At 60.6% G+C, this 55635-nt stretch carries 55 protein-coding genes (1 of these 55 only partly in view); 34 read left to right on the top strand and 21 right to left on the bottom strand.

What is annotated here, in order from left to right; genetic code table 11:
- A protein-coding gene (locus HX868_RS20125) for an NADP-dependent oxidoreductase (RefSeq protein ID WP_177004166.1) crosses the window boundary here: on the bottom strand, positions 1-623 show its 5' portion. 409 nt of this gene lie to the left of the window's left edge; 623 of the gene's 1032 nt are visible here — the first part of the coding sequence; its start codon is at positions 621-623; the stop codon falls past the left edge of the window.
- An 87-nt stretch (positions 624-710) separates the two neighbouring features.
- Here HX868_RS20125 and HX868_RS20120 point away from each other — a divergent pair, with 87 nt between their 5' ends.
- Complete coding sequence (locus HX868_RS20120; RefSeq protein ID WP_177004165.1) at positions 711-1634, top strand: LysR family transcriptional regulator; 924 nt, start codon at positions 711-713, stop codon at positions 1632-1634.
- Position 1635: 1 nt separating this feature from the next.
- On the opposite strand, the gene HX868_RS20115 is transcribed toward HX868_RS20120, so the two are convergent.
- The gene (locus HX868_RS20115; protein WP_177004164.1) at positions 1636-2103 is read right to left on the bottom strand and encodes a copper chaperone PCu(A)C; all 468 of its coding nucleotides are present in this window, start codon (positions 2101-2103) and stop codon (positions 1636-1638) included.
- On the bottom strand, positions 2103-2711 hold the full coding sequence (locus HX868_RS20110) for an SCO family protein (protein ID WP_016976099.1): 609 nt from the start codon (positions 2709-2711) through the stop codon (positions 2103-2105). Before HX868_RS20110 ends, HX868_RS20115 begins: the two co-directional genes overlap by 1 nt.
- Before the next feature lie 164 nt (positions 2712-2875).
- On the opposite strand from HX868_RS20110, the gene HX868_RS20105 reads away from it, so the two are divergent.
- The 3 genes from HX868_RS20105 to HX868_RS20095 all read left to right on the top strand — a co-directional run bounded on the left by HX868_RS20105 (position 2876) and on the right by HX868_RS20095 (position 4543).
- Entirely contained in the window at positions 2876-3259 is a 384-nt protein-coding gene (locus HX868_RS20105) for a DUF2946 domain-containing protein (RefSeq protein WP_177004163.1), read from the top strand.
- Positions 3260-3321: 62 nt separating this feature from the next.
- The gene (locus HX868_RS20100) at positions 3322-3867 is read left to right on the top strand and encodes a putative natural product biosynthesis protein (protein WP_177004162.1); all 546 of its coding nucleotides are present in this window, start codon (positions 3322-3324) and stop codon (positions 3865-3867) included.
- Between the two features lie 238 nt (positions 3868-4105).
- A complete protein-coding gene (locus HX868_RS20095; protein ID WP_177004161.1) occupies positions 4106-4543 on the top strand; it encodes a carboxymuconolactone decarboxylase family protein in 438 nt (145 codons plus the stop codon).
- A 3-nt stretch (positions 4544-4546) separates the two neighbouring features.
- Here the strand turns inward: HX868_RS20095 and HX868_RS20090 are convergent, their stop codons facing one another.
- Positions 4547-5317, bottom strand: a complete 771-nt coding sequence (locus HX868_RS20090; RefSeq protein WP_177004160.1) for an AraC family transcriptional regulator — start codon at positions 5315-5317, stop codon at positions 4547-4549.
- A gap of 100 nt (positions 5318-5417) precedes the next feature.
- Here HX868_RS20090 and HX868_RS20085 point away from each other — a divergent pair, with 100 nt between their 5' ends.
- The gene (locus HX868_RS20085; protein ID WP_177004159.1) at positions 5418-6548 is read left to right on the top strand and encodes an MFS transporter; all 1131 of its coding nucleotides are present in this window, start codon (positions 5418-5420) and stop codon (positions 6546-6548) included.
- Here HX868_RS20085 and HX868_RS20080 read toward each other — a convergent pair.
- Positions 6538-8700, bottom strand: a complete 2163-nt coding sequence (locus HX868_RS20080; protein ID WP_177004158.1) for a TonB-dependent siderophore receptor — start codon at positions 8698-8700, stop codon at positions 6538-6540. The genes HX868_RS20085 and HX868_RS20080 overlap by 11 nt on opposite strands.
- A gap of 85 nt (positions 8701-8785) precedes the next feature.
- Complete coding sequence (locus tag HX868_RS20075; protein WP_177004157.1) at positions 8786-9682, bottom strand: helix-turn-helix domain-containing protein; 897 nt, start codon at positions 9680-9682, stop codon at positions 8786-8788.
- Between the two features lie 140 nt (positions 9683-9822).
- Here HX868_RS20075 and HX868_RS20070 point away from each other — a divergent pair, with 140 nt between their 5' ends.
- From HX868_RS20070 to HX868_RS20060, 3 genes are read left to right on the top strand one after another with little or no spacing between them, the layout of a single operon-like run.
- Positions 9823-11181, top strand: a complete 1359-nt coding sequence (locus tag HX868_RS20070) for a glutamine synthetase family protein (protein WP_028615842.1) — start codon at positions 9823-9825, stop codon at positions 11179-11181.
- Positions 11182-11205: 24 nt separating this feature from the next.
- The gene (locus HX868_RS20065) at positions 11206-12294 is read left to right on the top strand and encodes a polyamine ABC transporter substrate-binding protein (protein WP_033898190.1); all 1089 of its coding nucleotides are present in this window, start codon (positions 11206-11208) and stop codon (positions 12292-12294) included.
- Positions 12291-13583 (top strand): NAD(P)/FAD-dependent oxidoreductase, encoded by a 1293-nt coding sequence (locus HX868_RS20060; protein WP_177004156.1) that lies wholly within the window; start codon positions 12291-12293, stop codon positions 13581-13583. The genes HX868_RS20065 and HX868_RS20060 overlap by 4 nt, the downstream gene beginning before the upstream one ends.
- Positions 13584-13692: 109 nt before the next feature.
- Here HX868_RS20060 and HX868_RS20055 read toward each other — a convergent pair whose 3' ends face one another.
- Positions 13693-14577, bottom strand: a complete 885-nt coding sequence (locus HX868_RS20055; RefSeq protein WP_177004155.1) for a LysR substrate-binding domain-containing protein — start codon at positions 14575-14577, stop codon at positions 13693-13695.
- Positions 14578-14690: 113 nt separating this feature from the next.
- Between HX868_RS20055 and HX868_RS20050 the strand changes: the two genes are divergently transcribed.
- The 3 genes from HX868_RS20050 to HX868_RS20040 are packed head-to-tail and all read left to right on the top strand — an operon-like array spanning position 14691 to position 16956.
- Complete coding sequence (locus tag HX868_RS20050) at positions 14691-15695, top strand: aldo/keto reductase (RefSeq protein ID WP_177004154.1); 1005 nt, start codon at positions 14691-14693, stop codon at positions 15693-15695.
- A gap of 17 nt (positions 15696-15712) precedes the next feature.
- Positions 15713-16510, top strand: coding sequence for an SDR family NAD(P)-dependent oxidoreductase (locus HX868_RS20045; RefSeq protein WP_016975578.1), 798 nt, complete (start codon positions 15713-15715; stop codon positions 16508-16510).
- Positions 16511-16539: 29 nt separating this feature from the next.
- Positions 16540-16956 (top strand): SRPBCC family protein, encoded by a 417-nt coding sequence (locus HX868_RS20040; protein ID WP_177004153.1) that lies wholly within the window; start codon positions 16540-16542, stop codon positions 16954-16956.
- 120 nt (positions 16957-17076) lie between these two features.
- On the opposite strand, the gene HX868_RS20035 is transcribed toward HX868_RS20040, so the two are convergent.
- Positions 17077-18468: a sensor histidine kinase gene (locus HX868_RS20035; protein ID WP_177004152.1), complete on the bottom strand. Its 1392-nt coding sequence runs from the start codon at positions 18466-18468 to the stop codon at positions 17077-17079.
- Positions 18446-19129, bottom strand: a complete 684-nt coding sequence (locus HX868_RS20030; RefSeq protein ID WP_010211030.1) for a response regulator transcription factor — start codon at positions 19127-19129, stop codon at positions 18446-18448. Before HX868_RS20030 ends, HX868_RS20035 begins: the two co-directional genes overlap by 23 nt.
- A 315-nt stretch (positions 19130-19444) precedes the next feature.
- On the opposite strand from HX868_RS20030, the gene HX868_RS20025 reads away from it, so the two are divergent.
- Positions 19445-20350: a hypothetical protein gene (locus HX868_RS20025; protein ID WP_038848479.1), complete on the top strand. Its 906-nt coding sequence runs from the start codon at positions 19445-19447 to the stop codon at positions 20348-20350.
- A gap of 98 nt (positions 20351-20448) precedes the next feature.
- Here HX868_RS20025 and HX868_RS20020 read toward each other — a convergent pair whose 3' ends face one another.
- Positions 20449-21660 carry a multidrug effflux MFS transporter gene (locus HX868_RS20020; protein WP_177004151.1) on the bottom strand — a complete coding sequence of 404 codons (1212 nt, stop codon included), beginning with the start codon at positions 21658-21660 and terminating at the stop codon, positions 20449-20451.
- 92 nt (positions 21661-21752) lie between these two features.
- On the opposite strand from HX868_RS20020, the gene pdxR reads away from it, so the two are divergent.
- The 5 genes from pdxR to HX868_RS19995 all read left to right on the top strand — a co-directional run bounded on the left by pdxR (position 21753) and on the right by HX868_RS19995 (position 29191).
- Positions 21753-23174 carry a MocR-like pyridoxine biosynthesis transcription factor PdxR gene (pdxR, locus tag HX868_RS20015; RefSeq protein WP_177004150.1) on the top strand — a complete coding sequence of 474 codons (1422 nt, stop codon included), beginning with the start codon at positions 21753-21755 and terminating at the stop codon, positions 23172-23174.
- A 26-nt stretch (positions 23175-23200) separates the two neighbouring features.
- The gene (locus HX868_RS20010; RefSeq protein ID WP_095015854.1) at positions 23201-23539 is read left to right on the top strand and encodes a hypothetical protein; all 339 of its coding nucleotides are present in this window, start codon (positions 23201-23203) and stop codon (positions 23537-23539) included.
- A 96-nt stretch (positions 23540-23635) separates the two neighbouring features.
- The gene (locus HX868_RS20005) at positions 23636-24865 is read left to right on the top strand and encodes a TolC family protein (protein WP_177004149.1); all 1230 of its coding nucleotides are present in this window, start codon (positions 23636-23638) and stop codon (positions 24863-24865) included.
- Entirely contained in the window at positions 24858-26036 is a 1179-nt protein-coding gene (locus tag HX868_RS20000) for an efflux RND transporter periplasmic adaptor subunit (protein ID WP_177004148.1), read from the top strand. The genes HX868_RS20005 and HX868_RS20000 overlap by 8 nt, the downstream gene beginning before the upstream one ends.
- Complete coding sequence (locus HX868_RS19995; protein ID WP_177004147.1) at positions 26033-29191, top strand: efflux RND transporter permease subunit; 3159 nt, start codon at positions 26033-26035, stop codon at positions 29189-29191. The genes HX868_RS20000 and HX868_RS19995 overlap by 4 nt, the downstream gene beginning before the upstream one ends.
- Here HX868_RS19995 and HX868_RS19990 read toward each other — a convergent pair.
- Entirely contained in the window at positions 29121-30029 is a 909-nt protein-coding gene (locus tag HX868_RS19990; protein ID WP_028615857.1) for a MurR/RpiR family transcriptional regulator, read from the bottom strand. The two genes, HX868_RS19995 and HX868_RS19990, sit on opposite strands and share 71 nt — an antisense overlap.
- Positions 30030-30313: 284 nt before the next feature.
- On the opposite strand from HX868_RS19990, the gene HX868_RS19985 reads away from it, so the two are divergent.
- From HX868_RS19985 to HX868_RS19920, 14 genes are all read left to right on the top strand, one after another.
- Positions 30314-32251, top strand: coding sequence for a bifunctional 5-dehydro-2-deoxygluconokinase/5-dehydro-2-deoxyphosphogluconate aldolase (locus tag HX868_RS19985; protein ID WP_177004146.1), 1938 nt, complete (start codon positions 30314-30316; stop codon positions 32249-32251).
- A gap of 149 nt (positions 32252-32400) precedes the next feature.
- Complete coding sequence (gene iolE, locus HX868_RS19980; protein WP_016975567.1) at positions 32401-33288, top strand: myo-inosose-2 dehydratase; 888 nt, start codon at positions 32401-32403, stop codon at positions 33286-33288.
- A gap of 3 nt (positions 33289-33291) precedes the next feature.
- Positions 33292-34080: a 5-deoxy-glucuronate isomerase gene (iolB, locus tag HX868_RS19975; RefSeq protein ID WP_177004145.1), complete on the top strand. Its 789-nt coding sequence runs from the start codon at positions 33292-33294 to the stop codon at positions 34078-34080.
- Positions 34081-34109: 29 nt separating this feature from the next.
- Positions 34110-34925, top strand: coding sequence for a TIM barrel protein (locus tag HX868_RS19970; RefSeq protein ID WP_177004144.1), 816 nt, complete (start codon positions 34110-34112; stop codon positions 34923-34925).
- A gap of 10 nt (positions 34926-34935) precedes the next feature.
- A complete protein-coding gene (iolD, locus tag HX868_RS19965; protein WP_177004143.1) occupies positions 34936-36867 on the top strand; it encodes a 3D-(3,5/4)-trihydroxycyclohexane-1,2-dione acylhydrolase (decyclizing) in 1932 nt (643 codons plus the stop codon).
- A gap of 19 nt (positions 36868-36886) precedes the next feature.
- Complete coding sequence (gene iolG / locus HX868_RS19960) at positions 36887-37897, top strand: bifunctional inositol 2-dehydrogenase/D-chiro-inositol 1-dehydrogenase (protein ID WP_028615863.1); 1011 nt, start codon at positions 36887-36889, stop codon at positions 37895-37897.
- A gap of 154 nt (positions 37898-38051) precedes the next feature.
- Positions 38052-39080 (top strand): Gfo/Idh/MocA family protein, encoded by a 1029-nt coding sequence (locus HX868_RS19955; protein WP_177004142.1) that lies wholly within the window; start codon positions 38052-38054, stop codon positions 39078-39080.
- A 127-nt stretch (positions 39081-39207) separates the two neighbouring features.
- The gene (locus tag HX868_RS19950; protein WP_177004141.1) at positions 39208-39384 is read left to right on the top strand and encodes a hypothetical protein; all 177 of its coding nucleotides are present in this window, start codon (positions 39208-39210) and stop codon (positions 39382-39384) included.
- A gap of 48 nt (positions 39385-39432) precedes the next feature.
- Positions 39433-40362: a sugar ABC transporter substrate-binding protein gene (locus HX868_RS19945; protein WP_177004140.1), complete on the top strand. Its 930-nt coding sequence runs from the start codon at positions 39433-39435 to the stop codon at positions 40360-40362.
- Between the two features lie 64 nt (positions 40363-40426).
- Entirely contained in the window at positions 40427-41980 is a 1554-nt protein-coding gene (locus HX868_RS19940) for a sugar ABC transporter ATP-binding protein (RefSeq protein WP_025999676.1), read from the top strand.
- A gap of 26 nt (positions 41981-42006) precedes the next feature.
- Positions 42007-43029 (top strand): ABC transporter permease, encoded by a 1023-nt coding sequence (locus HX868_RS19935; RefSeq protein ID WP_016975559.1) that lies wholly within the window; start codon positions 42007-42009, stop codon positions 43027-43029.
- 407 nt (positions 43030-43436) lie between these two features.
- A complete protein-coding gene (locus HX868_RS19930; RefSeq protein ID WP_010564800.1) occupies positions 43437-43841 on the top strand; it encodes a TraR/DksA family transcriptional regulator in 405 nt (134 codons plus the stop codon).
- 93 nt (positions 43842-43934) lie between these two features.
- A complete protein-coding gene (locus tag HX868_RS19925) occupies positions 43935-45617 on the top strand; it encodes a methyl-accepting chemotaxis protein (protein ID WP_425504235.1) in 1683 nt (560 codons plus the stop codon).
- A 115-nt stretch (positions 45618-45732) separates the two neighbouring features.
- Positions 45733-45936 (top strand): hypothetical protein, encoded by a 204-nt coding sequence (locus tag HX868_RS19920; protein ID WP_034104418.1) that lies wholly within the window; start codon positions 45733-45735, stop codon positions 45934-45936.
- 7 nt (positions 45937-45943) lie between these two features.
- On the opposite strand, the gene HX868_RS19915 is transcribed toward HX868_RS19920, so the two are convergent.
- The 3 genes from HX868_RS19915 to HX868_RS19905 all read right to left on the bottom strand — a co-directional run bounded on the left by HX868_RS19915 (position 45944) and on the right by HX868_RS19905 (position 46865).
- On the bottom strand, positions 45944-46180 hold the full coding sequence (locus HX868_RS19915) for a DUF2789 domain-containing protein (RefSeq protein WP_038848516.1): 237 nt from the start codon (positions 46178-46180) through the stop codon (positions 45944-45946).
- 68 nt (positions 46181-46248) lie between these two features.
- Positions 46249-46479 (bottom strand): hypothetical protein, encoded by a 231-nt coding sequence (locus HX868_RS19910; protein WP_010211011.1) that lies wholly within the window; start codon positions 46477-46479, stop codon positions 46249-46251.
- 110 nt (positions 46480-46589) lie between these two features.
- Positions 46590-46865, bottom strand: coding sequence for a hypothetical protein (locus HX868_RS19905; RefSeq protein ID WP_095015867.1), 276 nt, complete (start codon positions 46863-46865; stop codon positions 46590-46592).
- A 417-nt stretch (positions 46866-47282) separates the two neighbouring features.
- On the opposite strand from HX868_RS19905, the gene HX868_RS19900 reads away from it, so the two are divergent.
- Both HX868_RS19900 and HX868_RS19895 read left to right on the top strand, forming a co-directional pair.
- On the top strand, positions 47283-47732 hold the full coding sequence (locus HX868_RS19900) for a hypothetical protein (RefSeq protein WP_050554011.1): 450 nt from the start codon (positions 47283-47285) through the stop codon (positions 47730-47732).
- A gap of 133 nt (positions 47733-47865) precedes the next feature.
- Positions 47866-48882: an ABC transporter substrate-binding protein gene (locus HX868_RS19895; protein WP_177004138.1), complete on the top strand. Its 1017-nt coding sequence runs from the start codon at positions 47866-47868 to the stop codon at positions 48880-48882.
- Positions 48883-48973: 91 nt separating this feature from the next.
- On the opposite strand, the gene HX868_RS19890 is transcribed toward HX868_RS19895, so the two are convergent.
- Together HX868_RS19890 and HX868_RS19885 are read right to left on the bottom strand one after the other, a co-directional pair.
- The gene (locus tag HX868_RS19890; RefSeq protein WP_177004137.1) at positions 48974-51100 is read right to left on the bottom strand and encodes a TonB-dependent receptor; all 2127 of its coding nucleotides are present in this window, start codon (positions 51098-51100) and stop codon (positions 48974-48976) included.
- A gap of 95 nt (positions 51101-51195) precedes the next feature.
- Positions 51196-51585, bottom strand: coding sequence for a DUF2946 domain-containing protein (locus tag HX868_RS19885; RefSeq protein ID WP_016975551.1), 390 nt, complete (start codon positions 51583-51585; stop codon positions 51196-51198).
- 93 nt (positions 51586-51678) lie between these two features.
- Here HX868_RS19885 and HX868_RS19880 point away from each other — a divergent pair, with 93 nt between their 5' ends.
- Positions 51679-52116 (top strand): DUF3995 domain-containing protein, encoded by a 438-nt coding sequence (locus HX868_RS19880; protein ID WP_177004136.1) that lies wholly within the window; start codon positions 51679-51681, stop codon positions 52114-52116.
- Between the two features lie 29 nt (positions 52117-52145).
- Here the strand turns inward: HX868_RS19880 and HX868_RS19875 are convergent, their stop codons facing one another.
- The 5 genes from HX868_RS19875 to HX868_RS19855 all read right to left on the bottom strand — a co-directional run.
- The gene (locus HX868_RS19875; protein ID WP_177004135.1) at positions 52146-52478 is read right to left on the bottom strand and encodes a hypothetical protein; all 333 of its coding nucleotides are present in this window, start codon (positions 52476-52478) and stop codon (positions 52146-52148) included.
- 110 nt (positions 52479-52588) lie between these two features.
- On the bottom strand, positions 52589-52972 hold the full coding sequence (locus tag HX868_RS19870; RefSeq protein WP_177004134.1) for a hypothetical protein: 384 nt from the start codon (positions 52970-52972) through the stop codon (positions 52589-52591).
- 61 nt (positions 52973-53033) lie between these two features.
- Complete coding sequence (locus HX868_RS19865; protein WP_177004133.1) at positions 53034-53696, bottom strand: hypothetical protein; 663 nt, start codon at positions 53694-53696, stop codon at positions 53034-53036.
- A 364-nt stretch (positions 53697-54060) separates the two neighbouring features.
- A complete protein-coding gene (locus HX868_RS19860) occupies positions 54061-54420 on the bottom strand; it encodes a hypothetical protein (RefSeq protein WP_177004132.1) in 360 nt (119 codons plus the stop codon).
- 7 nt (positions 54421-54427) lie between these two features.
- Positions 54428-55635 (bottom strand): RHS repeat domain-containing protein (locus HX868_RS19855; protein ID WP_177004131.1); only part of this gene is annotated, 1208 nt, incomplete at its 5' end.

Here is a 55635-nt window from a genome sequence, read left to right as displayed (position 1 = left end):
TGCTCGGCAAAGTCGGGGGCGCGGTGGTCAATGACCGCATCAAAGCCCAAGTCGTCTTTCACGAATGCGCACTTGTCCGCTCCACCGGCAATACCCACGGCACGAGCACCGTGCAGGCGGGCAATCTGGCCGACCACTGAGCCGACTGCACCGCTGGCGGCTGCGACGACTACGGTTTCGCCGGGTTTGGGCTTGCCGATATTGAGCAGGCCGGCGTAGGCCGTGAAACCCGGCATGCCCAGCACGCCGAGGGCGGTGGTCAGCGGTGCGATGCCTGGATCCAGGCGGCGCAGGTCTTGCCCGTCAGACAACGCGAAGCGCTGCCAGCCGGCGTAGGCCAATACGAGATCGCCTGCGTGCCAATCGGCGTGACGTGAGTGCTTGATACGCGCCACGGTGCCGCCCACCATCACTTCACCGATGCCCACCGGCTCGGCATACGATTTGGCGGCACTCATGCGCCAGCGCATGTAAGGGTCGAGAGACAGGTAAAGGTTTTCCAGCAGCACCTGCCCATCGTTCGGCTCGGGGATCGGTGCGTATTCAAGGCGGAAATCGGTGGTTTTCGGGCGACCTTCGGGACGAGCGGCCAATACGATGCGCGGGTTTTGGGGGGTATCCATGATGTTTCTACTCACTGATTGAACAGGATGAGCAGCGTAGTCATACGGTGGGTATCAAGGTAGGCTGATAGCAGTTGATTCAGAGTTATGCCAAACATGATATCCGACGCATTTGAACCCTATTTGCTGCGCACCTTTGTCGCGGTGTGTCATCACGGCAGCCTCAGTGGCGCCGCGCAACAGGCGGGCAGGGCGCAATCGGCGCTGAGCGCGCAGATTCGCCGCTTGGAAGAGGTGCTCGGGCAACGCCTGTTGCGGCGCACCGGGCGTGGCGTGGTGCCGACCACTGAGGGGGAACTGTTGCTCAGCTATGCCACACGCATCCTGGCGTTGGGCGAAACAGTGGCGACACGCTTGAAGGAGCGTACGGTAATGGGCACGGTGCGCGTCGGCCTGTCGGAAGATGTCGCCGTCTCGGCGTTGCCCGCCGCCCTGGGCCGTTTACGCCGTGCCAGCCCCCATGTACACATGGACATCACCGTGGACCACGGCGATGCGCTCGCTGAGCGCTGGCACGATGGTTTGCTCGACGTGGCCATTGGCGTGAGCTCGGTATTTGCCGCCGACCCCGTGCATACCTGGAATATGCCGTTGTATTGGGTGTGCGGGATCGATGATCAAATCGACCCGGCGTTGGCGTTGGATGTGATCGTGTATGCCGAACCTTGCGCGTGGCGGCGCCTGATGTTCGACGCGTTGTTGACCGCCGGCCGCGATTTCCGTGTGACCGTCACCAGCCCGAATATCGGCGTAATCATGGCGGCCGTGGAAAGCGGCCTGGGTGTCGCGTTGCTGCCGGCTGAAAATATTCGCCCCGACACCATGCGCGTAATCGCATTGGGCCCCAGCGGCAGTCCAGTGTTGAGCGTCAATTACGGATTATTCGCGGTACCGCGTCAGACCGAGAGCATTCGCGCGACGGTCGAGTTGCTCAGCGAGAGTTTTCACCTGATGACGCAGCCAAGGTCAGGCGGCCTGATCCGTTGCGATACACCCAGCCGCTTGCTGTGAATCAATGCATCTTGCTGTGGTCCATCCCATCCACGCCACGGGCCGGCGCCTTCACTTCAATCGACTGCTTCTCGCCCTTGGCGTTTTGCACAGTCAGGGTCAGCGGCACTTGGTCACCTTCCTTGATCTGGCCGGTCAGGCCCATCAGCATCACGTGGTAGCCGTTGGGGTCGAGGCTCACGGCCTTGCCGGCGGGCAGGGCCACGGAGTCCACCGGGCCCATGCGCATGACGTCGTCCTTCATGCTCATTTCATGGATCTGCACGTCCTTGGCCACCGGCGAGGCCACGCTCAGCAACTTGCTGTCGCTGTCGGCGGTGACGGTCATGAACGCGCCGCTGGACGGCTGGCCCGGCACGGTGGCGCGTACCCAGGCGTCGGTCACTTGCACCTGGGCGCTGGCGTGGGCGGCAAGGCCCAGCAGGGTCAGGCCGATGAGGGTGCGTTTGAGGTGTTGAACGGCAGTCATTAGCAGACCTCCATGACGGTGAGCAGGTCTTCTGCGCACTCTTTAGCGGTAAGGGATGCCTGCAGGCCCAGGCGCAGGTTGCCACGGGTGTCGAACACGAAACTGGTGGCGGTGTGGGACAGGGTGTAGGTGTCGCCAGCCGGGATCTTTTCATAAAAGATCCCGAATTCCTTGGCGGCCACGGCAATTTCTTCCGGGGTGCCGTACAGCGCTTCGAAGCTCGGATCGAAGGCCTTGACGTACTTGTCGAGAATCTCCGGCGTGTCGCGTTCCGGGTCCAGGGTGATAAACACCACCTGCATGATTTCGCCGTCGCGGCCCATCAACTTCTTGGCCTGCGCGGCGCGCGCCAGGGTGGTCGGGCACACGGCCGGGCATTGGGTGAAGCCGAAGAACACCACCGGCATCAGTCCACGGAACGAGCTCAAGGTGACGGTTTCGCCGTCGGTGTTCTTGAGCTTGAAGGTACGGCCCATGATCTTGTCGCTCAGGTCCTTGCCGTACTTGAAGTTCAGCTTGGGGCTGTAGTCACAGCCGCCCAGCAGGCTGCCCAGGCCCAGCAGGCCCATTCCGGTCAGCACTTTGCGGCGGGTGAATAAGGTACTCATCAACTGTGCATCCTGTGAAACGCCTGCATTGCTCTGGATCAATACGTCAGGCTTTGAGGGCGCCCAGTCTACCAACCCTGGGAAGTGCACGTAATCTGCGACGTTCTGCCACAGGGGCCTGCGACATTTCATCATTTGGCGGCTCTGGTGGTAGAGTCGCCGCCATGAAATTGAGTTACCCCGACCGTTCCCTGATTGCCTGGGCCCTGTACTTCTGCGTGCTGATGAACCTGTTCGTCTGCGGTTTGGGGCATGGGCAGATGATGGGCCAGGAACTGAATGGCATCGGCGGGGCGTTTTGTTCGGTGGACGGCAAGCAGGCGCCACTTTCCGACAAAGGGTTGGGCAGCCCGTCTTCCAGCAACATCTCGAACTACTTTGCTTGCCCGGTCTGCAACGCCTTGACGGTTGCCCTGGTGTTTCTGGTCGGCCTGGCCTGGTTGCTGGGCCTGGGGCAAACCCCGCGCCCGGCTCACGAACGGCGCAACAAGGCGCCACCGCGCTATTCCTGGCCCTCGGCCAACCCCCGCGCCTCTCCCGCATTCTGACGTATGCCTTGGGCCTCCCGTGATCGGGCGGCATTCCCTCGTCATGACTGAGAGTGCGTTTCATGAACCACCTGTTGCCCGCAGGCGCCAGCCGCCTGGTCAGCAAGGCGTCCCGCCGCCTGCACGCGGAACCGATGCCGCCGGAATACCCGAGTAACTCCCGCAGCTTTGTGCACCTGGATGCGCGATTGTTGCCGTATTGGCACACCTTGTTCGATATCTGCCCGGCGCTGCTCAAGCTGGATCCGCCTGAAGGGTTGAACCTGTTTCGCAGCTTCATGACCTGGGCCTATCGCAACCGGCCGCCGCTGGATTGGACCTATCACCTGAATGTCTGCCGTTGGCTGCTGGGCTCGCCGTATCGGTCGCAGATCGACGACGAGCCGATCGAGGCGTTCATGGCGGCGGCTGCGGCGCGGTGGGTCAATACGGATGAAAGTCAGGCCCAGGGTGTGGCCCTGGCCTGGCAGTCGTCACGGGTTGTCGACTGGAAAGACGCCCGCGCTGTCGGTACCGAACCGCAGGCGTTGCCGCCGTCATCCTGGGATTTCGCCTGGTGCCCGTTAAAAGCGCCGGGCGGTTTCAGTGGGTGGTTGTCGGTGCCTTGAGGTGCTGTCGGATCCATGGTTTGACGCCTGTCACCGCGATGTGGTGTTCGGCATTGAAGGTTGCGGCGGGGTCCCAGGCCACGCCGTTGCCTTGGACGAATACCACGCGCTACTGCTTCAGGTGGTCGTCGACACTCCAAACCAATTGGTCACCCATTCTTCCCCCAAATTGGATATTCCTCCCCCAAGGCCCGATGACTAACCTAGCCATCAATCCCCACTGCCCTGGAGCAACATCATGCAAACCCGTACTGATTTCTACACCGCCTCCCCAGACGCCATGAAAGCCATGCTCGCCCTGGAAGCCGCCGTTGGCAAACTGTCCATCGAACTGCCCCTGTTGGAACTGGTCCGCCTGCGCGTCTCGCAAATCAACGGCTGCGCCTTCTGCCTCGACATGCACACCGCCGACGCCCGCAAAGGCGGCGAAACCGAGCGCCGCTTGTACACCGTCTCGGCCTGGCGCGAAACGCCATTCTTCACCCCGCGTGAACGCGCCGCCCTGGCTTGGGCCGAGAGCCTGACCCTGATCAGCCGCACCCACGCCCCGGACGAAGACTTCAACGCACTGGCCGCCGAGTTCAGTGCCCAGGAGCAGATCGACCTGAGCGTGGCCATCGCCACCATCAACAGTTGGAACCGTCTGGCCGTGGGCTTTCGCAAGATGCCGAAGTGAGGCTCAACCTGATTTGAAATAGCCACGTGGCGTGGTGCCGGTCATGCCCTTGAAGAAGGCGATCAATGCGCTGTCGCTGGCAAAGCCCAGCTCAAAGGCGCAGTAGCCGATACTGCGCCCGGTAGCGAGCAACTCGATGACGCGCATCAAGCGCCACTGCTGGCGCCATTGCTGATAGCCCAGGCCGGTTTCCCGCAGGAAGATCCGGCCAATGGTCTTGGTGCTGGCGCCGATTTGCTTTTCCAGGTCTTGCAACGTGGGTGGCAAGCGTTCGAGATTGGCCAGCAATGGTGCCAGGCGCTTGTCCTGCGGCAAGGGCAGGAGCATGCGTTGCTCGGCCGCACCCTGGATTTCCTCCAGGCACAACGCCAGCAAATGGGCATATCGGCCGGTGAGCCAATCGGTCTCGAACGGGGCCATGGCCATCGGCTCCAGCACCGCGCGTAGCAAGGCGCTCACTTCGATCACCCGCACCGCCGTCGGCAACAGGGCCGCAACGGCTGGGCTCAGGTACACCGAGCGGTAATCCACCGTCTTGCTCATCACCGCACGGTGATGCACACCGCAAGGTATCCACGCCGCGCGGGTCGGTGGCAGCAGGCACAGTTGATTGTCCAGGGTAATGCGGGTGCAGCCGTGTTGGGTAAACAGCAGTTGACCACGCCGGTGGTGATGCAGGCCGGAGTCGTGGTCGCCGAGGAGGGCGGCGATGCCGATGACGGGAGCCAGGTAGCTGTCCGGGTCGAAGGATGCGTCGGCGGCGAGCCAAGCCATGGTTTGTCCGATTTCATGGATATATTGTCGAAGTCTGGATAATACCCCAGTCCCCGCCGCTTAGAATCCTTCCGCTTGTTTTCCCGTGAAGGTCCTGTCCATGACATCTCAAAAACTGTTGGTGCTGGCCGTGGCGCTGCTGATGTTCCCGCAACTGGCCCAAACCCTCTATAGCCCGGCCCTGGGTGACATCGGCCAGGCCTTCGCCGTCGTGCCTGAACGGGCGGGGCAGACCTTGTCGGTGTACTTCCTGGCGTTTGCGTTTGGCGTGGTGGTGTGGGGACGGTTGTGTGATCGCTGGGGCCGGCGTCCGGTGATGTTGGCCGGGCTGGGACTGTATGTTGCCGCCACGCTGCTGGCCTTGAGTGTGAGCACGTTCAACGGTCTGCTATCGGCCCAGGCTATCGCGGCCTTCGGCGCGGCGGTTGGCTCAGTGGCCACGCAGACGCTGTTGCGCGACCGCTTTCACGGCGCGCAGTTGGCCCAGGTGTTTTCCATGATGGGGATTGCCCTGGCCGCCAGCCCGGCACTTGGCCTGTTCAGCGGCGCGACCTTGGTGCAGTATTTCGGCTATCGCGGCATGCTCACGGGCTTGCTGCTGACAGCGGCGGGATTGTGGTTCGCCTGCCTGTGGGCCTTGCCCGAGACGCGTCCGGCGTCCCTGCCGACATCGCCCCTGGGCCAAACCGTAGGCCTGATGCTCCGGGACCTCGGGGTATGGCGTTCCGTCGGCCTGGTGGCGGCGTTCAATATTGCGCTGTTTGGTTACTACAGCGTGGGGCCGTTTATCTTCGCACGGCTGGGTTTGTCTGCTGCCGAGTTCGGCTACAGCGGTGTGTTGCTCGCGCTTGGATCGGGGCTTGGGGCATGGCTGAACAAAGTCTTGCTCAAGCGTGGCCTGAATGGCGAGCAGTTGGTGCTGGTCGCCGCAGGGGTGGCGCTGTCAGGCGGTCTGTCGGTCCTGATGTTGCAGGAGAGCTGGCTGTTCGTGGGGCCGATGTTGCTGGTGGTGCTGGCGTTCGGCATGGCGATTCCCAACGTGCTGGGGGCGGCATTGGTGGATTATCAAGACCGCCTTGGTACCGCTGCGGCCGTTTTTGGCTTGCTCTATTACCTGGCGATTGGCGCCGGGTTGACCTTGGTTACCTGGGCTCAGGACCTTGGCTGGAGCCTGTTGACGTGCGGCTTGGCGGCGCTGTGGCTGGCAGCGCCGCGTGTGTTCAGAAATTGACCGAAGCACTCAGGCGTGCCGTCAACGGCGCGCCCTGGAACAGATAGTCATCGCCCATGTATTCGCCCGCGTCGCGCCAGTAGCGCTTGTCGAACAGGTTGTCGACGCTCAGGCGGAACACCGTCTCATAGCCGCTCACTTTGGTGGTGTAGCGGCTGCCGACGTTCACCACTGCGTAATCCCCCACCTCCACATTGCCGCTGCGGTTGGCGTACTTCTTGGCGCTGTATTGCACGCCGCCGAGTAGCGCCAGGCCGTTCACCCATGGCAATGCATAATCGGCATACACACTGGCGCGCAGCTTGGGCACGTTGATCGCTTGGTGGCCCTCATAATCCGCAGTACCGCTGCCGGTCACCCGCGCCCGAATCGCCGCCACGCTGGTTGCGATCTGCAGGCGCTCGGTGGCCCAGCCATTGGCCGACAGTTCCAGGCCCGTGTTCTTCTGTTCGCCTTGTTGCACGTAGTCGAATTTCCCCGTGCCGTCCGGCTTGGCGTATTGGTAGGCCTGGCGGGTCTGGAATACAGCGGCGGTGAAGCTCATGCGGCGCCAGTCGTATTTCACCCCGGCTTCGATTTGACGTGAGGTGGTGGGGGCGAGTGTTTCATCTGCGTTGTTCGCGAACCACGGCGCTGTACCACCTAGTGATAGGCCCTTGCTGTAGCTGGTGTAGAGCGAAACGTTCTCCACCGGTTTGTAGATCAATGAGGCTTGAGGCAGGAATACGTATTGCTGGGTGTGGCGGGTCTGGCTCCCAGTGACGCTGTCAAAGGCCTTTTCATCCAGACGCACTTCACGGCCGCCGAGGATGGTTTGCCATTGCTCGTTGAAACGGATTCGGTCGGTGACGAACACGCCGTATTGACGGCTATCGAGGTTGCGGTGGCTGTCGTTCAGGGGCTTGTCGGTTGGCGTGAATGTCGGAGCGTCTACGTCGATGTTGGTGGTGCCGATGAACTCGTTGACCGATTTGCGCTTGTCGATCACCCGGCGGAATGCACTGGTGCCGAAGGTCAGTTCATGGCCCAGGCCTGCGGTGTCGAACAATCCGGTCATAGCCGCCTGGATCTCATCATCACGGCGAGTGTCGTCGGGGCTACGGTAGTCGTAGACGTCGTAATTGCCTTCGGGGCTGAAGTAGTTCGGTACGCTGGAGGTGCAACTGGTCGATCCATAACAACCCCAGGCAAACGAGCTGTAATCATCGATCACCACCTTGCTGCGCGCCGCGCTGACACTGCCTTTCCACTGATCGCTGAAGCGGTACTCAAACTTGCCGTTGAGGTTCAGTGAATCAATGCCCACTTGCTTCGACCCACTCTGGTGGCCCAGCAGCTTTTTCGGCGAAGCATCGTGGGGTACTTCGGTGCCGCCGAGCAATTGGTAGCCCGGCACCGAACGCTGTTGCTTGTTCTGGTATTCCGCATCCAGTTGCAACAGCGCATCGGGGCTGATGTTCCAATCGAACGCCAGGGACACAAAATCGCGCTGGCCATTGGCGTGTTCAACATAAGAGTTGAGGTCTTCATGGGCCACGTTGGCGCGCAGGCCGAATTGCTGCTCGCTGCCAAACCAGCCGCCCACGTCGGTGGCGATGTAGCCGCTGCCGCGATCGTCGGTGGAGACGGTCACCGAGCGCACGTCTTCCGGGCGCTTGGTCACGTAGTTGATCACGCCGCTTGGCTCGGAAATCCCGCTTTGCAGGCCCGCCAGGCCCTTGAGCACTTCGACCTGCTGCTTGTTTTCCAGGGCGACGTTCTGCTCGCCCGTGATGGTGCGCCCGTTGATCTTGTAGCTGCTTGCCGCGTTCAGCGAGAAGCCGCGCACCACGAAGTTTTCGTAATAGCCGATGGGCGCATAGCTGTCGCCCACCGAGGCGTCGTTGCGCAGCACTTCGCTGAGCAGGCGCGCCTGCTGGTCCTTGATCAGCGCGGCGTTGATCACCGTGATCGACGCCGGAGTGTCCAGCAGCGGCGCATCATCGAAGCCGGCCACCGAGGCGGTTTCACTGCGATAGCCGGACTCTTCCTGGCCCTGGACGTTCACCGCCGGCAGCTCGATTTCAGCCGCCAGGCTGCTGCCGATGCCGCCGCTGAGCAGCAGGCCGAGGGCGAAACGTGAGGAAACGACGGGACGAAAACGCAAAACCATGGGGCAGGGCCTTAAAGCGCGGGCGGGGGGCGCATAAGCTAGGCATATCGGCCAGGTTTTACAAGGTATTGAGAAGGCTTCTCCGTTAGTGGCGATGCTTTAGCGTTTCGCTCGGCAGTTCTTTGAACAAGGCCCGGTAACTGTTGGAAAACCGCCCCAGGTGCCAGAACGACCAATTCATCGCCACCTCGGCGACGGTGGCGTTCGGTGAGCCCAACAACTCCCGCCGCGCCCCATTCAACCGGCGCAACCGCAACCACTGCGCCGGGCTCATCCCGGTGTAGGTCTTGAAGCCCTGTTGCAACTGACGCAACGGCACGCCGGCTATCCGCGCCAGCTCAAGCAGGTTGACGGTCTCATCCGGTGCATCCGCCGCCCATTCGCCGATGCGTGCCATCAGCCGGCGTTCTTCGCTGCGTCGCTGCAACGAGTGGCGGTCCAGGCACACGCAGGCGTTGTCGAGGATAAACAGGCAATCGTCCAGCAACTGCTGGGTGAGGGCGTCACGGCTGGCGGGGTCGATTTCGGTGGACAAGCGGGTGAGGGTGCCACTCAGCCAGCGGCTGAACAGCCCATTCTGCTGGCAGGTCAACGGTGCCATGAACAGGCCTTCGAGCTTCGCCACATCCAGCCCATGGCGCTGCACGAATTGCGGCCCGAACACCACCGCCACTTCACGGTAGTTTTCCGGGGTGATCCAGGTGTTGTGGCTTTCGCCGTTGAGCATATACAGCGCGTTGTCGCTGCCGTCGAAACAGAACGCCAACGAGCCCGGCGGTGCGTTGAAATGCTGCTCCACGCGGGTGTTCATGCACTCTTCGTACACCTCCACACCCTGCAAATCCAGGTAGCGGATCCGCCCGGCAAAATGCCCTGGGGACATCTGCTGGTACTGCTGCACCCAACCGGGTGTCGCATTGCATTGAGCGGCCACATCACCGGTGGTGAAGGCCTGTACGCGCAAAGCTGTTGCCTGTGTCATGGGTAACCTGGGCGCACTCTATTGGTGCGTTGTGGTTCGTGCAAAGTGGATAGATGCCGCAGGGGCGGCGGCATCAAGATAGACCTCAATGCGCCAGGAGTACAAGCCGGCGCATGCACCCAACCCATGACGAGGTCCTTATGAACGCCCCCTTCGATCAGCTGTCCGCCTGGCTGAAAGAACACAAGATTACCGAAGTCGAATGCGTGATCAGTGATTTGACTGGCATCGCACGCGGCAAGATTGCGCCTACCAACAAGTTCCTGCATGAGCGAGGCATGCGCCTGCCGGAAAGTGTGCTGCTGCAAACGGTAACCGGGGACTTTGTCGACGACGAGATCTACTACGACCTGCTCGACCCGGCCGATATCGACATGGTCTGCCGCCCGGTGTCCAACGCCACGTATGTGGTGCCGTGGGCGATTGAGCCCACCGCGATTGTGATTCACGACACTTTCGACAAGCAGGGCAACCCCATCGAACTGTCGCCGCGCAACGTGCTGAAGAAGGTCCTGCAGCTCTACACCGATCAGGGTTGGCAGCCGATCGTCGCGCCGGAAATGGAGTTCTACCTGACCCAGCGTTGCGAAGACCCGGACCTGCCGCTGAAAACCCCGATAGGCCGCTCCGGCCGCGCCGAAACCGGGCGTCAATCGTTTTCCATCGATGCCGCCAACGAATTCGACCCACTGTTCGAAGATGTCTACGACTGGTGCGAAGCCCAGGGCCTTGACCTCGACACGTTGATCCACGAAGACGGCCCGGCGCAGATGGAAATCAACTTCCGCCACGGCGACGCCCTCGACCTGGCCGACCAGATCACTGTGTTCAAGCGCACCCTGCGCGAGGCCGCGCTCAAGCACAACGTCGCCGCGACTTTTATGGCCAAGCCGGTGGCTGACGAGCCGGGCAGCGCCATGCACCTGCACCAGAGCGTGGTCGACATCGCCACCGGCAAACCGGTGTTCGTCGACGCTGATGGCAACAAGAGCCAACTGTTCCTTCACCACATCGGCGGCTTGCAGAAGTACATTCCCAAGCTGCTGCCGATGTTTGCGCCCAACGTGAACTCGTTCCGCCGCTTCCTGCCGGACACCTCGGCACCGGTCAACGTCGAGTGGGGTGAAGAAAACCGCACCGTCGGCCTGCGCGTGCCCACCTCCAGCCCCGACGCCATGCGTGTGGAAAACCGCTTGCCCGGCGCCGATGCCAATCCCTACCTGGCGATTGCCGCTAGTCTGCTGTGTGGCTACCTCGGGATGATCGAGCAGATCGAACCCAGTGCGCCGGTGGAGGGCCGCGCCTATGAACGCCGCAACCTGCGCCTGCCGTTCACCCTCGAAGATGCGCTGGCGCGCATGGAGGATTGCGACACGGTCAAGCAGTACCTGGGCGACAAGTTCGTGCGTGGCTACGTCGCGGTCAAACGTGCCGAACACGAGAATTTCAAGCGGGTGATCAGTTCCTGGGAGCGTGAGTTCCTGCTGTTGAGCGTCTAAAAAAACCAAAAAAGGGGTGTCGATATGCGTCTTGTGAAACAGCTTCTCCCGCTGGCCCTGGTGGCCGCGTTCAGCAGCGCCAGCCAGGCGGCGCCGACGGTCAGCGTCTACAACTGGACCGACTACATCGGCGAGACGACCTTGGCCGATTTCCAGGCCAAGACCGGGATCAAGCCGATCTACGACGTGTTCGACTCCAACGAAACCCTGGAGGGCAAGTTGCTCGCCGGGCGCACCGGCTACGACGTGGTGGTGCCGTCCAACCACTTCCTGGCGCGCCAGGTAAAGGCCGGTGCGTTCCTCAAACTCGACCGCGCGCAACTGCCCAACTTCAAGAACCTCGACCCCAAGTTGCTCAAGCTGTTGGAAAAGAATGACCCGGGCAATGCGCACTCGGTGCCGTACCTGTGGGGCACCAATGGCATCGGCTATAACGTCGACAAGGTCAAGCAGGTGCTGGGCATCGACCATATCGATTCGTGGGCGGTGCTGTTCGAGCCCGAGAACATCAAGAAACTCAACCAATGCGGCGTGGCCTTCCTCGACTCGGCGGACGAGCTATTCCCGGCGATCCTCAACTACATGGGCAAGGACCCGCGCAGCGAGAACCCCGAGGACTACAAACAGGCCGAGGCCAAGCTGCTGACGCTGCGGCCGTACATCACCTACTTCCATTCCTCCAAGTACATCTCGGATTTGGCCAACGGTGATATCTGCGTGGCCTTCGGTTATTCCGGCGACGTGTTCCAGGCCGCCAACCGCGCCAAGGAAGCCAAGAACGGGGTGAATATCGCCTATTCGATTCCCAAGGAAGGCTCCAACCTGTGGTTCGACCTGCTGGCGATTCCCGCCGACGCGAGCAATCCGAAAGAAGCCCATGCCTTTATCAACTACCTGCTCGACCCTGAGGTGATCGCCAAGGTCAGCGCCTCGGTGGGGTATGCCAACGCCAACCCGGCGGCCAAGGCCTTCATGGACCCGGAACTGGTGAACAACCCTGAGGTGTACCCGTCTCAGGAAGTGCTCGACAAACTCTATATTTCCACCACGCCGACCCCGGCGACCATGCGCCTGATGACCCGCGCCTGGAGCAAAGTGAAGACCAACAAATGATGCAGTCGACTGACCACGCCCGGTCCTACTACCGGGCCACGGCCAACGCCCTGACGGAGCGCCCCGCATTGGGCGCCGACCTGACCGCCGATGTGTGCGTGATCGGCGGCGGGTTCACTGGCGTGAATACCGCCATCGAACTGGCCCAGCGCGGGCTCTCGGTGATCCTGCTGGAAGCCCGGCGCATCGGCTGGGGCGCCAGCGGGCGCAACGGCGGGCAGTTGATTCGCGGTATCGGCCATGACGTGTCGGGATTTGCCAAATACGTGGGCGAGGAGGGCGTGCGTTACCTGGAGCGTGCCGGCATCGACTCGGTGGCGTTGGTGGGCGAGCGTATTCGTGCGCACAGCATCGACTGCGACCTGCGCTGGGGCTTTTGCGAGTTGGCCAATACGCCCGCGCAGTTCGCTGCATTCAAAGGCGAGCAGGCGCACCTGGCGGAGCTGGGGTATACCCACGAAACGCGCCTGGTGGGTCCGCAGGATATGCGACAGATCGTGGGTTCGGCGGTATATGCCGGTGGTCTCGTCGACATGGGCTCTGGCCACTTGCATCCCCTGAATTTGGTATTGGGTGAAGCGCAGTTGGCCGAGTCTCTCGGGGTGCGGATCTTCGAGCACACTGAGGTGCTTGAACTGAACCACGGCGACACGGTGCAAGTGCGCTGCGCAGGCGGCACGGTGCGCGCCGACCACCTGGTGCTGGCCTGCAATGCCCATCTGGAGGAACTGGAACCGCGCTTGAGCGGCAAGGTACTCCCGGCGGGCAGCTACATCATCGCCACCGAGCCGTTGTCGGAAGATGTGGCCAACCAGTTGATCCCGCAGAACCTTGCGCTGTGCGACCAGAAAGTCGGCCTGGATTACTATCGATTGTCCGCTGACCGCCGCCTGCTATTCGGCGGCGCCTGCCATTACTCCGGCCGCGATCCGGTGGACATCGCCGCCTATATGCAGCCGAAAATGCTCAAGGTGTTCCCGCAACTGGCCCATACCGCCATTGAGTTTCAGTGGGGCGGCAAGATCGGCATAACCGCCAATCGCTTCCCGCAGGTGGGGCGCCTGAAGCATTACCCGAATGTGTTTTATGCCCAGGGCTATTCCGGGCATGGGTTGAACGTGACGCACTGGTGCGCAAAGTTGCTGGCCGAAGGCATCCACGCCGGACACAGCACAGGCCTGGATATTTTCAGCCAAGTGCCACACATGACCTTCCCCGGCGGGAAAGCGCTGCGCTCGCCGCTGCTGGCGTTGGGGATGTTGTGGTACCGCCTGAAGGAGTGGGTCTAGCACGATCCCCTGTAGGAGCTGGCTTGCCAGCGATAGCGGTGGTTCAGTCGACGCATCCGGTGGATGACCTGCCGCCATCGCCGGCAAGCCAGCTCCTACAAGTGGGGGTTCAATCTGTGAGCACTTTGCGGAAGGTTTCCACCAACGGCCGCAGGTTGATCCGATGCCATGCCGCCCAAAGCGGTGTGGTGTAACTCAGCCACGGCAACTCCCGCAACACCACGCCGGGCGGGGCATTGCGGCTCAGGCCCTTTTGCACCATTGCCACGCCCAGGCCCGAAGCAACCAGCCCCAACGCGGTAAACGGCTCACCGGCTTCCATGGGGATCTGCGGCGTGAAGCCGGCGCGAATGCAGGCAGCAACAAAGTCGTCAGCTGGAGGCGCGCCAAGTTTGCGTTGTACACCGATCCATTCCTGATCGGCCAGATGCTCGGGCAGCAACTCGCTTTGGCGTGCCAGTGGGTGGTGTTCAGGCAGGGCCAGCAGCATCGGGTCATCCAGCACTTGCCGCGCGATCAGGTCCGGGTCATCGGCGGCCGGTGGTTCGTTCACCAGTGCGATATCCAGGCTGCGTTGGCGCAGACCTTCCAGCTGTTCCAGAGAGGGCAGGTTATACAACTTGATATGCACGGTGGGGCGGTCGTCGCGCAGCACGCGCAGGGCATTGGGCAACACACCGGCATGCATGGCGTTTTCGATGTAGCCGATGCACAGCCCACCTTCTTCGCCCCTGCCCAGGCGCTTGCCCAGGGATTCCAGGCGATTGGCGTGGGTCAGCAGCGCCTTGGTTTCAGCCAGGAAGGTCTGGCCGTCACGGGTCAGGCGGATGCGTTGCTGGCTGCGTTCGAACAAGGTCAGGCCCAGCCGCTCTTCCAGCTGGGCTATCTGCCGGCTCAGCGGCGACTGCGAGATGTGCAGGCGTTCGGCTGCACGGCCGACGTGTTCTTCTTCAGCGACCACTTCGAAGTAGCGCAGTTGGCGGAGATCGATCATGTTAGACCTACAAGGACTCAAGTTGGTCGCAGTATGTCTTGGACGGTCCGATCTCTGCAATCTAGGATCTGCTCAACGGTCACAGCGACCCCTGAACCCATTGAGGATCCACCATGAGCTTGAAAGACAAACTCCCAGGCCAGCTCGGCTTCGGCACCGCACCGCTGGGCAACATGTTCCGCGCCATTCCTGAAGACGAAGCCCAGGCCACCGTCGAGGCGGCCTGGAACGCCGGCGTGCGCTATTTCGACACCGCGCCGTTCTACGGCTCGGGCCTCTCGGAAATCCGCCTGGGCCAAGCCCTGTCGCAGTACAACCGCGACGACTTCGTGCTCAGCACCAAGGTTGGCCGGGTGATCCTCGACGAAGTCGAAGACAGCGCCCGTGACCTCGGCGAAAAAAGCGGCGTGTTCGAACACGGCCGCCCGAACAAGATGCTCAACGACTACAGCGCCGACGCCACCTTGCGCTCCATCGAAGACAGCCTGATCCGCCTGAACACCGATCGCCTGGATATCGTGTGGATTCACGACATCGCCCAAGACTTCTACGGCGACCAATGGCTGGACTACTTCAATCAGGCCCGCACCGGCGCCTTCAAAGTGCTGACCCGCCTGCGCGAAGAAGGCGTGATCAAGGCCTGGGGCCTGGGCGTGAACCGCGTCGAGCCGTGCGAGCTGACGCTTGATTTGACCGAAGCACAACCCGACGGCTTTTTGCTGGCCGGCCGCTACACTCTGCTGGACCACGATCGCGCCCTGCAACGCCTGATGGACGCGGCTTCGGCCCAGAACGTCGAGATCGTCGTCGGTGGCCCCTACAGCTCCGGCATCCTTGCCGGTGGCGAACACTTCGAATACCAGAAAGCCAGCCCGGCGATCATCAGCAAGGTCGAGCAGATCAAGGCGATTGCCCAGGCGTTCGGCGTCAGCGTGAAAGCCGCTGCGCTGCAATTCTCCCTGGCCCATCCGGCCGTGGCGGCGGTGATTCCCGGTGCCAGTCGTCCGGGGCGGATTGCCGAAGACGTCGCGGCGTTGTCAGAAAAGATCCCGGCAGCCTTCTGGCAGGCCCTGCGCGATGCCCGATTGATTTCGGATCGCGCACCACTGCCGCTTTAACTTCAGGAGTTTCAACCATGAAAATTGATGTAAGCGGCAAAGTAGCGATTGTCAGCGGCAGCACCGCCGGTATCGGCCTGGGCATCAGCCAGGCGCTGGCGCAGTCCGGCGCCACGGTGGTGGTGATCGGGCGTGACGCGGGCAAGGTAGATGATGCCTTGGCGAGCATCCGCCAGGCCGTTCCCGGTGCTGACCTGCGTGGTTTGGTGGCGGATCTCGGCACGGCCGAAGGCGCAGAAAAACTCTTCGCCGCCGAACCGCGTGCCGACATCCTGGTCAACAACCTGGGCATCTTCAACGACGTGGATTTCTTTGAGGCCCCGGACAGCGAGTGGACACGCTTCTATGAGGTCAATGTGATCTCCGGTGTACGCCTGGCGCGGCATTACACGCCGGGTATGGTCGAGCAGGGCTGGGGGCGGGTGATTTTCCTGTCGTCGGAGTCCGGTGTGGCGACCCCGGCGGACATGATCAACTACGGCGTCACCAAGAGCGCCAACCTGGCGGTGTCCCATGGTTTGGCCAAGCGCCTGGCGGGCACCGGAGTGACGGTAAACGCGGTGTTGCCTGGCCCGACCTTTACCGACGGCCTGGAGCAGATGCTCAAGGACGCCACGGCACAATCCGGGCGCAGTGCGCGGGACGAGGCGGATGTGTTTGTGCGTAACGCCCGGCCGACCTCGATCATCCAGCGCGCGGCAAATGTGGATGAAGTCGCCAACCTGGTGGCGTACATTGCTTCACCCCTGTCATCTGCCACCACCGGTGCCGCGCTGCGGGTCGACGGTGGTGTGGTCGACAGCATGGCCATCTGAATTGTTTTTCATTTTCTGGAGTAATTAACGTGGCAACAGCGTCTTCTGTGATTGAAATCCCGGTTTCGGCCGATCAGGTCTGGCAATTGGTCGGCGGCTTCAACAGCCTGCCAGACTGGCTGCCGTTCATTGTCAAAAGCGAGCCAAGCGATGGCGGCCGCGTGCGTCACCTGCAAACCGCCGACGGTGGTGTGGTAGTGGAGCGGTTGCAGAGCTTTGATAACGTTGGGCGTACCTACAGCTACACCATCGAGCAGTCACCGTTTCCGGTGAGTGCGTACCTGGCGACATTGCAGGTTGAGGCCTTGACCGAAACGTCGGCGAAAGTGACCTGGTCGGGTGTGTTCACGCCAGCGGCGGGGACTTCGGATGCGGCGGTGGAGGAATTGTTTGCCGGTGTCTACAGCGGTGGGCTTGAGGCGTTGCGCGCCAATTTCCCAGGCTGATCCGCGTCAACTGTAGGAGCCGGCTTGCCGGCGATCGCGGTAGATCTGTCAACATTTCCAGTGACTGATCCACCGCTATCGCCGGCAAGCCAGCTCCCACAAGGTTTTGTGGTGCTTGTGTTATTCAGGCATGAGCTGCTGGCGGCATTCCAGGACTAATCTGGCACCGCCTTGTTCACTGGTACCCACTTCCAACTTGAACCCATGCAAGTTGATGATCGCCGCCACAATCGACAAGCCCAACCCGAACCCGCCTTGCTGGTCGCTTTCATCCACGCGATAGAAGCGCTGGAACACTGCGTCACGTTCCGCCGCGGGGATGCCGGGGCCGGAGTCGTGCACTTCAATACGCGTGCTGCCGGCGTCATTGACTCCGCGCAGGATCACTTCGCCGCCCGGTGGGGAGAACTTGATCGAGTTGCTCAACAGGTTGGCCAGGGCTTCGAACAGCAGCGCGCGGTCGCCGGTGATCCACGGCAGGGATTCCGGGGTTTCGAGGCGCAGTTGCAACTCGCCTTCTTCGGCCAGCGGCAGGTAGAAGTCGTGCAACTCGCGCAACAGCGGCAACGGGTCCATGACCAGAAAACCTGAGCGACGCTGGTGGTCTTCCAGTTCGGAGATACGCAACAGCCCGCGAAAACGCGCCATCAAGGTATCGGTTTCGGCAATCGCGTCATCCAGTTTTACCGCGTAACCCGATTCCGCCTCGGCCTCCTGCTTGATCCGGTACAGCTGCGCACGCAGGCGCGTCAGCGGGGTGCGCAGGTCGTGGGCGATGTTGTCGCACACGCCCTTAACCTCATTCATCAACTTCTCGATGCGATCCAGCATGGCGTTGACGATGGCCGCGAGCATGTCCAGTTCGTCGCGTCGGTTTGACAGCGGCAGGCGGTGGGTCAGGTCGCCGGCGACGATGGCTTCGGCACTGGCCTGGATCCCGCGGATTCGCCGCAACGGGCGTCGACGCAATAAGTGCCAGCCGGCAGCGCCAGGGATAATTGTCAACGAAAGCGCCCACAGCAGGGCATGCCAGATGATCCGGGTCACGCCGAACAGCGAACCGTTGGCACGCACCAGCACCAGCCAGCGGCCGTCTTCGGTGTGGGTGGCGACAGCGTCGCAACTGTCCTTGGGCAACTTGGGGTCGTCGGATTCGACGCAATTGACCAGCGCGTGGATCTTGCCGTCCAAGGGCAGGTCCGGCGGCACCGCGCGGATCGGCCCACTGAGCGGGCGGAACTGCTCATCGAACAGACCGTAGGCGTCCACGCCCTTCATGTCGAAGGTCATGCTGGTGGTCAGGGCTTCCACCAGTTCCTCGCCGTCAAAGCGTTGGAACAGGTGCTGGCGCTGCATCAGCGAATGGCGCGACAGGTCGCCCAGGTAACCCGACACCTCGTAATACAGCACCCCCATGAGGATGCAGCTCCAGGCCACGAACAACGAACTGTACAACGCCAGCAAACGGCTGCTGGAAGAGCGCCAGCCTTTAGAGGGGTTCAGCAATGACATAACCGGAACCTCGTACCGTGCGGATCAGCGGCGTGAGGCCCGGTGGGTCGATCTTCTTGCGCAGACGGCCGATGTGCACGTCGATCAGGTTAGTGCCGGGGTCGAAGTGATAGCCCCAAACTTCTTCGAAGATCATCATCCGCGACAGGATCTGCCCGGTGTTGCGCATCAGGAATTCCAGCAGCTTGTATTCGGTGGGCAGCAGGCTCAGGGGCTGATCGGCGCGGCTGGCTTCGCGGCTGATCAGGTTTAGCTCCAGGTCGGCCACGCGCAGGGCGGTTTCGAACTCCTGGACCGTGCTTTTGCGCCGCAGCAGCACTTCGACGCGGGCGGCCATTTCGTCGGAGGCGAACGGCTTGGTGAGGTAGTCATCTCCGCCGGCACGCAGGCCGCGCACGCGTTCGTCCACGTCGGAGAGGGCGCTGATCATCAGGATCGGCGTCGACACACCAATCGTGCGCAGCGTGGTGACGATGGCCAACCCATCGAGTTCCGGCAGCATGCGGTCGAGGGTGATCAGGTCGTAATCGCCACTCACGGCGCGGACCAGGCCTTCACGGCCGTTGTCTACCCAATCTACATCCAGTCCATGGCTACTCAGCTCGGCGACGATCTCGCGGGCCGTTACGGCGTCATCCTCGATGGTCAAAATTCGGGTCATGGGATTACCTTTCACACTGGAAGACCGCAATCGCCGGCAAGCCGGCTCCTACAGAAGTACGGGCATTTTGCCAAGAAATGGCTGAACGCTTCCTAAATAAAACTTCATGTTGGCAAAACCGCCAAATTTTCCTTCAGGAATGCATAACGCCCGCCTGCCATTGGCCTTTCTTGCAACTTGCATGGTCCTGGGAAGTTCAAGTTATTTAACTTGTTGAAATATATAGATATTTATTTTTGTGACGACTGGCATGGTGCCTGCACTGTCCCTTTTGAGACTTGTAACACTATTTTTCTGCCTTGGAGCACAACAACAATGATCACATCCTCATCCACGCTGCAAGAGTCGAGCGCGCTCTCCGGGGTTTCCTGGGGGGCGATTTTTGCTGGGGCGGCCGCTGCGGCCGCATTGTCCCTGATTCTGGTGCTGTTGGGCTTCGGCCTGGGCTTTTCGGCGGTATCGCCGTGGGCTGACAGCGGCATCAGTGCCAAAGGGCTTGGCATTTCCACGATTGTCTGGCTGGCGTTTACCCAGATCGTCGCGTCCGGGCTGGGCGGTTACATCGCCGGCCGGTTGCGGGTGAAGTGGGCGAATATGCACGGCGATGAGGTGTACTTTCGCGACACCGCCCATGGTTTCCTGGCCTGGGCTGTGGCCACGCTGATTACTGCGGTACTGGTGGTCGGTTCGGTGAGCAGTGTCGTCAGCGGCGGCGTGAAAGCCGGTGCCAGCGTTGCAGCCGGTGCGGCCAGCGGTATTACCCAAGCCGCTGGCAGTGCTGCCAAAGGTGTTAACGGCGGCGACTTCGATTACTACGTCGACAGCCTGTTCCGCGACGACCGTCCGGTCGCCGTCAGCGATGATGCCGCCCATGGTGTAGTTGCCCGCATCTTCACCCGCACCCTGAGCAACGACGGCCAACTGGCTCCCGAAGACCGTGCCTACCTGGCCCAGTTGATCAGCCAGCGCACCAACCTCAGCCAGGCAGATGCCGAAGCGCGTATCGACAAAGTCTACGGCGATGCCCGCAAAGCGGTGGAAGACGCCAAGCTCAAAGCCAAACAAGCTGCTGATACCGCCGCCAAGGTCGCTGCCTACACCTCACTGTGGACCTTTGTTGCCCTGTTGATCGGCGCGTTCTTCGCCAGCTTCGCAGCCACCTTTGGCGGTCGTCGTCGCGATGCCGTGGTGTATGTCGAAACCGAACACTTCGTACGTTAATTCAAGGAGAACATCATGCGCTCATTACTGCTTTGGTTCCTCGGTGTGCCTATTCCGGTGATCATCCTGATCGCGATCTTCATGCACTGATTGTTGCGTTACCCGAGCCGCGCCTGAGCAACAGGCGCGGCTTTTTGCTGCAAGGCCAGCCAACTTGTCACCAGCAACACACTGGCCAGTGCCGTCATCATCACCAACGGTGCCGACGTGCCATCGGACAACAGCCCGGTCGCCCAACTGCTCACTGCCGTCAGGAACATCTGGGTGAAAAAGAACAACCCGGATGCCGTTCCCGCGATTGCACCATAGGGCTGCAGCACCGACAGCTGACAGGCCGGAATCACCATCCCCACCGACACCATGATCAGCACCATCGGCAGCACGATCGCCAGCCATTCCCCCGGCAGCGCGACGGTTGCGAGCGCGAGAATCCCACTGCCCAGCACGTTCACGGCTATGCCGGCGATGATCAAACGGTCTGCCTCGAAGCGCCGCACCAGCCGACGAAACAGGTTCGCGCCCAGCATGTAGCCGCTGATGGTTGCTGCGAATACCAGTGCGTAAGCAGTCGCAGACAGATGAAACCCCCGTTGCAGCAACGCCGATGACTCGCTGATAAACGGAAAATAGGTGCTGTACACGCAACCGATCGCCAGGGAATAACGCAGGAAGTAACGGTCACGCAGCAGTTGGCCGTAGATGCGCAGCAGCCCACGCGGCGGGGCAGCGGCGACTTCCGGCGGGCGGGTTTCAGGCAGGCGGCGATATACCACCAGGCACAGCACAGCTGCGATTACGCCCAGCAGCACGAACAGCCCGCGCCAGTGGATGAACGGCAGCATCAGGCTACCCAGTACCGGCGCGGCCATGGGCGAAATGGCCATGGCCATGGAGATCAGCCCAAGCAGGCGTGCTTGCTCGTTGCGGTCGAAGTAATCGCGCACGATCACACGGCCGATCACGGTGGTGCAGCAGCCACCCAAGGCCTGGAACAGTCGGGCGATGATCAACACGGCGATGTTGTCCGCCAGGGCACAAGCTGCCGTGGCGAGGACATACAGAAACAACCCTGCCAGCAACACCGGACGACGACCAAAGCGGTCAGTGAGCGGGCCACTGACCAGCAGCGAAATCGCCGAGCCGAGGGCGTACAGCGTCAGGGTCAGTTGCAACTGGCTGTCGCTGGTCTGGAAGTAATCGGCCATAGCGGGCAGGGCCGGCAGGTGCATGTCCAAGGTGATGCGTGGCAAGGCGATGAGCACGGTCAGCAGCACCAGCCAGAACCCGGTGGAGAGGGCGCGTTGAGTCATGGGACGTCTCGATGCAAAGAGTAGAGCCCAGACTCTAGTCGCATTGTGGTTTAATCATTAGGACCACTTGTGCCTTGTTCGATAGGACCACTATGAACCGAGGAAAAACCGCATCCGCCCTCGACCTGCCGCGTCCCGACACGCTGGAGGCGGGCAAGCAGCAGGGCGCCTACGAAGCCTTGCGCGGTGCGATCCTGAACCGCCAACTGCCGTCGGGCAGCCGCTTGCCCTCCACGCGGAGCCTGGCCGAACGCTGGCGGGTCTCCCGTGGCACGCTGGAAGCGGTGTTCGACCGCCTGCACAGCGAAGGCTACGTGCAGCGGGTCGCCGGGTCCGGCACGCGGGTGTGCGCGGTGATCCCCGAGCAGTTCATCGCAGCGCCGTTGGCCAAGGACATACCCCGTCGGCCTGTGGAGTCTGATCTGCCGGACAGTGGTGTGCAGAGTCATGTGCCCTTTGTCGCACGGCGCCCGGATGCCAGCCTGTTCGATCTGAAGAGCTGGGCCCGCTGTATCACCCGGGGGCTGTTGTCAGTCGGGCCGGGCGTGTTGGAGGCGTCACACCCGGCCGGCTTGCCCGAGTTGCGCGCACAGATCGCCGACTACCTGCGCAGCTATCGCGGCCTGCATTGCGAAGCCGATGAGGTGATTGTCACCACCGGCATCCGCCACGCCCTGGACCTGATCGCGCGCAGCGTGCTCAAGGCCGGCGATAGGGCCTGTGTCGAGGATCCCGGCTACCTGCCGGCACGGCGCCTATTCACGCTGGCAGGCGCCAATGTGCAGGGCATCCCCGTCACCGCCGAGGGCCTCGATACTGCGCAACTTCCCGAGACCGCCCGCTTGGCCTACGTCACCCCGGCGCACCAGGCGCCGCTGGGCATGACGCTGTCGTTATCCCGTCGCCTGGCGCTGCTGGACTGGGCAGCCCGCGCCGACGCCTGGGTGGTCGAAGACGATTACGACAGCGAGTACAACTACAACACCGCGCCGCTGGCCGCGCTCAAGTCCCTGGATTCGGCCGACCGCGTGATCTACTGCGGCAGCTTTAACAAGAACCTGTTCCCCGGTTTGCGCGTCGGCTTCATGGTGGTACCTAAGGCGCTGCGTCGCGGGCTGTTGCGCACCTTGCAGCTCACCGGGCATTCGGTGGGGGCCACTGATCAATTGGGGCTGGTCGAGTTCTTGCGCAGTGGCGCCTTCGTGCGTCACTTGCGTGCCTCGCGCCAGGCATACCAAGCCCGTCGCGATGCGTTGCTGGAATGCCTGGGCGGGCGCTGCGCGGTCAGTGGCCAGCAGGCAGGGTTGCATTTTGTGTTGTGGTTGCCGGCCGGTGTCGAAGAGGGCGATTTCTGCAACCATGCCGCCGAAGCCGGGTTGACGCTGCAGCCTCTGGGCAAGTTCTGTCAAGACGTGAGCTTGCCGCCGGCGGTGATCATCGGCTACACCGCGTTGACCCTGGCCCAGATCCGCTATCACGGCCGAGTTCTCACGCAATTGTTAATAGCGGCTTAACCCGCGCTTGGCTAGACTCGCGCCCCATGAGCCGCCTTTTGCGTTTAGTCCTGGTCCTGCTGTTGAGCCTCACGCTTCCCCTGACCGGGATGGCGGGGGTGCCATCGAGCACCGAACCCTGCCCGATGAAGATGTCGGACATGCAGGTGATGACCGACATGAACCCGGACTGCTGCCAGGACGGCGTCGATCACGGCAAGGCCTGCAAACCCGGCCAGGAATGCAAGACCGGCGGCCTGCTGCAACTCTCCCTGCCGATGCTCAAGGCGCCGTTGACCCTGGCGCATCCGCTGCTCGTCAGCGCCTCTTCGGATTTCATCCCAGACCGCACGCCGTCCGGCGTCTGGCGCCCACCCCGTTCCTGATTCCTGTTGCACCTCAAGACGCATCCCCTGATCGGGATGGCTTTGCTGTGGGCCGCGTAATGCGGCGCGCAGCGCAACGGAACAGGAATTTTCAACATGAATCCCTTCTACATGCGCGCCCTGGTGGTGGGCGTGCTGGCGTGGCCGGCGTGGGCGAATGCGCTGACCCTGGACGACGCCCTGCGCCTGGCGCAGAACAACGCACCGTCGCTCGCTGCTGAGTCGGCCAAGTTGCAAGCTGCGACCCAGGCGGCGATCCCCGCGGGTGAATTGCCCGATCCGAAGCTGGTGGTTGGCCTGCAGAACTTCCCCATCGGTGGGCCCAATCGCGGCACGCTCTATGGCGATGACATGACCGAGCAAATGATCGGTATCCAGCAACAGGTGCCCAGCCGCGACAAGCGCAAGGCGCGTATCGAGCTGGCCGATGCCGCGGTGGAGCGCACCGCGGCCGAAGGTCGGATCGAGCGCCTGAACGTGCGCCAGGCCACGGCCCAGGCCTGGATCCGTGCCTATGCGGTGGAACGCAAGGAGGCCTTGTTCAAGGACTTCTACCAGCAGAACCGCCTGCTGCAAGACAGCGTGCGTGCGCAATTGGCCGGTGGTCGCGGCCAGCCCTCGGATGCGGTCATGCCCAAACAGGAAGCCGCCGAACTGGCCGGGCGCGAAGACGAACTGACCCAGCAACGCGCCCAGGCCCGCGCGGCGCTCAAGCGCTGGATCGGCCCGGCCGCCAATGAAGCGCCCAGCGGCCAGTTGCCCAACTGGCCCATCGACGGGCGTTACAACCTGCATCAGCACCCTGAACTGCAAGCCTTTGCGCCGCGCACCCGCGAGGCGCAAGCGCGGTTGCGCGAAGCCAAGGCGCAAAAGACGTCGGACTGGAGTTGGGAAGTGGACTACCAGCACCGTGGGCGTGAATACGGCGATATGGTCAGCCTGCAATTGAGTTTCGACCTGCCGATCTTCCCCGGTCGCCGGCAAAACCCCGGGATCGCCGCCAAGCAAGCCGAACTGGATCAGCTGGATGCCGAGCGCGAAGCGGTCACCCGCGAACACACCCAGCAACTGGACGACGACCTGGCGCAATACCAGCGTCTGGACCGCGCCGTGCAGCGCAGCCAGGACAGCCTGGTGCCCCTGGCCGAAGAAAAGGTCGCGCTGAGCCTGGCCGGTTATCGCGCTGGCAAGGGGGACTTGCTCAACCTGGTCAGCGCCCGCCGTGAGCTGGTCGAAGCCCGTTTCAAACAGATCGATGCCCTTGAGCAACGTGCCCTGATCGGCGCGCAGCTGTATTTCGCCTACGGAGAAGCCTCCCATGATTAATCGACTCCTCGCGGTGGCGCTGTTGGGCGGTGGCCTGGGCGCCGGTTACTGGCTGGCGCAGGCACCGGCTCCGGTCGCGGCCATGGCCGACAACAAACCGGCGCTGTACTGGTATGACCCGATGTACCCACAGCAGAAATTCGACAAGCCCGGCAAATCGCCTTTCATGGACATGCAATTGGTGCCGCGTTATGCCGAAGGCGCTGCAGACAGCGCCGCTGTGCAGATCGACCCCCGTGTGGCGCAGAACCTCGGAGTGCGCCTGGCAATGGTCACCCGTGGCGTGTTGGCGTCCACACTGGACCTCTCCGGCATCCTCGCCTTCAACGAGCGTGACGTCGCCGTGGTACAGGCGCGGGCGGCCGGCTTTGTCGAGCGCGTGTATGACCGCGCGCCGGGCGACGAGCTCAAGGCCGGCGCGCCTCTGGCTGACCTGTTGATACCCGAATGGGCGGCGGCCCAGGAAGAGTTCCTGGCCTTGCGCCGCAGCGCGGATGCGAGTCTGTTGGCGGCTGCGCGCCAGCGTTTGCGCCTTAGCGGTATGCCCGCCGGGTTGATCGCGCAGATGGAGCGAAGCGGCCGTGTGCAATCGGTATTGACCGTCGCCAGCCCCATCGGCGGCGTGGTGCAAACCCTGGACGTGCGCGAAGGCATGACGATGGCGGCGGGGCAGACCCTGGCGCGCATCAATGGCCTGGATCGCCTGTGGTTGCAGGTTGCTGTGCCGCAAGCCCAAGGTGCTGCGCTGGCTGTGGGGCAAGCGGTGGAAAGCCGCTTTGTCGGGCTGCCGGAGCAAACCGTCAAGGGCACCGTCAGTGCCATTCTGCCGGCGATTGCCGGCGACAGCCGTACCGTGCAGGTTCGCGTTGAACTGCCCAATACAGACGGCACCTTGCGCCCCGGCATGACCGCCCAGGTGCGCCTGGCGCAATCCTCCGCGCAATCCGTGCTGCAAGTGCCCAGCGAAGCGTTGATCCGTACCGGTAAACGTACGCTGGTGATGCTGGCCGAGGAGGGCGGGCATTACCGTCCGGTGGATGTCGAGGTCGGCGCGCAAAGCCAGGAGATGACGGTGATCCGCAGCGGTTTGCAGGAAGGCCAGCAGGTGGTCGCGTCCGGTCAATTCCTGCTGGACTCTGAAGCCAGTTTGCGCGGGATTATTCAACCATGATCGCCTTATTGATTCGTTGGTCAGTTGCCAACCGTTTTCTGGTATTGCTCGCGACGTTGTTTGTCACGGCTTGGGGCGTCTGGGCGGTGCAAAACATGCCGGTCGACGCACTGCCGGATCTCTCCGATGTGCAGGTGATCATCCGCACGCCGTATCCCGGCCAGGCGCCGCAGATCGTGGAAAACCAGGTCACCTACCCGATGACCACCACCATGCTTTCGGTACCGGGCGCCAAGACCGTGCGCGGGTTTTCATTCTTCGGCGACAGCTACGTCTATGTGCTGTTCGACGAAGGCACCGACTTGTATTGGGCGCGTTCGCGGGTGCTGGAATACCTTAGCCAGTTGCAGGCGCGCTTGCCCGCATCGGCCAAACCGGCGTTGGGGCCGGACGCCACTGGCGTCGGCTGGATCTACCAGTACGCACTGGTGGACCGCAGCGGCCAGCATGACCTGGCGCAGTTGCGCGCCTTGCAGGACTGGTTCCTCAAGTTCGAGCTCAAGACCCTGCCCAATGTGGCCGAAGTCGCGACCATCGGTGGCCAGGTCAAGCAATATCAGGTGCAGCTCGATCCGCTGGCCCTGGCCAATCGCGGCATTACCCAGGCACAGGTGGTGGAGGCCATCGGCAAAGCCAACCAGGAAGCCGGCGGTTCGGTGCTGAACATGGGCGAGTCCGAGTACATGGTGCGGGCGTCCGGCTACCTCAAGTCGCTGCAGGATTTTCGCGGGATTCCCTTGCGGCTGGACGCCAACAGCGTACCTGTCATCCTGGGTGATGTGGCAACCGTTCAACTGGGGCCGGACCTGCGTCGGGGCGTCAGCGAACTGGACGGCGAAGGCGAAGCGGTGGGCGGTGTAGTGATCCTGCGCAGTGGCAAGAACGCGCGGGAGGCCATCGCAGCGGTAAAAACCAAGCTTGAGCAACTGAAAAGCAGCCTGCCGCCCGGCGTGGAGATCGTCACCACCTACGACCGCAGCAAACTCATCGACCGCGCCGTGGACAACCTCAGCCACAAGCTGCTGGAAGAGTTCCTGGTGGTGGCGCTGGTCTGCGGGATTTTCCTGTGGCACCTGCGTTCATCCCTGGTGGCGATCATCTCGTTGCCGGTGGGGGTGTTGATCGCGTTTATTGTCATGCGCTTCCAGGGCATCAACGCCAACATCATGTCCTTGGGCGGCATTGCGATTGCCATCGGCGCGATGGTCGACGCGGCGGTGGTGATGATCGAAAACGCCCACAAGAAAATCGAAGCCTGGCACCACGCCAATCCGGGTCGTGAACTCAAGGGTGAAGACCACTGGAAGGTCATGACCGACGCGGCGGTGGAGGTTGGCCCGGCGCTATTTTTCTGCCTGTTGATCATCACCTTGTCGTTCATTCCGGTGTTCACCTTGCAGGCCCAGGAAGGTCGGCTGTTCGGCCCGCTGGCCTACACCAAGACCTACGCCATGGCGGCGGCCGCCGGTTTGTCGGTGACCTTGATCCCGGTGCTGATGGGCTACTGGATTCGCGGGCGTATCCCGGATGAGCAGCGTAACCCGCTCAATCGTGGCCTGATCAAGCTCTACCAGCCTGCGCTGGAGGCGGTGCTGCGTCGGCCGCGCCTGACCCTGGTGGTAGCGTTGCTGATGGTCGCCAGTGCGCTGTGGCCGATCTCGAAGCTGGGTGGGGAATTTTTGCCGCCGCTGGACGAAGGGGACTTGCTGTACATGCCCTCGGCACTGCCGGGTCTGTCGACGCAAACGGCGGGTGAGTTGCTGCAACGCACCGACCGGCTGATCAAGACCGTACCCGAAGTCGCACACGTGTTCGGCAAGGCCGGTCGCGCCGAAACCGCCACTGACCCGGCCCCGCTGGAAATGTTCGAGACCACTATCGAGTTCAAGCCCCGTGACCAATGGCGCCCCGGCATGACCCCGGACAAACTGGTCAAGGAGCTCGACCGCGTGGTCCAGGTGCCGGGGCTGACCAATATCTGGATTCCGCCGATCCGCAACCGCATCGACATGCTTGCCACCGGCGTGAAAAGCCCGGTCGGCGTGAAGGTGGCCGGTACCAGCCTGATGCAGATCGACGCAGTGACCCAGGCGGTGGAAAAGGTCGCCAAGGGCGTGCCGGGCGTCAGTTCAGCCTTGGCCGAACGCTTGACCGGCGGCCGTTACATCGACGTGGATATCGACCGGGCGGCGGCCGCGCAATACGGACTGAACATCGCCGATGTGCAGTCGATTGTGTCGGGTGCCATCGGCGGGGAAACCATTGGCGAAACCGTGGAAGGCCTGGCGCGCTTCCCGATCAGCCTGCGTTACCCGAAGGAATGGCGCGACTCGGTGACGGCCTTGGCAAACTTGCCGATCTACACGCCGTCAGGCAGCCAGATCACCCTGGGCACGGTGGCCAAGGTCAAGGTGAGCGACGGCCCGCCGATGCTCAAGAGCGAAAACGCTCGGCCTTCCGGCTGGGTCTACATCGACGTGCGTGATCGTGATTTGGCGTCGGTGGTGAAGGACTTGCGCACAGCGATCAACCAGCAGGTGCAGCTGCAACCGGGCATGAGCCTCAGCTATTCGGGGCAGTTCGAATTCCTGGAGCGGGCCAATCAACGCCTGAAATTGGTGGTGCCGGCGACCTTGCTGATCATCTTCGTGCTGCTGTACCTGACCTTTCGCCGGGCGGACGAAGCATTGCTGATCCTGGCGACTTTGCCGTTCGCACTGACGGGCGGGGTGTGGTTGCTTTACGGGCTGGGTTTCAACCTGTCGGTGGCCACGGGCGTAGGGTTTATCGCGCTGGCCGGTGTGTCGGCGGAGTTCGGCGTGATCATGCTGCTCTACCTGAAAAACGCCTGGGCCGAACGCAAGGATGGGAACCTGCTGGCCGCCATCACCGAAGGCGCGGTGCTGCGGGTACGGCCCAAGGCGATGACGGTGGCGGTGATCATCGCGGGCTTGTTGCCGATCCTGCTGGACGGCGGCACCGGTAGCGAAGTGATGAGCCGCATCGCCGCGCCGATGATCGGCGGGATGCTCACCGCACCGTTGTTGTCGCTGTTTGTGATCCCGGCGGCCTATCGGTTGATGCTCAGTCGTCGAAGCCGACCTGCTCATGAATCTCATCCACCTTCAACTCCAACCGGTACGCCACCGCAATAAACAACGCCTGGCACAGGCACAGGGTGGCGCTCAACGAGCGGAAGGCAAACGACGAACCTTCATTCACCAACAGCACCGCGTTCGCCCGCTTGGCCAGGGGCGACAGGTTGCTGTCGGTGATGATCAGGGTCTTGGCCTGGTGGTGCTGGGCGATGCGCAGACAGTGCTGGGTCTCTTTGCCGTAAGGCGTAAAGCTGATGGCGATCACCAGGTCATTGGCACGCACGCTGCGCATCTGCTCGCGGTAGCTGCCGCCCAGGCCTGAGATCAGGTGGATGCGCTTGTTGGTGTGCTGCAAGTTGTAGACCAGGTAATCGGCCACCGCAAAAGAGCGGCGCACGCCGACCACGTAGATATTGTCGGCATTCACCACCAGGTCCACGGCTTTGTCGAACGCCACATCATCCAACTCCAGCCCCAGGCGCTCGATACCGGACAAGGTCGCGTTGACGCATTCGCGCGCCAGGTCGCCGCCGCTGGCCTTTTGCGACTTGTTGGCGATCATGCTGCGGATGCGTTGCTGGTAGTTCTGCACCGGCGTGGTCTTGTGGGTGTAGGCCTCGCGGAACAACGCCTGCATCTCACTGAAGCCACTGAACCCGAAGCGTTGCGAGAAGCGCACGATGGCCGACGGGTGCACCTCGCACTCGCGGGCGATGTCGCTGATGCGGTCGACCATGATCCGGTCGCTCTGCTGGCTCATGTAGCTGGCGATGCGCTTGAGCTGGCGCGGCAGGCTCTCGTATTCGTCGGTGATCAGCTGCAACAGGCGCTCGGCATTGATCGGAGGGCTGGCGAGAGTGTCTTCCAGGGTGGTCTCGGGATCGGTGCGGGACATGGGCAATCCTTCTGGCGTTGTTGTCTGTTGCGCTGATGGGTGGCGCAAGTCTACAGGGTAGGCGCAAAAAAATACCCCGGCATCACGGCCGGCGTGGCCTGCTGAAACGATGCACTGTAGTGGGACTGGCTCTGTACAAGCTTAATGGAAAAAATATTCCAATGAAAAAATATCTGGAATAAATATTGATTGGCGTCGCCGGACGTTCTAGTCTGCTCCCACCAAGAGCGTTTGCCGTCGCCACGTCGGCACAACGCAGGCTGATAAAAATAACAGGAGCCAGCATGGGCCAGACTCGTTTTGCCAGTGGGCGTCAATTGGATCTGATTTGCCTTGGGCGCCTGGGCGTCGACCTTTATGCGCAGCAAGTGGGTGCGCGGCTTGAGGACGTGTCCAGCTTCGCCAAGTACCTCGGCGGTTCTTCCGCCAACATCGCCTTCGGCACCGCCAGGCTGGGGCTCAAGTCGGCGATGTTGAGCCGGGTCGGCGACGACCATATGGGGCGCTTTCTGGTGGAGTCCCTGGCCCGCGAAGGCTGTGACGTCAGCGGCATCAAGGTCGACCCGGAACGCCTCACCGCCCTGGTGTTGCTCGGCCTCAAGGACCGCGAAACCTTCCCCCTGGTGTTCTACCGCGAAAACTGCGCCGACATGGCCCTGCGCGCCGAAGACATCAGCGAAGCGTTTATCGCCTCCAGCAAAGCGCTGCTGATCACCGGCACGCATTTCTCCACCGACGGCGTGTACAAGGCCAGCATCCAGGCCCTGGACTACGCGGCCAAGCACAACGTCAAGCGTGTGCTGGATATCGACTACCGCCCCGTGCTGTGGGGCCTGGCGGGCAAGGCCGATGGCGAAACCCGGTTTGTCGCTGACCAGAATGTCAGCCAGCACGTGCAGACCATCCTGCCGCGTTTTGATTTGATCGTCGGTACTGAAGAAGAATTTCTTATCGCTGGGGGCAGTGAAGACTTGCTTGCCGCCCTGCGTAAGGTGCGCGAACTGACCCCGGCGACCCTGGTGGTCAAGCTCGGCCCGCAGGGTTGCACGGTGATCCACGGCGCTATTCCAGCGCGGCTGGAAGACGGTGCTATCTACCCCGGTGTGCGCGTTGAAGTGCTCAACGTATTGGGCGCCGGCGATGCGTTCATGTCGGGTTTCCTCAGCGGCTGGATCAACGACGCGAGTGACGAGCGTTGCAGCCAGTTGGCCAACGCCTGTGGCGGCCTGGTCGTCTCCCGCCACGCCTGCGCGCCGGCCATGCCGACGCCTGCGGAACTGGAATACCTGTTCAACAGCCCGGTGCCGATTACCCGCCCGGATCAGGACGTGACCCTGCAACGCCTGCACCGCGTGACGGTGCCGCGCAAGGCCTGGAAGCAATTGTTCGTGTTTGCCTTCGATCACCGCTGGCAACTGGTGGACCTGGCGCAAAAGGGCGGCCAGGACCCGGCGCGCATCAGCGATGCCAAGCAACTGTTTATCCAGGCCATCGAACGCGTCGAGAAAAAACTCGCCGAGCAAGGGGTGGAAGCCGACGTCGGCCTGCTTGCCGACCAACGCTTCGGCCAGGACGCGCTCAACGCTGCCAGTGGTCGTGGCTGGTGGATCGCGCGCCCGGTGGAAGTGCAGAACTCGCGCCCCCTGGCGTTCGAACATGGTCGTTCAGTGGGCAGCAACCTGATCGCCTGGCCCCAGGAACAGATCATCAAGTGCCTGGTGCAATTCCACCCGGATGACGAGCCGATGCTGCGCCTGGAGCAAGAGGCACAACTCAAGGCGGTGTACGAAGCGTCGATTGTCAGTGGCCATGAACTGCTGCTGGAAGTCATCCCGCCCAAGGATCACCCTTCCACCTACCCGGATGTGCTCTACCGCAGCCTCAAGCGCCTGTACAACCTGGGTATCTACCCGGCGTGGTGGAAGATCGAGGCGCAATCGGCCGAAGACTGGAAAAAGCTCGACGAACTGATCGAGGAGCGCGATCCGTACTGCCGTGGCGTGGTGTTGTTGGGCCTGAATGCCTCGGCGGAATTTCTCGCCGACGGCTTCCAGCAGGCCAGCCAGAGCACCACCTGCCGTGGCTTTGCCGTCGGCCGCACGATCTTCCAGGAACCGAGCCGCGCGTGGATGGCGGGGGAGATCGATGACGAGACCTTGATCCAGCAGGTGCAGGCCACCTTCGAACAGCTCATTAACGCCTGGCGCAGCTCCAGAAGTTGATGCATGACCAATACCTGTAGGAGCGAGCTTGCTCGCGAAGAACCTCAACGATGACGCGGGCATTCTGGTTAAACGCGGTGTTCTTGCGTTCTTCGCGAGCAAGCTCGCTCTTACCGTTGAACGCGACTTGAATAATAAAAGGTGCAGCCATGCCCGCAATCCGAATTGGCATCAACCCGATCTCCTGGAGCAACGACGACCTGCCGGCCCTGGGCGGCGAAACGCCCCTGAGCACCGCCCTGAGCGAAGGCAAGGAAATCGGCTACGAAGGTTTTGAACTCAACGGCAAATTCCCCAAGGACGCCAAGGGCGTCGGCGATGTGTTGCGCCCTTATGATTTGGCGCTGGTTTCCGGCTGGTACTCCAGCCGCCTGGCCCGGCGCTCGGTGGCTGAGGAGATCGAGGCCATCGCCGGGCATGTCGAGTTGCTCAAGCAAAACGGCGCCAAGGTCTTGGTCTACGGCGAAGTGGCCGATTCGATCCAGGGCTCGCGCATCCGCCTGATCGAACGTCCGCGTTTCCACAGCGAACAGGCCTGGCAGGACTACGCAGACAAGCTCACTGAACTGGCGCGCTTCACCCTGTCCCAGGGCGTGCGCCTGGCGTATCACCACCACATGGGCGCCTATGTCGAATCCCCGGAAGACATCGACCAACTGATGCGCCGCACCGGCCCGGAAGTCGGGCTACTGTTCGATTCGGGCCACTGCTATATGGGCGGCGGCGAACCTATCGAGGTGCTGCGTAAACACATCGACCGCATTTGCCATGTGCACTTCAAGGACGTGCGCAAACCGGTGGTGCAACTGGCGCGTAACCAGATGTGGAGCTTCCCCGACTGTATCGTCAACGGCACTTTCACCGTGCCCGGCGATGGCGATATCGACTTCGCGCAATTGCTCGACGTGCTGCTGGCCGCCCATTACGAGGGCTGGCTGGTGGTGGAAGCCGAGCAGGATCCGGCGGTAGCCCCCAGCTATATCTACGCGAAGAAAGGCTATGACACTTTGCGCGCGCTTCTCAACGAGAGGACTTGAGTGATGAGCTTGTTGGTCAAAAGCAGCAAACGCGGCCAGACCATGGTCGCCCTGGAAGCCGGGCGCCTGGAGTACGTGGGTTTTTCTGCCTACCGCCTGAGCCTGGGGGAAACCCTGCCGGTCAGTGCCGGTGATAAAGAACTGTGCCTGGTGCTGCTCAGCGGCCGGGTGAACATCGAAGGCGAAGGCTTCAACTGGCAGAACCTGGGTGATCGCCAATCGGTGTTTGAAGACAAATCGCCGTTCGCCGCCTACTTGCCACCGGGCACCGATGCCCAGGTCACGGCGTTGAGCGACGTGCAGATTGCCGTGTGCGCCGCGCCTGGCAGCGACGGCTACGAACCGCGGCTGATTCGCCCCGAAAACTGCAAGCGCAGCGTGCGTGGCAAGGGCGCCAACACCCGCTACGTGTGCGACATCCTGCCCGACAGCGAGCCGGCCCATTCGCTGCTGGTGGTGGAAGTGCGTACGCCGTCCGGGCATTCATCGAGCTACCCGCCGCACAAGCACGATACCGACGACCTGCCGCACCAGAGCTTCCTGGAAGAAACCTACTACCACCAGATCAACCCGCCCCAGGGCTTCGTGTTCCAGCGCGTCTACACCGACGACCGCAGCATCGACCAGGCCATGGCCGTGGAAAACAGCGACCTGGTGGTGGTGCCCAAGGGTTATCACCCAGTCAGCGTGCCCTATGGCTACGAATCCTATTACCTGAACGTGATGGCCGGCCCCAAGCGTGCCTGGCATTTCCACAACGACCCGCAGCACAGTTGGCTGCTGGACCTTTAATCAGCGGTTTGGACGGAGAACAACAATAAATGAAGTCGCCTCTACGTTTCGCCCTTAACCGCATGGTAGCTCCCAACCTGTCCCTGCCGGATTTCATCCAGTTGGCCGTAACGCTCAAGTGCGATGCGATCGAGATTCGCAACGACCTGGCCGACAAGCAGATCGAATTCGGCACCCCGGCCAGCCGTGTGCGTGAACTGTGCGCGGTGCAGGGCATCAGCGTGCTGTCGATCAACGCGCTGTACCCTTTTGATGTGTGGAACGACGAGCGTCGGGCCCAGGCGATCACACTGGCGACCTACGCCCGTGAGTGCGGGGCCCAGGGCCTGGTGATGTGCCCGCTCAATGAGGCGGGCGACACGCGCAACGAAGCCCAGCGTGCCGCCGGTTTGCGCACGGCCTTGAGCGAGTTGGCGCCGATCCTGCGCGACTACGGGATTCTCGGCTTTATCGAGCCCTTGGGTTTTGAGGAATGTGCCCTGCGGCGCAAGCGCGTGGCGGTGGAGGCGATCAAATCCATCGGCGGTCTGGATGTGTTCCGCCTGGTGCACGACACCTTCCATCATCACCTGGCCAGTGAACATGAGTTCTTCCCGGAGTTGACCGGGCTGGTGCATATCTCCGGCGTGGAAGATAGCGAGGCGCCGCTCGGTTCGATTCGCGACGGCCACCGCGTGCTGGTGGGCGAGGGCGACATCCTGGGCAACGCCGCGCAGATCGACACCTTGCTCAGCACCGGCTACAGCGGCTACCTGTCGTTCGAACCGTTTGCCGAGAGCGTGCATGCATTGGCGGATATCCAGCAGGCGTTGGGGGCAAGCATCGCCCACCTGCAGAAACGATAAGGGGCGCGAGATGACCACAACAAGACTGACCATGGCCCAGGCCCTGGTGAAGTTCCTGGATAACCAATACATCGAAGTCGATGGCGTACAGAGCAAGTTCGTCGCCGGGGTGTTCACGATTTTCGGCCACGGCAATGTGCTGGGCCTGGGCCAGGCCCTGGAACAGGACGCCGGCGACCTGGTGGTGCACCAGGGCCGCAACGAGCAGGGCATGGCCCACGCCGCCATCGGTTTCGCCAAGCAGCACCTGCGCCGCAAGATCTACGCGTGTACGGCTTCCGTAGGCCCGGGCGCTGCCAATATGCTCACCGCCGCCGCGACCGCCACGGCCAACCGTATCCCGTTGTTGCTGTTGCCCGGCGATGTGTACGCCAGCCGCCAGCCTGACCCGGTGCTGCAACAGATCGAGCAGTTCCACGACTTGAGCATCAGCACCAACGATGCCTTCCGCTCGGTGAGCAAATACTGGGACCGCATCAACCGCCCCGAGCAGTTGATGACCGCCGCCATCCACGCCATGCGCGTGCTGACCGACCCGGCCGAGACCGGCGCGGTGACCTTGGCATTGCCCCAGGATGTGCAGGCCGAGGCCTGGGATTATCCGGATTATTTCCTGCAGAAACGCGTGCACCGCATCGACCGTCGCCCGGCCACGGCTGCGATGATCAGTGATGCACTGGCGGCGTTCCGCGGCAAGCGCAAGCCGCTGATCATCTGCGGTGGCGGGGTGAAGTACTCCGGCGCCAATGCCGCGCTGCAAGCTTTTGCCGAACGCTTTGAGATTCCCTTCGCGGAAACCCAGGCGGGCAAGAGCGCCGTGGTTTCCAGCCATCCGCTGAACGTCGGCGGGATCGGTGAAACCGGCTGCCTGGCGGCGAATCTGCTGGCGCCCGAGGCGGACCTGATCATCGGGGTCGGCACGCGCTACACCGACTTCACCACCTCATCCAAGTCGTTGTTCAAGCACGCCGAAGTCAAGTTTCTCAACCTCAACATCAGCCCCTGCGATGCCTTGAAACTGGATGGTGTGCAGGTGTTGGCCGACGCGCAGACCGCCTTGGAGGCACTGGCAGATGCCCTCGGCGATTACCGTTCCGGCTGGGGCGAGCAGATCAGCGAGGCCAAGGCGCAGTTGGAGGCCGAAGTGGACCGTGTGCATCAGGTCGAATATGCCGGCGACGGTTTTGTGCCTGAGGTCGACGACCACCTGGACCGCGCGGTGCTGCGTGAATTTATCGAGCTGACCGGCTCGTGCCTGACCCAAAGCCGCGTGCTGGGTGTATTGAATGAAACCCTGGCCGACGACGCCATCATCGTCGCCGCCGCCGGCAGCCTGCCCGGCGACCTGCAGCGCGCCTGGCGCAGCAAGGGCGTCAACACCTACCACGTCGAGTACGGCTATTCCTGCATGGGCTATGAGATCAACGCCGCCCTCGGCGTGAAACTCGCCGAGCCGAGCAAAGAGGTCTACGCCCTGGTCGGCGATGGCTCCTACATGATGCTGCACTCGGAGCTGGCTACCTCGATTCAGGAGCGGCGCAAGATCAATGTGGTGCTGCTCGACAACATGGCGTTCGGCTGCATCAACAACCTGCAGATCGGCAATGGCATGGACAGCTTCGGCACCGAATTCCGCTTCCGCAACCCTGAGAGCGGCAAGCTCGATGGCGGCCTGGTGCCGGTGGACTTTGCCATGAGCGCAGCTGCCTATGGCTGCAAGACCTACAAGGTCAGCAGCGTGGAACAGCTGCAAGCCGCGCTGGCCGATGCGCGTACGCAGACGGTGTCCACGCTGATCGATATCAAGGTGCTGCCCAAAACCATGATCCACGGCTACCTGTCGTGGTGGCGGGTGGGCGTGGCGCAGGTCTCCACCAGCGAACGCACAAATGCCGCCGCGAAAAAACTCAATGAACACCTGGCGAAGGCCCGGCAGTACTAATCACAAGAGGAGTGTTTGTATGTCTTTGAAGCTCGGTGTCATCGGTACAGGCGCTATCGGCCGGGACCATATCCGTCGTTGCAGCCAGACCTTGCTCAACAGCCAGGTGGTGGCGGTAACCGACATCAACCTGGAGCAGGCCGCCAAGGTGGTGGCTGACTTGAATATCAGCGCCGAGGTGTACGCCGACGGCCATGCGTTGATCAACTCCCCGGAAGTCGAAGCGGTACTTGTCACCTCCTGGGGGCCGAGCCACGAAGAGTTCGTGCTGGCCGCCATCGCCGCCGGCAAGCCGGTGTTCTGCGAAAAACCGCTGGCGGTCACCGCCGAAGGCTGCCGCAAGATCGTCGATGCCGAAGTGGCCTTCGGCAAACGCCTGGTGCAGGTCGGTTTCATGCGCCCTTACGATGAAGGCTATCGCGCCCTTAAAGCGGTGATCGATAGCGGCCAGATCGGCGAGCCACTGATGCTGCACTGCGCGCACCGCAACCCGACGGTGGGCGAGAACTACAAGACCGACATGGCGATCACCGACACCCTGATCCACGAGCTGGATGTGTTGCGCTGGCTGCTCAACGACGACTATGTGTCGGTGCAAGTGGTGTTCCCGCGCAAATCCAGCAAGGCCCTGGCCCACCTGCGCGACCCGCAGATCGTGCTGCTGGAAACCGCCAAGGGCACGCGCATCGACGTGGAAGTGTTTGTGAACTGCCAGTACGGCTATGACATCCAGTGCGAAGTGGTGGGGGAGACCGGCATCGCCAAGCTGCCGGAGCCGTCCCAGGTGCAACTGCGCAGTGAAGCGAAGCTGTCCAACGCGATCCTGATGGATTGGAAGGACCGGTTTATCGGCGCCTATGACGTGGAGTTGCAGGCGTTTATCGACAGCGTACGTGCCGGCCAGGTCGGCGGGCCGTCGGCGTGGGATGGCTTTGCGGCGGCGGTGGCGGCGGATGCGTGCATCGAGGCGCAGAACAGTGAGCAGATTGTGAAGGTGAGTTTGCCGGATCGTCCGCACTTCTACGGCTAACCCAATCCCGGGCAACCCCCGCACCCTGTAGGAGCCGGCTTGCCGGCGATAGCGGTCTATCAAATTTAAAGGTGTGTCCTGATGCACCGCCATCGCCGGCAAGCCGGCTCCTACAGTTTTGATTGGGTTTGCAGTTCAAGTAAGGAGTGTATGTATGCGAATTGGACTAGTCGGCTACGGCCACGGAGGGCGCTTCTTTCATGCGCCGCTGATTGCAACACTGCCCGGCGCTACGTTTGTCGGCGTCGTTACTCGCTCACCTGAACGCCGCCAGCAGTTGGCGACTGACCATCCCGGTCTCAAGGCTTTCGATTCCATCGGCCAGATCGTCGAGGCGGGTGTCGACGCCCTGGTCATTTCCACCACCCTCAAAGGCCGCCCGGCCCTGGTGCTGGAAGCTATCGAACACGGCGTTACCGTGGTCAGTGACAAACCCTTTGCCGCCAATGCCGAGCAGGCCCAGGCGCTGATCACCGCCGCCGAGCGCCAGGGCACGCTGCTCAGCGTGTACCAAAACCGGCGCTGGGATTCGGACTATCTGACCCTGCGCAAGCTCATCGACGCCGGCGCCCTGGGCAAGATCACCCGCTTTGAGTCCCGCGTGGAACGCTACAGCCCGCACGCCGTGGGCAACGCCAGCGGTGGTGGCTGGCTGCGCGACCTGGGCAGCCATTTGGTCGACCAGGCGTTGCAACTGTTCGGCCCGGTAGATCGAGTGTTCGCCCAACTGCACTACACCGCCGAACACCCCACGGTGGATCACGGTTTCTTTGTCTCCCTGACCCACGCCAATGGCGTGATCTCCCATCTGTGGGGCAACGCCTTGCAAAACAGCCAGGCACCGCGTTTTCGCGTCAGTGGCAGCGCAGGTTGCTACACCGTCGAAGGCCTGGACGGCCAGGAAGAGGCGCTAATGGCCGGCAAATCGCCGAAAACCGAAGGCGAACACTGGGGCGCCGAAGAGCATCGACGCTGGGGCTGGTTCGAGCAAGGTGCGGAGCGTGAGCGAGTACCCTCGGAGAAGGGCTGCTGGACGCAGTTCTATCGGCAGTTGCAATTGGCGGTGCAAGGGCAGGGACCCTTGCCGGTGGACGCCTATGACGCCCTGGAAACCACCCGTATATTGGACGCCGCACGCCTCAGCGCCGAGCGTCAGCAGGTGGTTTCAACAAAAATAGAATAAAATTCTAAAACAGGTTGATATGGAAATTATTTTCCAATAAAGTCTTTTCCAGGTTGCATAAAGTACGTTCGGGCTCGACCCGCGCGACTCAACAAAAACAAGATCAAAAACAACCAGGTACCGTCAGATGAAAATCTTCAACGCTGTACTGCGAGTTTTACGCCCTGCTAAAGCGCCACGCGGTCTGCCCCGCGCCCGGCCGTTCTACTTCTCCTTCCTTAATGTGCTGTGCGTCGAAAACAAAGGCGCGCTGGTGTGCTGCATTCCCGGCGCACCGGTCGTCCGGCTGCCTGCCGAGCTCTGATAAACGCAACGTCCAAAAAACCAACAAGAAAGTGGAGACAGACCGTTCATGAAGACCCCGATCCGTTTTACCGCGCTGGCCCTGTCCATACTGCTCGCCAGCGGTGTTGCCTCGGCTGCTGACCTCAAGATAGGCGTGAGCATGTCCGCCTTCGATGACACCTTCCTGACCTACCTGCGCGAAGACATGGACAAGCAGGCCAAGTCCTATCCCAAGGGCGATGGCGTGCAATTGCAGTTCGAAGACGCGCGTGCCGACGTGGTCAAGCAACTGAGCCAGGTCGAGAACTTTATCAGCCAGAAAGTCGACGCGATCATCGTCAACCCGGTGGATACCGCTTCGACCGCAAATATCATCAAAGCGGCCACCGCGGCGAAAATCCCGCTGGTGTTCGTCAACCGTCGTCCGGACAGCGCGACATTGGCCCCTGGTGTCGCGGCGGTGACGTCCGACGACGTCGAGGCCGGCAAGCTGCAGATGCAGTACATCGCCGAAAAGCTTGGCGGCAAAGGCAACATCGTGATCCTGCTGGGCGACTTGGCAAACAACTCCACCACCAACCGTACCAAGGGTGTGAAGGAAGTCCTGACTAAGTACCCAGGCATCAAGATCGAGCAGGAACAGACCGGTATCTGGCTGCGTGACAAGGGCATGACCCTGGTCAACGACTGGCTGACCCAAGGCCGCGACTTCCAGGCCGTGCTGTCGAACAACGATGAGATGGCGATCGGCGCCGCCATGGCCCTCAAATCGGCGGGCAAGAAGGGCGTGTTGATTGCCGGGGTCGATGGTACGCCGGATGGCCTGAATGCGATCACCAAGGGTGACATGACCGTGTCGGCCTTCCAGGACGCCAAAGGTCAGGCGGACAAGTCGGTGGAAACGGCACGCAAGATGGCCAAGAACGAGCCTATCGAGCAGAACGTGGTGATCCCGTTCCAGCTGATCACCCCGGACAACGTCAAAGACTTCAAATAGCCCTGCATAACAACAATAAGCCGGCAGGGCGGTCTTGGCCGCCCTGCAGATGGAGTACCTCCCTATGCTCGCTCAAGCGACTGTCTCGCAGCCTCCCGGTCTTCAGCCTCAGCCGCTGGAAGAACCCTACCTGCTGGAAATCGTCAACATCAGCAAAGGCTTTCCCGGCGTCGTGGCCCTGGCCGACGTGCAACTGCGGGTGCGCCCCGGCACCGTGCTGGCGCTGATGGGCGAGAACGGTGCGGGCAAGTCGACGCTGATGAAAATCATCGCCGGCATCTACCAGCCCGACGCTGGGGAAATCCGCCTGCGTGGCAAGCCGATCGTGTTTGAAACACCGCTGGCGGCCCAGAAGGCCGGGATCGCGATGATCCACCAGGAACTCAACCTGATGCCGCACATGAGCATCGCCGAGAACATCTGGATTGGCCGCGAGCAGCTCAACAGTCTGCACATGGTCAACCACCGCGAAATGCACCGCTGCACCGCCGAGTTGCTGGCGCGCCTGCGCATCAACCTGGACCCTGAGGAACACGTGGGCAACCTGAGCATCGCCGAGCGGCAGATGGTCGAGATTGCCAAGGCGGTGTCCTACGACTCCGACATCCTGATCATGGATGAACCGACGTCGGCCATTACCGAAAAGGAAGTGGCCCACCTGTTTTCGATCATTGCCGACCTCAAGTCCCAGGGCAAAGGCATCGTCTACATCACCCACAAAATGAACGAAGTGTTCGCCATCGCCGATGAAGTGGCGGTGTTCCGCGACGGCCACTACATCGGCCTGCAACGTGCCGACAGCATGAACAGCGACAGCCTGATCTCGATGATGGTCGGCCGTGAGCTGAGCCAGTTGTTCCCGGTACGCGAGACGCCCATCGGTGACCTGTTGCTGACGGTGCGCGACCTGACACTGGACGGCGTGTTCAAGGACGTGTCGTTCGACCTGCACGCCGGTGAAATCCTCGGTATCGCCGGGCTGATGGGCTCGGGCCGTACCAACGTGGCAGAAACCATTTTTGGCATCACGCCCAGCAGCAGCGGCCAGATCACCCTGGATGGCAAGGCAGTGCGCATCACCGATCCGCACATGGCCATCGAAAAGGGCTTTGCGCTGTTGACCGAGGATCGCAAGCTCAGTGGCCTGTTCCCGTGCCTGTCGGTGCTGGAAAACATGGAAATGGCGGTGCTGCCGCACTACACCGGCAACGGTTTTATCCAACAGAAAGCCCTGCGTGCGCTGTGCGAAGACATGTGCAAGAAGCTGCGGGTGAAAACCCCGTCCCTTGAACAATGCATCGACACTTTGTCCGGTGGTAACCAGCAGAAGGCCTTGCTGGCGCGCTGGCTGATGACCAACCCGCGACTGCTGATCCTCGATGAACCTACCCGTGGCATCGACGTGGGCGCCAAGGCCGAGATCTACCGATTGATTTCATTCCTCGCCAGCGAAGGCATGGCCGTGATCATGATTTCCTCCGAATTGCCCGAAGTGCTGGGCATGAGCGACCGGGTCATGGTGATGCATGAAGGCGAGTTGATGGGCACCCTGGACCGCAGCGAAGCGACCCAGGAAAAAGTCATGCAGTTGGCCTCCGGGATGACGGCAGTCCACTGACGCACAGAATAAGAAGGTGATGGGCTATGAACGCAATAACGGATAACAAACCCGCGACGGTACCCACCAAAAGTCGCCGACGCATGCCCACCGAGCTGAGCATCTTCCTGGTGCTGATCGGCATCGGCCTGGTTTTCGAGCTGTTTGGCTGGATCGTACGGGACCAGAGTTTCCTGATGAACTCCCAGCGCCTGGTGCTGATGATCCTGCAAGTGTCGATCATCGGCCTGCTGGCAATTGGCGTGACCCAGGTCATCATCACCACGGGGATTGATCTGTCCTCCGGGTCGGTGCTGGCGTTGTCGGCGATGATCGCCGCGAGTTTGGCCCAGACTTCCGATTTTTCCCGGGCGGTATTCCCGAGCCTGACCGACTTGCCGGTGTGGATCCCGGTGGCGATGGGGCTGGGTGTCGGGCTGCTGGCGGGAGCGATCAACGGCAGCATCATCGCCGTCACCGGCATCCCACCGTTCATTGCCACCCTGGGCATGATGGTCTCGGCCCGTGGCCTGGCGCGTTACTACACCGAAGGCCAGCCGGTAAGCATGCTCTCGGACTCGTACACGGCCATCGGCCATGGCGCGATGCCGGTGATCATCTTCCTGGTGGTGGCGGTGATCTTCCATATCGCCCTGCGCTACACCAAGTACGGCAAGTACACCTACGCGATTGGCGGCAACATGCAGGCAGCGCGTACCTCAGGGATCAACGTCAAGCGCCACTTGATCATCGTGTACAGCATCGCCGGTCTCTTGGCTGGCCTGGCCGGTGTAGTGGCCTCGGCACGTGCAGCCACCGGCCAGGCCGGCATGGGCATGTCCTATGAGCTGGATGCGATTGCCGCCGCTGTGATCGGCGGCACCAGCCTGGCGGGCGGGGTAGGGCGCATCACCGGCACCGTGATCGGCGCGCTGATCCTTGGGGTGATGGCCAGCGGGTTTACCTTTGTCGGTGTGGATGCGTACATCCAGGACATCATCAAGGGCCTGATCATCGTGGTGGCGGTGGTGATCGACCAGTATCGCAACAAGCGCAAGCTCAAACGCTGAAGGCGTCCCTGTAGGAGCGAGCTTGCTCGCGAAAAACGCCAACGGTAACGCGCGGTGTCTGGTTAAACGCGTTGCCCTTGCGTTCTTCGCGAGCAAGCTCGCTCCTACGGTTGGGGGTGAGGTTTCAACCGTTTGTCTTCTATATAGCTCCACAACACTGAATTTCTTGCTATAAACGCACTCCGATGACCATTCGCCGAGCCCGTCCTGGTGCTTTTGGGGGTTATCTCGGAAAAATTGCCTGTCTTTTCAGTTGCTGCGCCCTCAAGTCGGCCTTAGACTGCCGCCCCTCGTAAATTGAGTGCCGGGTGGCGCTTGAAATGGATGGCGCCCTTCCGAGACCTGCAGAGGTCGGCCGGAACGCTCCCTTATTCGCCTTAATGCACGTATTTTTTATAGAGAAATCAATGACAAAGGAAAAGTTGCTGGCCATGCCGGCGGATGACTACATGAATGCCGAACAGCACGCTTTTTTCGAGCAGTTGCTGCAAGACATGAAAGTCGAACACCACGAGCGCATTGAACAGAACCGTATCGCCATTGAAAGCCTGGACACCCCGGCCGACCCGGCTGACGCCGCTTCCGTTGAAGAAGAGCGCACCTGGCTGGTCAACGCCATCGACCGCGACCAGCGCATGCTGCCGCAGCTTGAGCGCGCACTGGAGCGCATCAAGGAAGACTCCTTTGGCTGGTGCGATGACAGCGGCGAGCCTATCGGCCTCAAGCGCCTGCTGATCAGCCCGACCACCAAGTACTGCATCGAAGCGCAAGAGCGCCACGAGCAGATCGACAAGCATCAGCGCCAAGCCTGATGCGGTGAAGCGGGGGATCGCTCTGCGGTTCCCCGGGAAAGACCCGTTACACCCCGTCTATTGATCTGCTGCAAGCCACCCCACTAAAGGCCCATGGATAATGGCCCGATAGTGGCGTTTAATGCAGCGACAATAATGACAAGCAGTGGGGTAACGAAGATGGCTGGAGACGGATCTCTGATGGGCGCAGCAGTGCCACCGCAAGCGGTGGCGCGCGGGTTGCCCGGCTGGCTGACGCCCCTGTTGCAGAGCACCGCCCTGGTGTTGGTCCTGCTGGGCTTGGCGCTCGCCAGCCTGCCGCTCTACCTTTGCCTGGCACTGACCCTGCTGGTGATCTGGCTGCCTCGATTGAAAAGTCGCACACCTGTTATCGCATCTTCCGATGCCGTCGATGCCATCGGCGAATTGACTCGCGACCTGTCCTACACCACCAGTCATAACGCGTTGTCCGCGGCCGGCGTGGCCTTTTCGGTCAAGCAACTGGCGGCACGTGTGCAGTCGCAGTTGGGTGCGGCCAAGCAGATTGTCAGCAGTGCCGAGGTGATGATCGGCACTGAAAAGATCACCTCCCAGCTGAGCCGCGAAGCGCTTGGCGCCGCCAGCCAGGCGCATCAACGCAGCACTGAAGGCCGCGAAGTGCTGGCCCAGTCGATCACCCGCATGCACCAGCTCAGCCAACGCGCCAACGCCAGCCGTGAGCTGATTGAAGCCTTGAGCCTGCGCAGTGAGGAAATCCAGCGGGTGACCTTGGTGATTCAGTCCATCGCCAGCCAGACTAATCTGCTGGCACTCAACGCGGCCATTGAGGCGGCTCGGGCCGGTGAGCATGGACGCGGGTTTGCGGTGGTGGCGGATGAGGTGCGTGGGTTGGCGGGGCGTACGGCAACGGCCACCGATGAAGTCGGGGTGATGGTGGCGGACATCCAGCAACGCACCGCCCAAGTGGTGGAGCAGATTCGCCAGTTATCGGCGGACTTGCATACCGGCGTCGAGCAGGTGGAGCACGCCGGCGAGCAGCTGCAGAGTATTGCCAGCCTGGCGGCCGATGTGGAGGGCCAGGTGAATGAGATCGCCCAGGGCACCGACACCAACCGCACCCAGCTAGACAGCTTGTTCCATGCCGTGGAACAGATGCGCAGCGACCTGGCTGTCAGCGATCAGCAGACCCGCCAGTTAGCCGACGCCGCCGTGCAGATGGAAGGGCAGGCCGAAACCATCAGCGAACGCCTGGCGGAAGTTGGGCTGGACGACTACCACCAGCGTATCTACGACCTGGCGCGCGAAGGTGCGAGCCGGATTGCCGCGCAATTCGAAGCCGATGTGCAGCAGAACCGCATCAGCCTGGATGACCTGTTCGACCGCAGCTACACGCCGATCGCCAACACCAGCCCGAGCAAGTACCACACCCGCTTTGATGGTTATACCGACCAGGTGTTGCCGGCGATCCAAGAGGCGCTGTTGCCACGGCATGAAGGCTTGGTATTTGCTATTGCCTGCACGCCGCAGGGCTATGTGCCGACGCACAATAAGGCGTTTTCCCACGCGCTAACCGGCGATGTGCAGGTGGATGCCGTGCAGAACCGCACCAAGCGCAAGTTTGAAGACCGTACAGGGATTCGCTGTGGTAGCCACCAGCAGGCGGTTTTGCTGCAGACCTATACCCGTGACACCGGCGAGCTGATGCACGACTTGTCGGTGCCGATCATAGTCAAGGGCCGGCACTGGGGTGGCTTGCGCCTGGGCTATAAACCCGAGGCAGTGAAGGCTGGGCGCTAAGGATTATTGCTGTTTATGCAAAGGAGCTATTCCGGGGATAGCTTTTTCCAACTGGAAGAAAACCGTAGCATGGCCAACATTGTTAGCCAGCTAACTAATGCTGCGGAGAAGCTCCATGCAAAACAAAGTCGATGTTGCCGTGATGATCGGCAGTGGCGTACCCCCAACCCTGCGTGCGCTGGGCCAGAAGGCCTGCTGGGTGGTGTTGCTCAACGGTGAGCAGCGCGGCACAGCCTTCGCCAGTCGTGATGAGGCCGAGGAGTGCAGGGCCGCCTGGCAGGCGTTGTTGCGCCTGGAGCAGTCGGACAGCCTGCATTGATACGGGGCTATTGCGATTGATGCAGGCGTTGATTCAGCTCATCCACGGGAATCGCCCATTCAGCGTCCTCGCGCAGCTCTTCTTTCAGAAAAGCCGCTTGCTGTTCAGACCAGAACGGCGCATCGATCAGCTTCACGTCTTCAGGCAAGGGATGCGCGACGATAAAGGCGTCGATGGCGTCCGGGGTTGAATCCAGGCCCAATTGTTCGAACAGGGTTTCAAGGGTAGGAATTGGCGCGTCCATATCGTTCTCCATGCAGGGTGGTTGTTATGCATGGGAGGGTTGTGGCGCAGCAGAGTTCTATCGGATTATCAGGAATTAAGTGCCCCGGAATCCACCGCTGCCTTCAAGGCCTTGGCGGACTCTTTTGCGGCGGTGGCCGCCGCGTCGACGGTTTTGAACCAACGGTCTTTTTCCACCTGGTGGGTGGTGACAGTGGTCAGCGGAGGCTTGGCCCGCATGATGATCACTGCTTGGAACTCACCGTCTACTTCCCTTGCGTCGCCATGGATGAAAAATTCGCCGATATCAAATTCCGTCACGTAGAGCCTTCCCTTGGAGATAACTGCACTGGAGAAACCTGGCCCGCAGGGCGCAAACTTCAGTGGACGGGCCAGTATGGCAGTTGTTGCGGGTCGGCGGCGCAGTTAAGTTATCGGGCGGACAAAACGACTGCTCCGTGAGAAGCTTGCAACTGGGCTTCAAGCTTTTTGGCCAGTTCACAGGCCTTGACATGGTCGCTACGAAAGCCTTTTATTCGACCGCTGAGTACTTCACGGATATGGAAGAAGTTTCTGCCGGCAGGTACGACTTGGTAAAGAACCGAATCCGAGTACCCCTCGAAGGCGCCCAAGCGGTAGTATTGAGCCTCGCCCTGGCATGATGAACGGGTGTGCGAAGACATTGCATTGTAGGTTGATCGTTGCATGGCCTGCTCCTTTCGATCGATCCGGTTGACTTGATTGCAACGTTTTGGGTGGTTTTGATTGGTGCTGCTGTTTTAGTATTGTCGTCCTCAGGCCCCGCCTGGTTCCATGCCAGGTATGTTTGTTTGTGTGGGTGCGTCGGAAAACTGCATTTTTAATTGGGTTATTCTCTGAAGTGGGTCGGCCCGTATTCCCGGGCTGTTGAACCTGTGATCTCCTGTGGTGCCTGATGACTTTGCACAAAGTCCATCGCGTACGTCTGTACTAGTCTTATGGCGCGCCAGTGGGTTCTTCTTCAGTTTTTTTCAAAGAATGAGTGATGTGATCGTGCCGTAATGGCCGTTTTTTGTGCTGCCCGCTGTGGCGGACAGCGCTCTTTTTGATGTGGGGGCGTTTCCTTGGCAGTCAGTAATCTGGATATGCACGCGTTGTTCGTGCTGGGTGATTTGCGCGCAAAGTTGGTCAAACAGTTTCAATCCCGTTTTGTTTACATCACTGAGCAGACGCCGGAAGGCATCTACATCGCCGAGATTGACACCGAGGCGGCGATGGTCGTGGATGACAAGCCGCGCCTGGAGCTCAAGGTCGGTGATCACTTTCGCGCAGCGGTATTGCCCAGCCGTGAAGGTGGCAAGTTTGAACTGAAGTTCCGCGACATCAAGTTGACCGTCTATGGCCTGGGCGACTACGCCTTTGTGTCCTCGGCCGAAGGCCAGGGCATCGTGTTCAAAGAGGGCCACAGCGTGATGCTGGTGTTTGCCGCCAACGAACAACTGCAGGAAGGCCTGACCAAAACCCTGAAAGCCGTGACCGGCAAGGCCGCTAAATGGCGCAAGGGTGAACTGGTGACTTTCAAGGCCAGCGAATAACCATCAAATTCCGCGAACACCCGTTATCTCCCGGAACCTCTACTACAGTTGAGTTGACTTAACTATTCAGAGGCTTCGCGCTTACGCAGCAAAGCCGTCCGCTATTGGCTGCGATATTGCGAGGTGCAAGGGCATGAAAGGATTGAGAACGCTGTTGGCTGCGTCCCTAGCGACGCTGGGGCTGTCAGTGACGACATTGCCGGTTTCGGCCGCCGAGGCTCCGGTACATTTCGCCGATTTGAACTGGGAAAGCGGCAGCTTCATCACCGAAGTGCTGCGGGTGATCGTCGAAAAGGGCTACGACCTGCCCACCGATACTTTGCCTGGTACCACCATTACCCTGGAAACCGCCCTGGCGAAGAACGACATCCAAGTGATCGGCGAAGAGTGGGCCGGCCGCAGCCCGGTGTGGGTCAAGGCCGAAGCCGAGGGTAAGGTGGTCGGCCTGGGCGATACGGTCAAAGGCGCCACCGAAGGTTGGTGGGTGCCGGAATACGTGGTCAAGGGTGACCCTGCCAAAGGCATCAAGCCTCTCGCGCCGGAACTCAAGAGCGTGAAGGACCTGGCGCGCTACAAGGACGTGTTCAAGGATCCGGAATCCCCGGGTAAGGGGCGCTTTCTCAACAGCCCCATCGGCTGGACCTCGGAAGTGGTCAACAAACAGAAGCTCAAGGCCTACGGCCTGGACGACAGCTATGTAAACTTTCGCAGCGGCTCGGGCGCGGCACTGGATGCCGAGATCGCCTCATCGATCCGCCGGGGCAAACCGGTGCTGTTCTACTACTGGTCGCCGACGCCGTTGATGGGGCGCTACAAGTTGATCCAGCTGGAAGAGCCACCGTTTGATGCCGAGGCGTGGAAGACGCTGACGGATGCGGATAATCCTGATCCGAAACCAACACGCTCGCTGGCGTCCAAGTTGAGCATCGGGGTGTCGACGCCGTTCCAGAAGGAGCATCCGCAGATTGCGCAGTTCTTCGAGAAGGTCGAGTTTCCGATTGAGCCGCTGAACAAAGCCTTGGCGACCATGAGTGAGAATCACACGGCGCCACGGGAAGTGGCCCAGGTGTTTCTGAAGGAACATCCGGAAGTGTGGAAGGCTTGGTTGACCGAGGATGTGGCGCAGAAGGTTGAAGCCAGCCTGAAATAACCTTGCGTATGTACTGTAGGAGCCCGGCTTGCCGGCGATGGTGTCCGATAGAACGCCATCGCCGGCAAGCCGGGCTCCTACGTTCAGGTGTTTAGAACCTGGTTTGTACTGCCAGCTCGAATGTTCTTGGCGAGCCCAGGTAATACGCCGGCGACACATGCGCAAATTCGGCATACACCTCATTCGTCAAGTTGCGTACCCGGCCCGTCACCGAGGTGTGCGAGTCCACTTTATAGCGCAGGAACGTGCCGAACAGCGTGTAGGCCGGCACCGTCTGGGTGTTGGCGTTATCGGCGTACACCTCGGCCACATAACGCGCATCCACCCCCCCTTGCCAATCCTCGGCAAAATCATAGGTCAGCCACAGGTTTCCCACGCGCTTGGGCACGTTGGTTGGTGTATTGCCTTTGCGCGAGACCACTGCGCCACTGGCGATTTTCTCGTTGAAGTCGTCGTACTCGGCGTCGACCCAGGCGAAGTTACCCTCCGCCATCAACCTTGGCGTGATGCGCAGCGAACTGGCCAACTCGATGCCTTTGGATGACTGCGCCCCGACCGGAATGCTGTTGGTCGGGTCCTGCGGATCGGTCACGGCAAAATCCTTACGCTCGATCTTGTACGCGGCCATGGTGGCCGAGCCACGGCCGTCCAGGTAATCGAACTTGCTGCCCACTTCCCACTGTTTGCCCGTCGAAACATCAAACACTTGCGTGGTGGTGTTCGGCTGCTCGGCGGCGGTGCTGTATTGCACATACACATTGGCCGACGGGATGAACTGGTAAGTCAGGCCGACGCGGCCGGTTACCGGTTCCCAGCTGCGCTTGAAGTGGCGGGGATTGGTGGTGGTGATCGCACGGTGGTTGGTGACGTCCAGGTCGATGGCGTCGTAACGCAGGCCGGTCAGCAGCGAGAGTTTGTCGGTGAGCCCCAGGCGGTTCTCCACGAACAGCGCCTTGGTGGTGACCTCGTTGGTCTTGTCCTTGCCGAACTTTTCACGGGTTCGCGGGATGTCGTAGAAGTGTCCAGGGTTGTAGTTGTTCGGGTCCACGCTGCTGTTGCCCGGCACATTCAGCGGGGTGTTGGTGGTGCTGTTGACCTTGTATTCGAAACCGCCAGACCACGTGGTCGACAATCCGAACATACTGTCATCGTGGCGCAGCTCGAACTGGTTGCCGTTCTGTTCGCCTTGATGGCGTACCTGATAGGCCGTCGAGCGGTTCACGGCGCTGTTGTCGGCGTTGTACTGGTAGGTTTCCAGGTTGCGGTAATCGCGTTGGCTGTCCAGGTGGTAGAGGGTGTTTTTCAGGGTGGTGCTGTCGTTGAGGCGGTAGTCGATGATCGAGCGCGCCCAGATCGTGCGCTGTTCGTAGCGACCGTCAGCAACGTTGTAGTTGTTGAAGCGGTTGTGCTTGTCGATCTTCAGCTCGCCCACCTTGGGGTTGAGCACCGGCGTACCCCAGTAAGGGCTGTCTTCATGCTCATCCTGGTATTCCAGCGCCAGGGTGTGAGACAGGTTGGGCGTGAGGTCGCTGAGCAGGGAAAACGCCAGGCTCCAGGCCTCGCGTTGGTCACGGTCGATGTAGCTGTGATTGGTGTTGCGGCTCACATCCAGGCGCGCGTAGTGCTGCACCTCGGCGCTGGGATCGGTCAGGGCGTGATTGACGCCAAACGCCATGCCGGCGGTGTCATAGCTGCCATAGGTGAGCTGGCCTTCGGCGGCCTGTTCCTCGCGGGTGGCCAGCTTGGTCACGTAGTTGAGCGAACCGCCCACGGAGCCGGCGCCGTTGATCAAGGAGGAGGGGCCGCCTACCAGCTCCACCCGGTCATAGATCCATGCATCTACTGGCCGGGCCAGGCCGGTCGCCACATTGATGCCGTTGAACATCTGGGTGATCTGGCTGCTGGTAAACCCACGGTAGGAGACAAACCCGCCAAATCCTGGCGGGGCGCTGGCATTGACGCCAGGCAAGGTGTTGGCAGCGTCGCGAAAGGTCTTGGCGCCGTGGCGCTCGATGTCATTGCGATTGGCGATAGCCACCGACGCCGGGGTTTCGCGCACGCTCAAACCCAAGCGCGAGGCCATGCCGCTGGATTGGTCCAGAGCCAGGCCAGGCTCGGCGGTTTGTTCGCCATCAATGGTGGTCGGGGCCAACTCAAGGGCCCAGGCGCAGACAGGCAGGCAGCCGAACAGGCCCGCCAACAGGGGTAGATGTTTCATGGTTGAATCCTGAAAAACTTGGCTTGAAAACAACGCACAGCCGCCCGTACATCCTTGCGGAAACGGTGGTCAGTGCAGATTGGAAAGCGAAGGGATCAGGCGAAAGCAGGCGGTGCGCGCGGATTAGCCGCAGGCCAGGTGAAGCGGGCAGGGATGTCAGCAGCCAGGACAATGGCCGGCGGTGGCGCATGGGGCTGTGGCAGTACTGCCACATTCAGGCTGGAACTCAGCGCCGGGCCCATGCCGCCGGTGGAACACAGCGGGCAACCAAACGCCTTGGACAACGTTGGCAGGTTCTCTTCAGTGGAGTTGGACGGCTTGGGCGCCTGGGTGCGCGGGTCCACTGTACAAAACTGACCGCCGATGCCATTGAGCTGCATCCCGACCATCTGCCCATGACCGATACTGCAGGCGAACACATTGAACAGGACGCAGCAATAAAGCATCCAGGCAATGAGCGAGCGGTCGGCACGGGCGATTTTCATGGGGCGGCACTTTACCATCAGCCGCCGACGAAATGCCTGCAAAAAATCTCCAGGCGACTATCCTCTTTCGCACCTTTTAAGGGAGAGCCAGCCATGAGCTTTGTTGTCGCGCGATGGATTGTCGGCATTTTCACCTTCATCAGCATGGTGCATTTGTACTGGGCTGCGGGCGGCAAACTCGGCTTCCAGGCTGCCATCCCCCAACTGCCTGGTGAGTTCGCCCTCGGGCCGAAACCGGCGTTCAAACCCTCCGCGCTGGCTACGTTTCTGGTTGCCCTGGGGTTGGTGGCGATTGCGCTGATGGTGTGTTTGCGGGCCGGGCTATATTTCTCGGCGGTGTCACACGGGGCCTTGCAGTGGGGGATCAGCGCGATTGCGCTGGTGATGTTTGCCAGGGCGATTGGGGATTCGGAGTTGGTGGGGTTTTTCAAGAAGGTCGGTGGGTCGCGGTTTGCGCGGTTGGATACGTATTTTTATTCGCCGTTGTGTCTGGTGTTGGGGGTGGGGTTGTTGGTGGTGGCGTGGGGGTGAGGGGCACTAATCCAGGGTTTGTAAAAAAGCTAGAAGAAAAAAAATAGGCCTGTTCGGTTTTTGATCGCAAGGGTGTTTAGATCGATTATTTTTCTCATGGTGGATGAGTTCTCGGGCGTCAAATGGTTGTTGAGAATCTCTACGGTTTTTGTGAGATCCGCAAGGTTGTAAATGGCCTCGTCTTCGTAATCGTCGATTATTTTTCCAAGCGTGGTGTTTATCGCTTCTAGCGCGCCTGATTGAAGAAGTTGTTTGTACTCTTCAGGGTTGAGGGTAACGCTTTCAAGTAAAGATTCTGGGCAGTCGTCTACGTCTAATAAACGCATGGCCTCTAAGGTGAGTGGGGTACAGATTATTTTCATTTTTTGTGTACCTTTTTATTAAAGTGGGTCGCTTCATTGTATTCGCGTTGCATTCTACCTATTGGTGGTGAATACGATCATTGTGGTGAGTAGGCGCTTATCTTTGTGGGTTACGTGTTAGTGGGGTATAGGAGGAGTCTGATCGCCCTCAAATCAACGCGGCCGGATTTTTGAGTAGTGGGACCGTCTAACTCAACTAAAAGTACAGAGTCGCCGAACTGCAGTGCTGCACAATTTTCGTTTGTGATTTGAATGAGCTCAGCTGTTATTCGAGTGACACCGTTTATATGAGAAATATTGGGACTTTTACCTGTGGAGGGCGTGAGGTTCTTGCCCCAGGTGAACGTTTCATCTAGGCCAAACTCTACATCCATCTCATCACCTGTTTTTGGCTCGACACCTACCCACACAGCTTTGCCGCTACCAGCAGATGAGTGAAAATTCACAAGTAAGGTCTCCGTATCAGACAGTATCTCGGTGATTCGTATCTTCATTTATTTTTCCGGTTGTGAGACCTTGCTAGTAGTGTTGGCTGTACCATGTAGGGGTGAGGTTTTACAGGCTGCTATTATAGTGTTTCGTGCGGTTTATGAAGTGGTGGATATCTTCGGTTGTTATTTTTTTACACTGGTCTCTCGTTTTTTCTAAAATGGTTTCATTTTTGTGGATGGTTTTATACATCATCTGAGCTGCGGCATGTGTTTCTGACTCGTAAAATCTGCATAGCAATACATTGGTTTGAGACTCCAGGAAAATACTGATTTTTTCGGGAGTGATGAATTTTTCAAATATTGTCATTTTGAGCCAGAGTTCGTCTATTTCAGTTTCAAGCTCTTGAGCTACTAAGATAGCATCCTGTGATCCTTCAAAGACAGGATTTTGTATTTTTCTAAAGCTTGTTGGGAGATTCTTAATTGTGGAGTAGATATTGCTTATTTCATTTTTTTTACATAGATCCCCAGCATTTAGTGTTTTGGCGATATTTTTTTTGAATAAAAATTCTTCGGATTTCGAATTAAAGTCTACATCTGTTGTTGATGTCCACTCTCTTTTAAAAGGCCATTTTTCTGATAGTTGATCCATTATGCTGAACCATGACTCCCATACGCTGCTGAAGTCGTGAGCCAGTAACGTCGTAGTGGTGAATTTCGCATCATTGGTCGGGTGTATGCTTTCCCATAGTTTTACACCAAGTTCATTTATATACATGGTGTTCATTTTATTGTCTCTTAAAATGGTGGAGAGTGTGGTGCCGCGGGTTTACTTGCTTAGCCGGATGATTATGGAGTTGTCGAAACGGTGATTATTTTGGGGAGCACTCATTTTGCTGGTGAGGCCCCTTTCATTTGGTCGAGTATTTCCTGCGGTGAAAAGGCTGTGAAGAGCAGGCTTCTGTGGCGAGCAGGCTTGCCCTGCGTTGGGCTGCGCAGCAGCCCAAGAACAGGCGATGCCGATCCACCTGAAAACCCCATTGTCTGGAGTGGGGCCGCTGCGCGGCCCAGCGCGAGCAAGCTCGCTCGCCACAGAGGGCTCATTTGCCTTGGCGAGCGGGGTTGCTGTAAAGGGGCTCGGGCGCTCGCGTTCAACTTTTAGACTTGGTCGTGTTGTGATACCGCTCTAAACAAGTCAAAAGAATTTGTATGAATTTTCTCTGATTAGTTACAGGCGCGCTGAAATAGGTTGCCATATTTTTAAAAATCTCATCAAAGTCATCACCTATAGCTAGGTAGTGTGTGATCGAGGTAATGAACCACTCTTGCTCGGCCCTGCTGTAATCTACAAACTCTGGCTTTGTCAATTCATCAAACAGCTCGATGAGTTCTTTTTCGTTATTTATGTCCTTTGATGCGATGAGTTTTTCTCGCTCAAAGTCATCTGTATTTTCAATGTCGTAGGTGAACAGTAGTCCACGGATTATTGACATGCTCGGCTTGTTTGTCATTTTTTAGTCATTTCTCCGTGTATGCGGTTTTCGGTTTGCCTTGATTATTTAATATCACTCTTGCTTTACGCTGCTGACTATATTCCATATTGGTTTTGGAATATCCCTCACCAACTATTTTGCCCATGTCCATAGGTTGTAGCGATGCTGCGAGTCCATTTCTTCTAAAAATAAGCTGGGCTCGATATATCGAGTTTAACTGATCCCTGTGACTGAGATAATGCGTTGCGGCGGGCGGATATTTAGGCTCCCCTACGTTCGGCCCAGATGTGTAACGCTCAATAGTTCCTGTCGTCGGGTTTCTTGCGGTGTTCAAACGTTCGAGTTGAGACGCGAGTGTAGTCTGTGCTCCGTGTTTCTCTAGAAAGTGTGCTCCTGGCGTTGCCTTCTCCAGTTCGTCTAGGCGCCTATATGCGTTCGCCTCAGCAAGCTCATCAATTCTTTCCTGACGCTTAGCCCGTGTCAGTTGCGGTAAAGTGGGCTCTCCGACGTTGACGCTTGGCGAAGAGCGTTGAGAGGTAGCGCCTTGTTTGCAACCATCTCCACCAGGGCATGAGCTCAACCCTAACGGATCCACCCACCCCGTAGGGTTGGGCACATATTGGTAAGCGTTAATCCCACCCGCCAACTTGACCGGATCCGGCGTCAGGTAGCGACCGATATCCGGATTGTAGTAGCGATGACGGTTATAGTGCAGCCCGCTTTCCCGGTCAAAGTATTGGCCCTGGAAACGCAGCGGGTTGTCGATTTTTCCTATGTCGAGGCGGCTGATTTCGCCGTAGGCGCGATAGTGGGCTGACCAGACGATTTCTCCATCCGGGTTGGTAAGTTCCTGCGGGGTGCCGAGGTGGTCGAGTTGGTAGTGGTAGGGCTTGGTTTCCTTTGGACCAAAGCCTTCCAGCAGCGCCAGCGGGCGGAAGGTGTCCGGTTCGTAGAGATAACTGCGGTGGCGCTCCGCGTGGTGTTCGGCGATGAGTTTGTCGCCGAGCCAGAAAAACTCTGTAGTGACGCTGTCGACGGTTTTGCTGATCCGCCGCCCAAACGGGTCGTAGCGATAGCTGGCAGTCTGGCCGTTGGGTTTTTTAAGGCCGATCAGCCGGTGCTGGCAGTCGTAGCTGTATTCAGTAACGAGTTGATGGCCTTTACCACGCCGTTCGCGGATAAGGTTGCCGAAGGCGTCATAGTCGTAGTGATGGTCGCCTTGGATCATCAGGC

Origin of the sequence: Pseudomonas reactans, from assembly GCF_013385825.1 — a bacterium.
Taxonomy (GTDB): domain Bacteria; phylum Pseudomonadota; class Gammaproteobacteria; order Pseudomonadales; family Pseudomonadaceae; genus Aquipseudomonas; species Aquipseudomonas reactans.
Note: the sequence above shows the minus strand (reverse complement) of the source record. Positions and strands in the feature narration are given on the sequence as shown.

Coding starts and splice junctions, on each gene's coding strand:
- HX868_RS19945 (WP_177004140.1), top strand. CDS start 39,433: ATGAAGACCCCGATCCGTTTTACCGCGCTGGCCCTGTCCATACTGCTC.
- HX868_RS20065 (WP_033898190.1), top strand. CDS start 11,206: ATGCGTCTTGTGAAACAGCTTCTCCCGCTGGCCCTGGTGGCCGCGTTC.
- HX868_RS19920 (WP_034104418.1), top strand. CDS start 45,733: ATGCAAAACAAAGTCGATGTTGCCGTGATGATCGGCAGTGGCGTACCC.
- pdxR (WP_177004150.1), top strand. CDS start 21,753: ATGAACCGAGGAAAAACCGCATCCGCCCTCGACCTGCCGCGTCCCGAC.
- iolB (WP_177004145.1), top strand. CDS start 33,292: ATGAGCTTGTTGGTCAAAAGCAGCAAACGCGGCCAGACCATGGTCGCC.
- HX868_RS20110 (WP_016976099.1), bottom strand. CDS start 2,711: ATGAGTACCTTATTCACCCGCCGCAAAGTGCTGACCGGAATGGGCCTG.
- HX868_RS20030 (WP_010211030.1), bottom strand. CDS start 19,129: ATGACCCGAATTTTGACCATCGAGGATGACGCCGTAACGGCCCGCGAG.
- HX868_RS19950 (WP_177004141.1), top strand. CDS start 39,208: ATGAAAATCTTCAACGCTGTACTGCGAGTTTTACGCCCTGCTAAAGCG.
- HX868_RS19900 (WP_050554011.1), top strand. CDS start 47,283: ATGCACGCGTTGTTCGTGCTGGGTGATTTGCGCGCAAAGTTGGTCAAA.
- HX868_RS19990 (WP_028615857.1), bottom strand. CDS start 30,029: ATGTCCCGCACCGATCCCGAGACCACCCTGGAAGACACTCTCGCCAGC.
- HX868_RS20090 (WP_177004160.1), bottom strand. CDS start 5,317: ATGGCTTGGCTCGCCGCCGACGCATCCTTCGACCCGGACAGCTACCTG.
- HX868_RS20035 (WP_177004152.1), bottom strand. CDS start 18,468: ATGTCATTGCTGAACCCCTCTAAAGGCTGGCGCTCTTCCAGCAGCCGT.
- HX868_RS20100 (WP_177004162.1), top strand. CDS start 3,322: ATGAACCACCTGTTGCCCGCAGGCGCCAGCCGCCTGGTCAGCAAGGCG.
- HX868_RS19860 (WP_177004132.1), bottom strand. CDS start 54,420: ATGACAAACAAGCCGAGCATGTCAATAATCCGTGGACTACTGTTCACC.
- HX868_RS19940 (WP_025999676.1), top strand. CDS start 40,427: ATGCTCGCTCAAGCGACTGTCTCGCAGCCTCCCGGTCTTCAGCCTCAG.
- HX868_RS19875 (WP_177004135.1), bottom strand. CDS start 52,478: ATGAAAATAATCTGTACCCCACTCACCTTAGAGGCCATGCGTTTATTA.
- HX868_RS20060 (WP_177004156.1), top strand. CDS start 12,291: ATGATGCAGTCGACTGACCACGCCCGGTCCTACTACCGGGCCACGGCC.
- HX868_RS19995 (WP_177004147.1), top strand. CDS start 26,033: ATGATCGCCTTATTGATTCGTTGGTCAGTTGCCAACCGTTTTCTGGTA.
- HX868_RS20095 (WP_177004161.1), top strand. CDS start 4,106: ATGCAAACCCGTACTGATTTCTACACCGCCTCCCCAGACGCCATGAAA.
- HX868_RS19890 (WP_177004137.1), bottom strand. CDS start 51,100: ATGAAACATCTACCCCTGTTGGCGGGCCTGTTCGGCTGCCTGCCTGTC.
- HX868_RS19880 (WP_177004136.1), top strand. CDS start 51,679: ATGAGCTTTGTTGTCGCGCGATGGATTGTCGGCATTTTCACCTTCATC.
- HX868_RS20070 (WP_028615842.1), top strand. CDS start 9,823: ATGAACGCCCCCTTCGATCAGCTGTCCGCCTGGCTGAAAGAACACAAG.
- iolG (WP_028615863.1), top strand. CDS start 36,887: ATGTCTTTGAAGCTCGGTGTCATCGGTACAGGCGCTATCGGCCGGGAC.
- HX868_RS20080 (WP_177004158.1), bottom strand. CDS start 8,700: ATGGTTTTGCGTTTTCGTCCCGTCGTTTCCTCACGTTTCGCCCTCGGC.
- HX868_RS20025 (WP_038848479.1), top strand. CDS start 19,445: ATGATCACATCCTCATCCACGCTGCAAGAGTCGAGCGCGCTCTCCGGG.
- HX868_RS20020 (WP_177004151.1), bottom strand. CDS start 21,660: ATGACTCAACGCGCCCTCTCCACCGGGTTCTGGCTGGTGCTGCTGACC.
- HX868_RS20050 (WP_177004154.1), top strand. CDS start 14,691: ATGAGCTTGAAAGACAAACTCCCAGGCCAGCTCGGCTTCGGCACCGCA.
- HX868_RS20055 (WP_177004155.1), bottom strand. CDS start 14,577: ATGATCGATCTCCGCCAACTGCGCTACTTCGAAGTGGTCGCTGAAGAA.
- HX868_RS19885 (WP_016975551.1), bottom strand. CDS start 51,585: ATGAAAATCGCCCGTGCCGACCGCTCGCTCATTGCCTGGATGCTTTAT.
- HX868_RS19935 (WP_016975559.1), top strand. CDS start 42,007: ATGAACGCAATAACGGATAACAAACCCGCGACGGTACCCACCAAAAGT.
- HX868_RS19970 (WP_177004144.1), top strand. CDS start 34,110: ATGAAGTCGCCTCTACGTTTCGCCCTTAACCGCATGGTAGCTCCCAAC.
- HX868_RS20075 (WP_177004157.1), bottom strand. CDS start 9,682: ATGACACAGGCAACAGCTTTGCGCGTACAGGCCTTCACCACCGGTGAT.
- HX868_RS20000 (WP_177004148.1), top strand. CDS start 24,858: ATGATTAATCGACTCCTCGCGGTGGCGCTGTTGGGCGGTGGCCTGGGC.
- HX868_RS19915 (WP_038848516.1), bottom strand. CDS start 46,180: ATGGACGCGCCAATTCCTACCCTTGAAACCCTGTTCGAACAATTGGGC.
- HX868_RS20105 (WP_177004163.1), top strand. CDS start 2,876: ATGAAATTGAGTTACCCCGACCGTTCCCTGATTGCCTGGGCCCTGTAC.
- HX868_RS19925 (WP_425504235.1), top strand. CDS start 43,935: ATGGATAATGGCCCGATAGTGGCGTTTAATGCAGCGACAATAATGACA.
- HX868_RS19985 (WP_177004146.1), top strand. CDS start 30,314: ATGGGCCAGACTCGTTTTGCCAGTGGGCGTCAATTGGATCTGATTTGC.
- HX868_RS19955 (WP_177004142.1), top strand. CDS start 38,052: ATGCGAATTGGACTAGTCGGCTACGGCCACGGAGGGCGCTTCTTTCAT.
- HX868_RS20005 (WP_177004149.1), top strand. CDS start 23,636: ATGAATCCCTTCTACATGCGCGCCCTGGTGGTGGGCGTGCTGGCGTGG.
- HX868_RS19870 (WP_177004134.1), bottom strand. CDS start 52,972: ATGAAGATACGAATCACCGAGATACTGTCTGATACGGAGACCTTACTT.
- HX868_RS20120 (WP_177004165.1), top strand. CDS start 711: ATGCCAAACATGATATCCGACGCATTTGAACCCTATTTGCTGCGCACC.
- iolD (WP_177004143.1), top strand. CDS start 34,936: ATGACCACAACAAGACTGACCATGGCCCAGGCCCTGGTGAAGTTCCTG.
- HX868_RS19905 (WP_095015867.1), bottom strand. CDS start 46,865: ATGCAACGATCAACCTACAATGCAATGTCTTCGCACACCCGTTCATCA.
- HX868_RS19865 (WP_177004133.1), bottom strand. CDS start 53,696: ATGAACACCATGTATATAAATGAACTTGGTGTAAAACTATGGGAAAGC.
- HX868_RS19930 (WP_010564800.1), top strand. CDS start 43,437: ATGACAAAGGAAAAGTTGCTGGCCATGCCGGCGGATGACTACATGAAT.
- HX868_RS20115 (WP_177004164.1), bottom strand. CDS start 2,103: ATGACTGCCGTTCAACACCTCAAACGCACCCTCATCGGCCTGACCCTG.
- iolE (WP_016975567.1), top strand. CDS start 32,401: ATGCCCGCAATCCGAATTGGCATCAACCCGATCTCCTGGAGCAACGAC.
- HX868_RS20085 (WP_177004159.1), top strand. CDS start 5,418: ATGACATCTCAAAAACTGTTGGTGCTGGCCGTGGCGCTGCTGATGTTC.
- HX868_RS20045 (WP_016975578.1), top strand. CDS start 15,713: ATGAAAATTGATGTAAGCGGCAAAGTAGCGATTGTCAGCGGCAGCACC.
- HX868_RS20010 (WP_095015854.1), top strand. CDS start 23,201: ATGAGCCGCCTTTTGCGTTTAGTCCTGGTCCTGCTGTTGAGCCTCACG.
- HX868_RS19895 (WP_177004138.1), top strand. CDS start 47,866: ATGAAAGGATTGAGAACGCTGTTGGCTGCGTCCCTAGCGACGCTGGGG.